49 protein-coding genes, 2 tRNA genes, 1 other RNA gene and 5 pseudogenes (1 of these 57 running past the window's edge) are annotated in these 57,185 nt (G+C 62.8%); 40 read left to right on the forward strand and 17 right to left on the reverse strand.

The genetic code is table 11. The features are described 5' to 3' along the window. The 3 genes and pseudogenes from KQH55_RS04805 to KQH55_RS04815 all read left to right on the forward strand — a co-directional run. Positions 1 to 621: pseudogene (locus KQH55_RS04805) on the forward strand (hemagglutinin repeat-containing protein); the annotation flags it as partial. 340 nt (positions 622 to 961) lie between these two features. After that, a tRNA-Glu gene (locus tag KQH55_RS04810) sits at positions 962 to 1,037 on the forward strand. Between the two features lie 72 nt (positions 1,038 to 1,109). Continuing rightward, positions 1,110 to 1,186 (forward strand) — tRNA-Asp (locus KQH55_RS04815). Positions 1,187 to 1,319: 133 nt separating this feature from the next. Here the strand turns inward: KQH55_RS04815 and KQH55_RS04820 are convergent. From KQH55_RS04820 to trxA, 8 genes and pseudogenes are all read right to left on the reverse strand, one after another. Then, complete coding sequence (locus tag KQH55_RS04820; protein ID WP_076794826.1) at positions 1,320 to 2,666, reverse strand: MATE family efflux transporter; 1,347 nt, start codon at positions 2,664 to 2,666, stop codon at positions 1,320 to 1,322. An 85-nt stretch (positions 2,667 to 2,751) separates the two neighbouring features. Further along, a complete protein-coding gene (locus KQH55_RS04825) occupies positions 2,752 to 4,509 on the reverse strand; it encodes a glycosyltransferase family 39 protein (protein WP_235090306.1) in 1,758 nt (585 codons plus the stop codon). 188 nt (positions 4,510 to 4,697) lie between these two features. After that, complete coding sequence (locus tag KQH55_RS04830) at positions 4,698 to 4,964, reverse strand: type B 50S ribosomal protein L31 (RefSeq protein ID WP_076787226.1); 267 nt, start codon at positions 4,962 to 4,964, stop codon at positions 4,698 to 4,700. A gap of 115 nt (positions 4,965 to 5,079) precedes the next feature. Next, complete coding sequence (locus KQH55_RS04835; RefSeq protein WP_235090307.1) at positions 5,080 to 5,919, reverse strand: zinc-dependent peptidase; 840 nt, start codon at positions 5,917 to 5,919, stop codon at positions 5,080 to 5,082. A gap of 17 nt (positions 5,920 to 5,936) precedes the next feature. Beyond that, positions 5,937 to 7,496: an MFS transporter gene (locus KQH55_RS04840; protein ID WP_373566360.1), complete on the reverse strand. Its 1,560-nt coding sequence runs from the start codon at positions 7,494 to 7,496 to the stop codon at positions 5,937 to 5,939. 143 nt (positions 7,497 to 7,639) lie between these two features. After that, a pseudogene (locus tag KQH55_RS04845) lies at positions 7,640 to 8,137 on the reverse strand (MerR family transcriptional regulator); the annotation flags it as partial. A gap of 166 nt (positions 8,138 to 8,303) precedes the next feature. Further along, a complete protein-coding gene (rho, locus tag KQH55_RS04850) occupies positions 8,304 to 9,566 on the reverse strand; it encodes a transcription termination factor Rho (protein ID WP_013435079.1) in 1,263 nt (420 codons plus the stop codon). 213 nt (positions 9,567 to 9,779) lie between these two features. Then, a complete protein-coding gene (gene trxA, locus KQH55_RS04855; protein WP_076785049.1) occupies positions 9,780 to 10,106 on the reverse strand; it encodes a thioredoxin TrxA in 327 nt (108 codons plus the stop codon). Between the two features lie 232 nt (positions 10,107 to 10,338). On the opposite strand from trxA, the gene ffs reads away from it, so the two are divergent. The 4 genes from ffs to recR all read left to right on the forward strand — a co-directional run bounded on the left by ffs (position 10,339) and on the right by recR (position 14,177). Then, positions 10,339 to 10,437, forward strand: an RNA gene (ffs, locus tag KQH55_RS04860) — signal recognition particle sRNA small type. Between the two features lie 151 nt (positions 10,438 to 10,588). Next, positions 10,589 to 13,135 carry a DNA polymerase III subunit gamma/tau gene (dnaX, locus tag KQH55_RS04865; protein ID WP_235090308.1) on the forward strand — a complete coding sequence of 849 codons (2,547 nt, stop codon included), beginning with the start codon at positions 10,589 to 10,591 and terminating at the stop codon, positions 13,133 to 13,135. A gap of 43 nt (positions 13,136 to 13,178) precedes the next feature. Further along, positions 13,179 to 13,505: a YbaB/EbfC family nucleoid-associated protein gene (locus KQH55_RS04870; RefSeq protein WP_076787222.1), complete on the forward strand. Its 327-nt coding sequence runs from the start codon at positions 13,179 to 13,181 to the stop codon at positions 13,503 to 13,505. Between the two features lie 69 nt (positions 13,506 to 13,574). Next, positions 13,575 to 14,177 (forward strand): recombination mediator RecR, encoded by a 603-nt coding sequence (gene recR / locus KQH55_RS04875; RefSeq protein ID WP_139336959.1) that lies wholly within the window; start codon positions 13,575 to 13,577, stop codon positions 14,175 to 14,177. 14 nt (positions 14,178 to 14,191) lie between these two features. On the opposite strand, the gene KQH55_RS16805 is transcribed toward recR, so the two are convergent. Beyond that, the gene (locus KQH55_RS16805; protein ID WP_076794839.1) at positions 14,192 to 14,533 is read right to left on the reverse strand and encodes a hypothetical protein; all 342 of its coding nucleotides are present in this window, start codon (positions 14,531 to 14,533) and stop codon (positions 14,192 to 14,194) included. Between the two features lie 60 nt (positions 14,534 to 14,593). On the opposite strand from KQH55_RS16805, the gene surE reads away from it, so the two are divergent. The 6 genes from surE (at position 14,594) to rlmD (ending at position 20,654) form a co-directional block, all read left to right on the forward strand. Continuing rightward, entirely contained in the window at positions 14,594 to 15,361 is a 768-nt protein-coding gene (surE, locus tag KQH55_RS04885; RefSeq protein ID WP_235090309.1) for a 5'/3'-nucleotidase SurE, read from the forward strand. Next, positions 15,358 to 16,233 (forward strand): protein-L-isoaspartate(D-aspartate) O-methyltransferase, encoded by an 876-nt coding sequence (locus KQH55_RS04890; RefSeq protein ID WP_076787218.1) that lies wholly within the window; start codon positions 15,358 to 15,360, stop codon positions 16,231 to 16,233. The genes surE and KQH55_RS04890 overlap by 4 nt, the downstream gene beginning before the upstream one ends. 11 nt (positions 16,234 to 16,244) lie before the next feature. Further along, positions 16,245 to 17,135: a peptidoglycan DD-metalloendopeptidase family protein gene (locus KQH55_RS04895; RefSeq protein WP_139337329.1), complete on the forward strand. Its 891-nt coding sequence runs from the start codon at positions 16,245 to 16,247 to the stop codon at positions 17,133 to 17,135. A gap of 11 nt (positions 17,136 to 17,146) precedes the next feature. Continuing rightward, positions 17,147 to 18,223, forward strand: coding sequence for an RNA polymerase sigma factor RpoS (gene rpoS / locus KQH55_RS04900; RefSeq protein WP_076785045.1), 1,077 nt, complete (start codon positions 17,147 to 17,149; stop codon positions 18,221 to 18,223). Beyond that, positions 18,220 to 18,996 carry a 3'-5' exonuclease gene (locus tag KQH55_RS04905; protein WP_076785044.1) on the forward strand — a complete coding sequence of 259 codons (777 nt, stop codon included), beginning with the start codon at positions 18,220 to 18,222 and terminating at the stop codon, positions 18,994 to 18,996. Before rpoS ends, KQH55_RS04905 begins: the two co-directional genes overlap by 4 nt. 257 nt (positions 18,997 to 19,253) lie before the next feature. Next, entirely contained in the window at positions 19,254 to 20,654 is a 1,401-nt protein-coding gene (gene rlmD / locus KQH55_RS04910; protein WP_373566361.1) for a 23S rRNA (uracil(1939)-C(5))-methyltransferase RlmD, read from the forward strand. A 207-nt stretch (positions 20,655 to 20,861) separates the two neighbouring features. Here rlmD and KQH55_RS04915 read toward each other — a convergent pair whose 3' ends face one another. Next, the gene (locus tag KQH55_RS04915) at positions 20,862 to 21,563 is read right to left on the reverse strand and encodes a Bax inhibitor-1/YccA family protein (protein ID WP_076785043.1); all 702 of its coding nucleotides are present in this window, start codon (positions 21,561 to 21,563) and stop codon (positions 20,862 to 20,864) included. Positions 21,564 to 21,764: 201 nt separating this feature from the next. Here KQH55_RS04915 and ndk point away from each other — a divergent pair, with 201 nt between their 5' ends. The 17 genes from ndk to KQH55_RS05000 all read left to right on the forward strand — a co-directional run bounded on the left by ndk (position 21,765) and on the right by KQH55_RS05000 (position 40,406). After that, on the forward strand, positions 21,765 to 22,190 hold the full coding sequence (ndk, locus tag KQH55_RS04920; RefSeq protein ID WP_076785042.1) for a nucleoside-diphosphate kinase: 426 nt from the start codon (positions 21,765 to 21,767) through the stop codon (positions 22,188 to 22,190). Positions 22,191 to 22,294: 104 nt separating this feature from the next. Beyond that, positions 22,295 to 23,434 (forward strand): 23S rRNA (adenine(2503)-C(2))-methyltransferase RlmN, encoded by a 1,140-nt coding sequence (gene rlmN / locus KQH55_RS04925; protein WP_076785041.1) that lies wholly within the window; start codon positions 22,295 to 22,297, stop codon positions 23,432 to 23,434. A gap of 251 nt (positions 23,435 to 23,685) precedes the next feature. After that, positions 23,686 to 24,708 carry a RodZ domain-containing protein gene (locus KQH55_RS04930; RefSeq protein WP_076794849.1) on the forward strand — a complete coding sequence of 341 codons (1,023 nt, stop codon included), beginning with the start codon at positions 23,686 to 23,688 and terminating at the stop codon, positions 24,706 to 24,708. Positions 24,709 to 24,834: 126 nt separating this feature from the next. Continuing rightward, entirely contained in the window at positions 24,835 to 26,202 is a 1,368-nt protein-coding gene (gene ispG, locus KQH55_RS04935) for a flavodoxin-dependent (E)-4-hydroxy-3-methylbut-2-enyl-diphosphate synthase (protein ID WP_076787212.1), read from the forward strand. After that, a complete protein-coding gene (gene hisS, locus KQH55_RS04940; protein WP_235090310.1) occupies positions 26,199 to 27,539 on the forward strand; it encodes a histidine--tRNA ligase in 1,341 nt (446 codons plus the stop codon). The genes ispG and hisS overlap by 4 nt, the downstream gene beginning before the upstream one ends. Positions 27,540 to 27,558: 19 nt before the next feature. Continuing rightward, complete coding sequence (locus KQH55_RS04945) at positions 27,559 to 28,188, forward strand: tetratricopeptide repeat protein (RefSeq protein WP_076785038.1); 630 nt, start codon at positions 27,559 to 27,561, stop codon at positions 28,186 to 28,188. A gap of 50 nt (positions 28,189 to 28,238) precedes the next feature. Next, positions 28,239 to 29,381 carry an outer membrane protein assembly factor BamB gene (bamB, locus tag KQH55_RS04950; protein WP_076794851.1) on the forward strand — a complete coding sequence of 381 codons (1,143 nt, stop codon included), beginning with the start codon at positions 28,239 to 28,241 and terminating at the stop codon, positions 29,379 to 29,381. Between the two features lie 76 nt (positions 29,382 to 29,457). Continuing rightward, positions 29,458 to 30,792 (forward strand): ribosome biogenesis GTPase Der, encoded by a 1,335-nt coding sequence (gene der / locus KQH55_RS04955; protein WP_076785036.1) that lies wholly within the window; start codon positions 29,458 to 29,460, stop codon positions 30,790 to 30,792. 126 nt (positions 30,793 to 30,918) lie between these two features. After that, positions 30,919 to 31,155, forward strand: coding sequence for an RNA chaperone Hfq (gene hfq / locus KQH55_RS04960; protein WP_076785035.1), 237 nt, complete (start codon positions 30,919 to 30,921; stop codon positions 31,153 to 31,155). 67 nt (positions 31,156 to 31,222) lie between these two features. Beyond that, the gene (gene hflX / locus KQH55_RS04965; protein WP_076785034.1) at positions 31,223 to 32,470 is read left to right on the forward strand and encodes a GTPase HflX; all 1,248 of its coding nucleotides are present in this window, start codon (positions 31,223 to 31,225) and stop codon (positions 32,468 to 32,470) included. 30 nt (positions 32,471 to 32,500) lie between these two features. Continuing rightward, positions 32,501 to 33,865 carry an FtsH protease activity modulator HflK gene (gene hflK / locus KQH55_RS04970; RefSeq protein WP_083703646.1) on the forward strand — a complete coding sequence of 455 codons (1,365 nt, stop codon included), beginning with the start codon at positions 32,501 to 32,503 and terminating at the stop codon, positions 33,863 to 33,865. A gap of 12 nt (positions 33,866 to 33,877) precedes the next feature. Next, a complete protein-coding gene (gene hflC / locus KQH55_RS04975; protein WP_076785033.1) occupies positions 33,878 to 34,795 on the forward strand; it encodes a protease modulator HflC in 918 nt (305 codons plus the stop codon). 61 nt (positions 34,796 to 34,856) lie between these two features. Beyond that, a complete protein-coding gene (locus tag KQH55_RS04980) occupies positions 34,857 to 35,042 on the forward strand; it encodes a DUF2065 domain-containing protein (protein ID WP_076785032.1) in 186 nt (61 codons plus the stop codon). Positions 35,043 to 35,079: 37 nt separating this feature from the next. Then, positions 35,080 to 36,228, forward strand: coding sequence for an ATP phosphoribosyltransferase regulatory subunit (locus KQH55_RS04985; protein WP_235090311.1), 1,149 nt, complete (start codon positions 35,080 to 35,082; stop codon positions 36,226 to 36,228). Between the two features lie 89 nt (positions 36,229 to 36,317). Then, the gene (locus KQH55_RS04990) at positions 36,318 to 37,679 is read left to right on the forward strand and encodes an adenylosuccinate synthase (protein WP_076785030.1); all 1,362 of its coding nucleotides are present in this window, start codon (positions 36,318 to 36,320) and stop codon (positions 37,677 to 37,679) included. 26 nt (positions 37,680 to 37,705) lie between these two features. After that, positions 37,706 to 38,278 carry a phosphoribosyltransferase gene (locus KQH55_RS04995; RefSeq protein WP_076787207.1) on the forward strand — a complete coding sequence of 191 codons (573 nt, stop codon included), beginning with the start codon at positions 37,706 to 37,708 and terminating at the stop codon, positions 38,276 to 38,278. A 232-nt stretch (positions 38,279 to 38,510) separates the two neighbouring features. Next, positions 38,511 to 40,406, forward strand: coding sequence for a potassium transporter Kup (locus KQH55_RS05000; protein ID WP_076785029.1), 1,896 nt, complete (start codon positions 38,511 to 38,513; stop codon positions 40,404 to 40,406). 88 nt (positions 40,407 to 40,494) lie between these two features. On the opposite strand, the gene KQH55_RS05005 is transcribed toward KQH55_RS05000, so the two are convergent. Continuing rightward, on the reverse strand, positions 40,495 to 42,831 hold the full coding sequence (locus tag KQH55_RS05005) for a Tex family protein (RefSeq protein ID WP_076794859.1): 2,337 nt from the start codon (positions 42,829 to 42,831) through the stop codon (positions 40,495 to 40,497). A gap of 92 nt (positions 42,832 to 42,923) precedes the next feature. On the opposite strand from KQH55_RS05005, the gene KQH55_RS05010 reads away from it, so the two are divergent. The 3 genes from KQH55_RS05010 (at position 42,924) to KQH55_RS05020 (ending at position 46,772) form a co-directional block, all read left to right on the forward strand. Beyond that, on the forward strand, positions 42,924 to 43,955 hold the full coding sequence (locus KQH55_RS05010) for a hypothetical protein (protein ID WP_235090312.1): 1,032 nt from the start codon (positions 42,924 to 42,926) through the stop codon (positions 43,953 to 43,955). Between the two features lie 135 nt (positions 43,956 to 44,090). Continuing rightward, positions 44,091 to 44,306: a DUF465 domain-containing protein gene (locus tag KQH55_RS05015; protein ID WP_076785027.1), complete on the forward strand. Its 216-nt coding sequence runs from the start codon at positions 44,091 to 44,093 to the stop codon at positions 44,304 to 44,306. A gap of 90 nt (positions 44,307 to 44,396) precedes the next feature. Further along, a complete protein-coding gene (locus KQH55_RS05020) occupies positions 44,397 to 46,772 on the forward strand; it encodes an ATP-dependent DNA helicase (protein WP_255763075.1) in 2,376 nt (791 codons plus the stop codon). A gap of 122 nt (positions 46,773 to 46,894) precedes the next feature. Here the strand turns inward: KQH55_RS05020 and KQH55_RS05025 are convergent, their stop codons facing one another. Further along, on the reverse strand, positions 46,895 to 47,710 hold the full coding sequence (locus tag KQH55_RS05025) for an outer membrane protein assembly factor BamD (protein WP_235090313.1): 816 nt from the start codon (positions 47,708 to 47,710) through the stop codon (positions 46,895 to 46,897). A gap of 16 nt (positions 47,711 to 47,726) precedes the next feature. Here KQH55_RS05025 and KQH55_RS05030 point away from each other — a divergent pair, with 16 nt between their 5' ends. The 7 genes and pseudogenes from KQH55_RS05030 to KQH55_RS05060 all read left to right on the forward strand — a co-directional run. Then, positions 47,727 to 48,839 carry an RluA family pseudouridine synthase gene (locus KQH55_RS05030; protein ID WP_076797164.1) on the forward strand — a complete coding sequence of 371 codons (1,113 nt, stop codon included), beginning with the start codon at positions 47,727 to 47,729 and terminating at the stop codon, positions 48,837 to 48,839. Further along, positions 48,836 to 49,762: a peptidoglycan editing factor PgeF gene (gene pgeF, locus KQH55_RS05035; protein WP_235090314.1), complete on the forward strand. Its 927-nt coding sequence runs from the start codon at positions 48,836 to 48,838 to the stop codon at positions 49,760 to 49,762. Before KQH55_RS05030 ends, pgeF begins: the two co-directional genes overlap by 4 nt. A gap of 332 nt (positions 49,763 to 50,094) precedes the next feature. After that, entirely contained in the window at positions 50,095 to 52,077 is a 1,983-nt protein-coding gene (phaC, locus tag KQH55_RS05040) for a class I poly(R)-hydroxyalkanoic acid synthase (protein ID WP_373566362.1), read from the forward strand. A 47-nt stretch (positions 52,078 to 52,124) separates the two neighbouring features. Continuing rightward, positions 52,125 to 53,306: an acetyl-CoA C-acetyltransferase gene (locus tag KQH55_RS05045; protein ID WP_235090315.1), complete on the forward strand. Its 1,182-nt coding sequence runs from the start codon at positions 52,125 to 52,127 to the stop codon at positions 53,304 to 53,306. 46 nt (positions 53,307 to 53,352) lie between these two features. After that, positions 53,353 to 54,093 (forward strand): 3-ketoacyl-ACP reductase, encoded by a 741-nt coding sequence (locus KQH55_RS05050; protein ID WP_076785023.1) that lies wholly within the window; start codon positions 53,353 to 53,355, stop codon positions 54,091 to 54,093. 106 nt (positions 54,094 to 54,199) lie between these two features. Continuing rightward, complete coding sequence (gene phaR / locus KQH55_RS05055; RefSeq protein ID WP_076794867.1) at positions 54,200 to 54,775, forward strand: polyhydroxyalkanoate synthesis repressor PhaR; 576 nt, start codon at positions 54,200 to 54,202, stop codon at positions 54,773 to 54,775. 288 nt (positions 54,776 to 55,063) lie between these two features. After that, positions 55,064 to 55,189, forward strand: a pseudogene (locus tag KQH55_RS05060) (IS481 family transposase); the annotation flags it as partial. Positions 55,190 to 55,216: 27 nt separating this feature from the next. On the opposite strand, the gene KQH55_RS05065 reads toward KQH55_RS05060, so the two are convergent. The 5 genes and pseudogenes from KQH55_RS05065 to KQH55_RS05085 all read right to left on the reverse strand — a co-directional run. Beyond that, the gene (locus tag KQH55_RS05065; RefSeq protein WP_338876596.1) at positions 55,217 to 55,558 is read right to left on the reverse strand and encodes a type II toxin-antitoxin system VapC family toxin; all 342 of its coding nucleotides are present in this window, start codon (positions 55,556 to 55,558) and stop codon (positions 55,217 to 55,219) included. Positions 55,559 to 55,614: 56 nt separating this feature from the next. Continuing rightward, entirely contained in the window at positions 55,615 to 55,869 is a 255-nt protein-coding gene (locus KQH55_RS05070; protein WP_076785020.1) for a type II toxin-antitoxin system Phd/YefM family antitoxin, read from the reverse strand. A gap of 290 nt (positions 55,870 to 56,159) precedes the next feature. Beyond that, positions 56,160 to 56,423 (reverse strand): annotated as a pseudogene (locus tag KQH55_RS05075) (transposase); the annotation flags it as partial. A 66-nt stretch (positions 56,424 to 56,489) separates the two neighbouring features. Then, positions 56,490 to 56,810: pseudogene (locus KQH55_RS05080) on the reverse strand (IS21 family transposase); the annotation flags it as partial. A gap of 314 nt (positions 56,811 to 57,124) precedes the next feature. Beyond that, a protein-coding gene (locus KQH55_RS05085) for a type II toxin-antitoxin system RelE/ParE family toxin (RefSeq protein ID WP_076794876.1) crosses the window boundary here: on the reverse strand, positions 57,125 to 57,185 show its final stretch. Its footprint extends 209 nt past the window's final position; only the last 61 of its 270 coding nucleotides appear in the window; its start codon lies beyond the right edge, outside the window; its stop codon occupies positions 57,125 to 57,127.

Here is a 57,185-nt window from a genome sequence, read left to right on the forward strand (position 1 = left end):
TACGCAGGCGCGCGGCAATCGCGTGCAGGCAGGCGGGCTCGCAAAATTCCAGGCGACGGGCGAGAAGGACCCAGGCCAAGGGAACGTGATCATTCACGGCTCGCAGATTGATGCACAAAACGTGCACCTTGCGGCCACCGATCGGGTGGATCTGCGCAACAGCACCGACACTGAGCGTGTGCGTCACGACAATGGCTCGACAAGCGGCAGCGTTGGCGTATCGATCGGCACGAAGGGGCTTGGCGTGTCGGCGTCAGCCGCACGTGCCAACGGCGACGGCAACTCGGACGGGGCGATGCAGAACAACACGCACGTTCGCGCACGCGAGAGCGTGACGATTAAGAGCGGTGGCGATACGAACGTTGTGGGCGCGAACGTGAAGGGCAATCGGGTGGTCGCCGACGTGCAAGGCGACCTGAATGTGGCGAGCGTCCAGGACACCAGCGTAAGTGCGGCGCACCAGCATAGCGCGGGCGTCGGGCTGAACGTGAGCCAGGGCGGGGGCAGTGCCAGTTTCAACGTGCAGAACGGCAACGCGCGTGGCACCTATGCAAGCGTTACCGCGAGCAGGCAGGGATCGAGGCTGGCGAAGGCGGTTTTGACATTGCCGTGAAGGGCCACGAGCTTGTGGCGCGATGCGCAGTGCAGTGGACTGACTGGGCAGTCGGCAGTTGTCGGCGTGCTGCGACGCAGGAGTGACCATATCGCATTCGCTGACAAAAACGGAAAAGTGCTTGCCGACCCCGGACCAGTCTGCGTATAATCTTGATCTCTGCTGATGACGAAAGCAGCGTTGTTCCGAGTCGGGCACGTTGTGAAGTTTTGGCGGAAATGAGTGAAGTCTTCGTTGAAACGAAGGAAATGGATCAAAAAAGACTTCACAAACGGAAAAAACGTCGTTATAATGTTGTTTTTTCTGAGCTGTTAAACAAAACAGCGAGACAGAACCTGAAAAAATTATGTCCCCTTCGTCTAGAGGCCTAGGACATCACCCTTTCACGGTGAGTACAGGGGTTCGAATCCCCTAGGGGACGCCAGATATCAGGCGCACCAAAAAGTGCGCGCAGTATGCAAGAGTAACCAACGCTTGCACGCTAAGATGTCGAATTGGAGTGGTAGTTCAGTTGGTTAGAATACCGGCCTGTCACGCCGGGGGTCGCGGGTTCGAGTCCCGTCCACTCCGCCAAAGTTAAAAAAGCCCGCTTATGCGGGCTTTTTTATTTCATACTGCCAGGCGCCGCTGGCATGATGCGGCGAATCATGCGCATTCGTGCCCACCGCATCCAGCGGTGGCCCGCTTCTGGACCGAGCGACGCCGCCTATGCGTGTATCCTTTTGCTGACGCTTGACCAATAGACCAGCAGCCCAGCCGCTGCCAGCGCGAGGCTTAGCGTATTGGCGTACCAAAAGCCGCGCGCGCCAGTCAGTGCCGCGGGCATCCAATGTAGTGGGTCGAAGCCGGCGAGGTATCCGCCGCCCAGGCCGACGCCCCATAGCGCGATGGCGTAGATTATCGTCGGGACCACGGCGACCTGGTACGCACGCAGCGCGAACGCAGTAGTGATCTGCAGCGCGTCGCACAGGTGGTAGACAGCGACGATCGTCAACAGCGGCATGGCGGCGGCAACCACATTCGGGTCGGGCGTATAGGCGGCGATCAGCCACGGCCTCATCACGATGATAACCGTTGCGTACAGCAGCGCGATGCCTGAGGCTAATCCGATCCCATGCGCGGATAGGATGCGTGCAGCGGCGAATTCGCGCGCACCGAGCCGTTGGGCGACCAGCGTGGATGTCGCGATGCCAATCGACAATGGTGTCATATACAGGACTGCGCTGACATTGCCGGTAATCTGGTGCCCGGCAAGCGTCGTGGTGCCGAAACGCGCGATGAACAGCGCCATGAATGTGTAGGATGTGACTTCAATCAGGTAGGACAGGCCCATTGGGACACCAAGCTTGAGCAACGCCAGTTGTTGCCGCCAGTGAGGCCACGAGCATTGCGCGAACACTGCAAACTGGCGATAGAAATCGACGCGCAGCAGTAGCACGATGCCGACGAGGGCCGATAGCCAATTGATGATCGAGCTGGCGAGGGCGGCGCCTGGACCACCCAGCGCCGGCAGGCCGAACGCGCCGTGGATCAGCAGCGCATTGAGCGGTACCTTCAATATTAGTCCGCCAAGCTGGATCAGCATGACCGGCCGCGGCTTCGCGACTGCATTCGATAGTGAGCTAAAGAGACGGAACAGCAGGCTGGCCGGCAGCCCGAGCGACAGGATGCGCAGGTAGGCGAGCGCGCGCTCATTGAGTTCCGGCGGTGCGTCGGCGATGCGCAGCAACGGTGTCGGGAAGTACAATAGCAGACAGCCGGGCAGCGCCAGTATGATGGCGAGCCAGGCCGATTGCCGTACTTCTTCGCCGATTTGCGCGTGGCGGTGCGCGCCGAATAATTGTGCCGCGATGGGTTGCAGCGCGACCAGGATGCCCGTCAGACCGATATAGACCGAGATGTAGATCGACGAGCCGAGTCCAAGAGCGGCCAGGTCCGTGGCACAATACCGTCCGACCATGGCAGTATCGATGACGCCGAACGCAATGATCGCCAACTGGCCGACCAGCACGGGCCAGGCGAGGGAGAGAATTTGACGGGCGTCGGTCAGCATGTCGGGCGTGGGTTGGACGGTGGGTTGAGCGGACAGCGCGGCTATCGGCCGGCGGCACCCGGCAGCCTATGGTCTTGAGGATTGGCTATTGGACCGTGCGATGCCTCATACCACGGTGCGGTGGCGCCTTCGTTCGCTCAACCCTGACATACAACCGGAACAACTCGTCGCGATCCGCGGCCCGGCGTCCTTCCCATGCGAGGTGCCATGCGTATGGCGGCAGGGCACCCGGCGCGCTGAAATCGTGCGTGTCCTGTCGCAGCAGTACGTCGCAATCCTCATCGCCAAATGCAAAGCGCATATTGCCGAAGTACGCGAAGGTCGCCAATTGAGCGTTGCCTAGACGCACCGGCTGGATACACGCATAGTCAGATGGCAAATGCGTGGCAATTTGCGTGGCGACGTCACGGTAGGTCCGGCTGTAGTTCACCACGGGCAACCATAGCGTCATCAGCAGCACCCACATCAGTGTCGTGCCGCCGCTGGTCAGCACGACACTGCGCCAGATTACCCTCGGTTGCCGCGAGATGCGCCAGCGTACCAATGCGATCCAGCCGAGCGTGACGACAAGCGCGCACAGGAACGACAAGGGCGCGAATTCGGGCTGGAATCCGGGCACCAGCCGCGCGAGGTTGCGGGCTAGCGGATGCGGGAAGCCGGTCAAGCTCGCGAGCCAGACCAGCCAGACGAACGAGCCGAGGATCGTGAAGCTGAGCACCGCGAACCAGTCGATTGCGTTGATCGCGCCGCGCTTCAGCGTGGGCAGGCCGAACGCGGCGAGTACCGCGAGCGGCGGAATCAGCAGCATGAAAAACCGGTTGGTTTGATGGCTTTGCAGCACGACCAGCACCAGCAGGGGCCAGAACACAAACATCGGAATTGCCACATGCGGTGCGCGGCGCAGGCCGCCCCAGCTGTACCAGGACCAGATCGCAAGTGGCCATGCGGGCCATGTGAACAAGGGCAAGTTCTTGATCGCGTAGAACAGCGCCTTGGACGGCGGCCCAGCATACTCATCGAAGTTGCCGTGGAACCACGTGCGTAAGAAATCCGGTGCATGCGCTGGGAACACCCATAGCGCGACCAGTGGCCACGCCAGCCCCAGCGCGAGGGCCAACGGCATCGTGATCACGGCAAACGGCTTGGTCTGGACGCCGTGGACCAGACCGACCGTGGCAACGATCGCCACGAGCAATGCGGTTGCCAGCACCGGATTGCCCGCCAATGCGATGCCACCTAGTGCAACGCCAGTCCATGCCGCACCTTGCAAGGGCTTGTCGAGGTTGCGCACTAGCCCGTACAGTAGCATGGCGACCGCAGTCATTTCAGCGATTTGCGGCGTCGTCTCGTGGCCGCGCTCGGCCAGTCCAAAGCAACCCAGCACGATCAGCAGCGCACCATCGGCCAACGTGCGCCCGTAGTCTCGCGGCAACGGTTCGCCGCCAAACGCATATTTAAACGGCTGCACTTCTGGGCGCCGGCCAAGCAGGTACGCACCATACCAGACGAACGCGCATGTCATGCAGAAAAACACACCGGTGTAGAGGCGCGATGCGTTGCTCGGATCGACCAGCGGATCTAGCCATCGGATAAAGGAGGCACCGACCCAATAGGCAAGTGGCCCATCTGTCGTCACGGGCTTGCCGACCAGGTTCGGCAGCAGCCAATCGCGCCAGGTACCGCTTGCCATCGTCCACATGACGCCGAAGCCGGCGGCATCCTCGTTCTTCCAAGGATCACGGCCGAACAGGCCGAATGCTGCATAGACGACGCAAATCGTCAGCAAGGCCCAGCGTGGCAGGGCGCTGGTGGCCGCGGCCGTGAGTCGGACAACGGGTCTCATGCGTAGCGATTAGACCTATTCTTGTGATCGGCGATCCAGCAGTGTAGTCGTGCTGCGGGTGCCGTTGACAGAAAAGGGCAGCCGAGGCTGCCCTTGATGGAAATTGTCCCGGCCTGCGCGGCGCGCCGCAAGCGGCGTTGCCAGGTACCGGGTGGCCGCCAGCGCGGGCGGCCGCTCCGCGGCCGGGCTTACTTCGCGACCTTCGCGCCGGCACGGTTGCCAAACTTTTGGCGGAACTTCTCGACGCGGCCGGTCGTATCCATGAACTTGTTCTGCTCGCCCGTGTAGAAAGGGTGCGATTCGGAAGACACTTCAACCTTAGCGAGCGGATAGGTTTTGCCGTCAAGCTCGATCGTCTCACGCGTCTGGATCGTTGAACTGATGATGAACGTCTTGCCGTTGGACATGTCCTGGAACACGACCTCGCGGATATCGGGGTGAATGCCTGTCTTCATGATACGTTCCTTGGTTTCAAGCGGTAGCCAGCCCGCCGCGTCACCCTGTCGACAGTCCGCTGCCGGTGCGCGAGCCACTTTCCGAAGGTGGAAAAGGCAGAATTATGCCAGAAAATCAGTCGGTTGGCGAATTTTTCAGGATCCCGGTGCCGGCCGGGTCCTGTCGATAATAGCGCGCGAGCAGCCGGTACAGCTGCGGATACTGCTCAGCGAAGGCGTGTGGCCGCACGAACAGCGCCTCGCTGCAGACCGCGAAGAATTCCGACGGGTGTTCGGCGGCATACGGGTCGATCAGCGAATCGCGCTCCAGGCGTGCCCAGAGGTGCGGTGGAACCGCGTCCACGCGCGCGCAGAACTGATCGTACGCGTTATCGAAGATGTCGCCCCATTCAGTGCACTCCAGCGCTGCATGCCAGCGGCGAATCAGCGGCGGATGGCCGTCGGCATCGCCGTCCAGCATGTCGATCTTGTGCGCGAACTCGTGGATCACGACGTTGTACGCATCGCGACCATCGGTCATCTGCACGTCTTCCCAGGACAGGATTACCGGGCCGCCTTCCCACGCTTCGCCGCTGGCATCCTGCGTGATCTCATGGACCACACCGGCTTCGTCTTCGACGGTCTTGCGGATCACAAACTCGCCTGGGTAGACGATGATGCCGACCCATCCGCGATACAGCTCCAAGCCCAGGTTCAGCACCGGCAGGCAGGCCTGCGTGGCAATGTCCACGCAGATCTCGTCGGTCAACTCGAGCGCGTGTGTGGTCGTGAACGTCTTTTGCGCCAGGAACAGGCTGACCAGCTCGCGCAGCCGCGCCTGATCGCCGTCGGTCAAGTAGCATAGGAATGGCAGCCGCGCGCAGGTGTGTGCCCATAGCGCGTCAGAAATCGCGAACTCGCGCAGCGCGCGCTCGCGGCGCCGTCGCTCGAGCCAGTCGGAGACTTTGCTGAACATCGGGTCCTGCCCGCGATTCAGTCCAATGCACGCTGCCATGCAGCGAACAACCCGCCGACGAGCGCTATCGCGGCAAGAAAGTAAAAGCCATCCAGCGAAGCGAGGAAATTCGCCTGCTGCGCGACACTGCGGGCGAGCAGCGCGATGGCGACGCCGTGCGAATCACCGCACGGATTGCCGGTGGCCAGTACGCCGCGGCTTAGCGTGTCCAGTGCCGCGGAAAAAATCGGATTGTATGGGTTGGCGGCTTCGACGAGGCGGGTTTCATGCAGCGCGAGCCGATGCTGCTCGAGCATGATGATCGACGCGGTGGCGAATGAGATGGCGAGTTGCCGCACCAGATTCTTCAACCGGTAGCCGTGGGCGAACGCCTCAATCTCGAAGACGCGGAAGGTCAGGTTCGCGACCGGCAGCACGATGAACAACAGCAACAGGCCGCGCAGCAGCAGCGGAGCGGCGAGTGCGTCGTGGCCGGCCTGGGGCGACATCTGCGCTGTCCACAGCGCGGCCAATGCCGCGAGCGCGAATCCGGGCACGATGATCCATTTCTTGCGCGGCACGTGCTTCGAATAATGCAGGTAGACAAAGAGCAGCATGCCGGATAGCAACGATGTGACGCCGTTAAAATATCCCGTGCTCTCGATCGTAAAACCCAGTCCGCGTTCCATCAGCCGGGGCAGCAGGTAGCTGAACCCCGTCGATAGGTAGTAGTAGAACACATAGAGCACCAGCCCGACCTGAAACGTAGGCTCGCGCAGCGCGTGCATGCGTACCAGCGGTGCCGGGTGATGCCATTGGTGGTGGACAAACCAGGCGAGTCCGGCAATGCCGCATACGGTCAATACGATCAAGCCAGGCGAGCCGGTGAACAGCTGGAAGCGCAGCTGCGTCATGACAATCTGCAACGCGGCCTGCGCGAATGCGAACACCAGATAGGCCCAATAGTGCGGCTCGGTGCGGTGCGCCGGATCGACGTCCCCAGTATCGGGCAGCGACAACAGCGCGAGCACGCCGAGCACGAAGCCCGCGGGCGCAGTGCAGGCGAAGAGTGCCCGCCAGTCGAAATGCGACACCAGCCATGCGCCAGCGATCGGGGCGAGCGCACTGCCCAAGACAATCAGCGTAAGAAACACCCGCAGCGCGTCGGCTCGGCGCTGCGCGGTGAAGCTGATTTGGATCAGGGTCCGGCATGCGCCGAGCATCGGACCCACGAAGTAGCCCTGTATGCCTCGCGCGAACAGCAGTTCTGCGGAGCTGTCGCAGAGCGCCGCCAGCAACGCGCCGGCACTGTAGAAGCCCATGCATCCGGCGATGTAGCGGCGATAGCCGATTCGCTCGACCCACCAATGCTGTTGCAGGATGCCCAGCACAGCGCCCAGCGCATAGGCGCTCGAGGCCCACACCAGTTCGTCGGGGGATGCGTTGATGCCGCCGGCGATGTAGGTAGCAAAGAACGAGAAAATGGCATTGTCGAAATAGTCTAGCCCGATGACCGCCGCGAGCACCCATGACATCACCGCGTTGCCGTGGTGGGATGCGTGTGCGGCTGCGGTGCTGGTTGCCGGCGCGGTGTTCATCGGTTGCTGCCGTGGCCCGGCCCGCGCGGCGCGGGGTAGGATACTGGACGCTGACGGGCCAGCGCCGCATCGGCATCGCGAATGGCTTGGCTTTCGTGGCTAGTGTTGACTGGTCTGGCGGTTCCGCTTGCCGGTACCGTTTTCGTGCCGCCCCGCCCACGGGCGCCGCCACGCGCCTTGCGCCGCTGTAGCGCAACGTCCACTGGGACGCCAGCAAGTCGCTGGTCGACATAGTCCAGGTCGTGCTGTAACTGCGTCCGTAGCGCTTGTGCGGCTTTCAGTTCATTGCGCATCTGGGCGACACGTCGATCCAGGATGTCCAACTGCGTGGCCAGTGAGGCGCGCCATGCGGCGAGCGCGGCAGGCGACAGACGCGGGTGGTTCTCGCTGGCCGGCGCCTCGAACGGTTGCTTTAGCAGCGCAGTGATCGCCGTGAGTGAAAAACCCAATGAGCGCATCCGCAAAATGCGCGCGAAGCGATCGAGATCGGTTTGCTCGTACAGCCGGTAACGTCCCTTGCTGCGGGTGGGCGTGGCCAGTCCCAGTTCCTCATAGTACTTCAGCGTGCGCGGTGTCACGCCGAGCCGGGTGGCGGCTTCGCTGACGGTCACCAGTGCGTAAGGGGGATCGGCAGGGCGCATCGCGCAGTTCGGTTCGACGAGGGGGAAAACCGATTATATGTGCCATACCGTGCCAACAGCGCAGCCGCATGAAAAAATGAACCCCATGTTCCGAAAAACATGGGGTTCGTCAGCCGCCTGAGTGCCACGCCGGCGGCCAGGCGGATCGGCGACGCGCGTGCTGCGCTTAACCGCCGCGGCGCATCATGTCGAAGAACTCCGAATTGCTCTTGGTCTGCTTCAGCTTGTCGAGCAAGAATTCCATGGCTTCGATTTCATCCATGTCATGGATGAACTTACGCAGCACCCAAATCTTTTGCAGGATTTCTGGCTTGATCAGCAATTCCTCGCGACGGGTGCCCGATTTGTTCAGGTTGATCGACGGATAGACCCGCTTTTCCGCGAGGCGCCGTTCCAGATGCACCTCCATGTTGCCGGTGCCCTTAAACTCCTCATAGATCACGTCGTCCATGCGGCTGCCGGTTTCAATCAGCGCAGTGCCGATGATCGTCAGCGAACCACCTTCTTCCACATTGCGCGCCGCACCGAAGAAGCGTTTCGGGCGTTGCAGCGCATTGGCGTCGACGCCCCCGGTCAAGACCTTGCCCGAGGCCGGCACCACGGTGTTGTAGGCGCGTGCGAGCCGCGTGATCGAGTCCAGCAGGATCACCACGTCGTGCTTCATCTCGACCAGCCGCTTGGCCTTCTCGATTACCATTTCGGCGACCTGCACGTGGCGCGATGCGGGTTCGTCAAACGTGGACGCAATCACCTCGCCGGCCACCGAGCGCTGCATTTCAGTGACTTCTTCCGGGCGCTCGTCAATCAGCAGCACGAACAATGTGACGTCCGGATGGTTTGACTTAATCGCATGCGCGATGTGCTGCAGCATCACGGTCTTGCCCGACTTCGGCGACGCGACCAGCAGTCCGCGCTGGCCTTTGCCGATCGGTGCAATCATGTCGATGATGCGGCTGGTGATATTTTCCTCGCCGCGCACGTCGCGCTCGAGCGACAGCGGCTTGTTCGGATGCAGCGGCGTGAGGTTCTCGAACATGATCTTGTGTTTCGAGGCCTCGGGCGGCTGTCCGTTGACTTTGTCGACCTTGACCAGCGCGAAATACCGCTCGCCGTCTTTCGGCGTACGTACCTCGCCTTCGATCGTGTCGCCGGTGTGCAGGTTGAAACGGCGGATTTGCGATGGACTGATGTAGATGTCGTCGGTGCTTGCCAGATACGATGTCTCGGGCGAGCGTAAAAAGCCAAAACCGTCCGGCAGCACTTCGAGGGTGCCGTCGCCGAAGATGGTTTCACCCGTCTTGGCGCGCTTTTTCAGAATTGCGAACATCAACTCCTGTTTACGCAGGCGGTTCGCGTTTTCGATCTCCAGGCCATTGGCCATTTCGATCAAAGCAGATACGTGTTGCGACTTGAGCTCGGATAAATGCATACAGGAATCCCGCCAGGGAAAGAGGAGAAGCGACAGAAAGGGGAGGGGGGTCGTCGGGCGACGGGCCCGGTTAGGATGTTATACGATTTGAAACGTATTCAACTTTTCTAATCTTAGCATAGCATAGCGATGCTAATTCGAGCATAGTCGCGATGCGGCGCCCGTTGCATCCTTGCAACAAGCGCCGTCCCGATGCGGGCGCCGCCGCGGGGCTCAGATATGGCTGTCGATCAGCGCCGTGATTTGGGCCTTCGACAATGCGCCGACCTTCGTCTGGGCCACCACGCCGTTCTTGAATAGGATCAACGTCGGAATGCCCCGCACGCTAAACTTGGCCGGCGTCGACGGATTCTGATCGACATCAATCTTGGCGACCTGCAGGCGGTCGCTGTAGTCGCGTGCTACTTCGTCCAGTAGCGGCGCAATCATCTTGCACGGGCCGCACCATTCCGCCCAGAAGTCGAGAAGGACGGGCTTGTCCGACTTGAGGACGTCCTGTTCGAAAGAAGCATCGGTGATGTGCTTGATTTGTTCGCTCATTATCGCGTTACCTCTAAAGGCACCTGAGGTGCGGCCTCATGATGGCCCCCCGATATGCCCAATCTCCAAAAACCCGTCCGGCGGCATGCTGCTGCCGCGCGGCGGCCCTCGCGAAGCGCAACGGCGGGATCCGCCCGCCCATTCGCAGGTCATTCAGCCGTCATCTTAACGTAATTCGCTTCCCATCGTGCACAGTGGCGTCACGATGCGATCCAGTGCTAGAATACGCGGTGACGGGCCTCCTCGCATGGTGGCGCGGTCAACCGGGTCAGGTCGGGAACGAAGCAGCCACAGCCGTTTTCTGCCAGTGCCGAGGGTTGGGCTCGTCACCTTCCTCTTTCTCCGATTGCCCGATTGGGCTGTTCTGCTTCCGCTCCCATCATTGCCAGTGTCAACGCAACGTGCAGTCGTGTCATGCGCTCCGGTGGTGCGCGGCCGACTCCGCGCGTGGTACGCGCGAGCGTTGCTGATACAATTTCGTGATGATCTATCAAGTTCTCGCACGCAAGTGGCGGCCCAGGGATTTCGCATCGCTCGTCGGCCAGGAGCACGTGGTGCGCGCGCTCACCCATGCGCTTCAAGCGCAGCGGCTGCATCACGCTTATTTGTTCACCGGCACGCGCGGCGTTGGCAAGACCACGCTGTCGCGGATCTTGGCCAAGGCGCTTAATTGCGAGGCCGGCATTACCGCCACGCCATGCGGCGTATGCAAGGCGTGTCGCGAAATCGACGAAGGGCGCTTCGTCGACTACGTTGAAATGGATGCAGCCAGCAACCGGGGCGTCGACGAGATGGCAGCGCTGCTCGAGCGCGCCGTCTACGCGCCGGTCGATGCGCGTTTCAAGGTCTACATGATTGACGAAGTCCACATGTTGACCCATCACGCGTTCAACTCGATGCTCAAGACGCTCGAGGAGCCACCGGCGCATGTAAAGTTCATTCTCGCGACGACGGATCCGCAGAAGATTCCTGTCACCGTGTTATCGCGCTGTTTGCAGTTCAATCTCAAACAGATGCCGGCAGGCCATATCGTGTCGCACCTGGAACGTATCCTGGCCGACGAGGGTATCGGTTTCGAAACGCAAGCGCTGCGCCTGTTGTCGCGCGCCGCGGACGGTAGCATGCGCGATGCGCTGTCGTTGACCGACCAGGCAATTGCGTACGCGGCAGGCGCGGTAACCGAACAGGCCGTGCGGGGCATGCTCGGCGCACTGGACCAAAGCTACCTGGTGCGCTTGCTGGATGCGGTTGCCGTGCGCGACGGCGCCGCGGTGCGCTCGGTGGCTGACGAGATGGCAGCGCGCAGCCTGTCGTTCTCGACCGCGCTGCAGGATTTGTCCAGCCTGCTGCATCGGATTGCGTGGGCGCAGGTGGTGCCCGACTCGGTGCTGGACGAATGGCCGGAAGCAGCGGACGTCCGGCGTTTTGCGCAGCAGCTGACGCCCGAAGCCGTGCAGCTCTATTACCAGATCGCGACGATTGGTCGCGCTGAACTGGGGCTGGCCCCAGATGAGTATGCCGGTTTCACGATGGCGCTGTTGCGCATGCTTGCGTTCGGTACTGTCGACGTGATAAGCGGGCGTGTACCGGCGGATATGCCGCCGGCAGCCGGCACGCCAGAGGCAGGCGCGCCGGGCGCCGGCGGCGGCCCGACAGCCAGTGACGCGCGCGCCGTCGGCGCCACGCAACGCGAACCTGCACAGCGCTTGCACGCCCGTGCAGCGACGCAGGCTCAGGCTTTCGCCATGCCCACCCATGCCGCCGAGGCGGTGCAGACGGCTGCACGTTCGCCTGGCGTACCTGCGGCTGCGCGCGGCGGGGCTGACGCGGATGAGGCAATGCAGGAAGGGGTCCGCATGGCGGTGGCGTGCACGAACGCGACGCAGACGAGCACCGCCAGCACTGATGCGACCGGCATGGGCGCGGCCCAGACGCAGCTGGAGGGGACCAGCGTGCCCCACACGGATGATGGTCCGACGGACGCGGTCGAGGCCAATCCGAGCCAACCCGCATTGCAGGAGGACGTTGCCGCTCCATCGTCGCCACAACCGGTTTCTTCGCACCCGGACCCATCGCGCGCCGGCAGTCCGGCCAGCGCGGCGCTTGGCATGCTGCGGGGCAAGGGAATCCGCGTTTCAAGCGAGCGCGGCCGTGCGCCGGCGGCTGCGTCGGGCGCCATCCGATCTGAGGCGACGACGGCGCCGGGTGCGGACGGCGACGGCACCGCCGCGCCGCCTCGCGCGAAAGCGGCGTCCGCGGCAGCACAGCTCGCCGAACGGCTGGCGGCCAGCGCTGCCGCCGGCACCCGGCGCCCGGTGCCGCGCAGCAAGGGCCAACAGCGGGTCGCTGCCGCGTCAGGTGGCGCGACGCGCGCGTCGGGTGCGGCCCCCGGCGCGGGCGACGCACAGGACCCTACTCGCGCCTCGGCGCCGGCGGTGGCGCCCTGGGATGACACGCCGCCCGACGACGAGTTCGTGCCGCTGTCTGCGTATGACGGCGCCTTCGATGTCGGCGAGCCCAGTTTCGCCGCGCTGGCGGATGACTCGGCGCCCGACGTGCCGGCTGCCGTGCAGCCGCCGGCACCAGTCGATGACACGCCGTTGCCGCCGGCTGTGTCGCTTGCACCGCTCGGCTACGACGGCGAGTGGCCGACATTGGCCGCATCACTGTCGCTGCGCGGCATTGCGTACCAGCTTGCGTTTCACAGTGAGCTTATGGCGTGTGACGGTGACGAACTGACATTGCGTGTGCCGGTGCCGCAATATGCGGACGCGGCACATGCCGGCAAGCTGAAGGCCGCGCTCGAAGCGGCCCTAGGCAGGCTGGTGCGCGTGACCGTATCGGTTGGCCCAGCACGCCGCACGGCCGCAGCCGTGGAGGCCGCGCGGCGCGCGCAGCAACAGCAGCAAGCCGAGCGCGAGATCAACGCGGACCCGTTCGTGCAGACGCTGATCCGCGAGTTCGGCGCGACGATCGTGCCGGGTTCCATTCGCCCGCTTGGCGTTGACCACCGCGCATCCAGCGCATGACCGGCCAACGCAGCATTCCCCCGCTATTCGAAGGAGTTTCATGATGATGAAGGGTCAACTCGCCGGCTTGATGAAGCAGGCGCAGCAAATGCAGGAAAACATGAAGAAGATGCAGGAGCAGCTTGCGCAGATCGAGATCGAGGGCCAGTCTGGCGCCGGTCTCGTGAAGGTGACGATGACCTGCAAAAACGAAGTGCGTCGCGTTACGATCGATCCGAGCCTGTTGGATGATGACAAGGACATGCTCGAGGACCTGGTCGCCGCCGCGTTCAATGATGCGGTGCGCAAGGCGGAGGCGACGGCGCAGGAGAAAATGTCCGGCATGACCGCGGGGTTGCCGCTGCCACCGGGCTTCAAGCTGCCATTCTGATTTGCGTGGGCCGTTGATGAACGAACGTGTCGTGTTTCGACTCCCGGCGTGCGTTGGCGCGCGACGCACATGAACGTGAAGCCGCCGTCCGCGCTGGCCGCGCTGATCGAAGCGCTGCGCACGTTGCCCGGTGTCGGACCGAAGTCCGCGCAGCGCATCGCCTATCACCTGATGCAGCATGACCGGGACGGGGCGCAGCGGCTCGGGCGGTCGCTGCTGCACGCGACGCAGGTGCTCAAGCATTGCGAGCGGTGTAACACGTTTACCGAGCGCGACGTATGCGAGCTGTGCAGCGACGAGCAGCGTGATCCGACGCTGCTGTGCGTGGTCGAGACACCCGCCGACCAAATCATGCTCGAGCAGACGCTTGCTTATTGCGGGCTGTATTTTGTGCTGATGGGACGCTTGAGCCCGCTTGACGGCATTGGGCCGCGCGAGATCCATTTCGACCGGCTGATGCGCCGGGCGACCGACGGCATGGTCAGTGAGGTCGTGCTGGCTACCAACTTCACGAATGAAGGCGAGGCGACTGCCCATTACCTGGGCCAGATGCTCAAGGCGCGCGGCCTGACGGTCACGCGGCTGGCCCGCGGCGTGCCCGTCGGCGGTGAACTCGAATATGTCGACGCTGGCACGATCGCCCGCGCGGTGCTGGATCGGCGCTCGGTCTGAACGCGTATCGTCGATCAAGTCGAACGCGTTGTAGGAGGCACAATGGCCGCGATGCCGGCGGCGCTCAGCACCGGCATCGTTTCGTCCGGCTGAAGCGCGGCGCGGTTCGCCAGCGCAGGGTGCGATGTGCAGTAGGTCAGCGTGAATGCAGCGGCAACGTCAAAGCCGATTTCCGGTGGCAGCGGCAAGCACGCGGCCGCGGGCGCGGCCACCTGTTCGGCGAAGGCGCCCATGCCGATGTATGCGACGACGCGATCCCCGGGCTTGAAGCGCGTCCAGGGTAGACTATTGCGAACGCTCGTGCCTTTTATTCGGTACGACTCGGCGGCCGGGATGACTGCTGCTGTGCGTCGCATGATCGAGTGGTGCGCTCGATTGCTCTCCGTTGGCAAAACATCCTCGGTTACAATCGCCTGATGAAGATCCTGCTTAGCAACGACGACGGTTATCTGGCGCCCGGGCTCGCGGTGCTCTACCACGCACTTGCGCCATTGGGCGAGGTGGTCGTGGTCGCGCCGGAGCACAACTGCAGTGGCGCATCCAACTCGCTGACGCTGTGGCGGCCACTGTCCGTCTTTACCGCCGCAAACGGCTTTCGCTACGTGAACGGCACACCGACTGATTGCGTGCACGTGGCGTTGACCGGGCTGCTCGACGGCAAGCCAGACCTGGTGGTGTCCGGTATCAACAATGGGCAGAACATGGGCGAGGACACGCTCTATTCGGGTACCGTCGCGGCAGCTACCGAGGGGTTCCTGTTCGGCGTGCCGTCGATCGCGTTCTCGCTGGTCGACAAGGATTGGGCGCATCTGGATGCGGCCGCGCGCGTGGCCGCGGATATCGTGCAGCATTGGTTACGCGTGCCATTGCCTGCGCATACGCTACTGAATGTGAATATCCCAAACCGGCCGTATGCTGAAATGGGGACCTGGCGCGTCACACGGCTCGGTAAGCGGCACCCATCGCAGCCGGTGATTTGCGCGAGCAATCCGCACGGTGAGCCGGTCTACTGGATCGGGGCGGCCGGGGCCGCGCTCGATGCGAGTGGAGGCACGGACTTTCACGCGGTGGCGGCCGGCGATGTCTCGCTTACGCCGCTGCAATTGGATTTAACCGATACGCGATTGCTTCCGGCGCTATGCGAATGGACGCGCGGTGGGCGGCAGCCGGGGCAGCCTGCATGAGCGCCGGGCGCGCTAAGCGGTTCCCGCTCGGGTTGTCCGACGTGATGCGTGAGCCGCGCGGTGCGCCAGCCCGGCCCGGCGTGGCCGGATCCACGTCCGCCAGCGCCGCGGCCAAGCCCATGCCAGGCGGCGCGCGCACGCGCGAAGGCCTTGAGCGGATGCGGCCGTTTTCCGACAGGGGGGTGTCGGCCGCACCCGCGCACGAGTCCTTGTCGCCACAATTGGCGCTAACTTCGGAACGTGTTCGGCAACGGATGGTCGAACGCGTGCGCGCGAGCGGCGTCGCTGACGCACGCGTGCTTGACGCACTCGCGGCGATACCCCGGCACCAGTTCGTCGATCCTGGGCTTGCCGCGCAGGCTTATGAGGATGCCGCACTGCCCATCGGGCATCAGCAAACGATCTCCAAGCCGTCGGTGGTCGCGCGCATGCTGGAGTTGGCGACAGCCGGGCGTGCGCTGGAGAAAGTATTGGAGATCGGCACAGGTTGCGGATATCAGGCGGCCGTGCTGAGCCACCTTGCGCGCGACGTGTATTCGATTGAACGGGTAAAGCCATTGTACGAGCGGGCGAAAACGAACCTGCGTCCGTTGCGCGTGCCGAACATCCGGCTGCATTACGGTGATGGACGGCTCGGCTTGCCAAGCGCCGCGCCGTTCGACGCCATCGTGATCGCTGCTGCGGGTTTCGATGTGCCGGCCGCGCTACTCGAGCAATTGGCCATTGGCGGCCGCCTGGTGGCGCCGGTGGGCTCACGCAGCAGCGGCAACGAACAGGTGCTCACGTTGGTCGAGCGCGTGTCCAGCGCGCAGTGGCGTGAGTCACAGCTTGATCGTGTTTTCTTTGTCCCCTTAAAATCGGGAGTGATTTGACGTTGAACAGCATGTTGCGGAGTGAGAGCGTGAATGCGAGTCTGGTGACGATCCAGCGAACGGTTTGTGTGGCTGCCGCGCTAGCCATGCTGACGGCGTGTTCGACCCGGCTGGAGCCCGCTCCCGTCATCGACCGCAGCGGCGCGCCGCTTTCTACCACCGGTGTGGGATCAGCGCAGGCCGTGCCATTGGGCCCACCGCCGCCCGGATACTACCGTGTGAAGCCAGGTGATACGCTGTATCGGGTCGCGCTCGAGAATGGGCAGAACTACCGCGACATCGCGGCGTGGAACAACCTGACGAACCCGAACCAGATCGAAGTCGATCAGTTACTGCGGGTCGTGCCGCCGGGAGCCAGCGTCGCCGCATCGCCACCGGGTGTCGCGGCTGCGCCGCTCGGTGGCGCGGCAGTGCAGTCGCGCCCGCTCGGCGGCCCGGCTGCGCCCGGTGCCGCGTCGACTCCTTCGGCCGCACCGCCTTACGGCTCGGCGCCAGCGATCGCATCGATTCCGCCCCAGCCGGATGCGGTGGCCGGCAATGTCAACTTCGCGTGGCCAGTGCGCGGGCCAGTGCTCAATGCATTCGACGAAGCGAAGAACAAAGGGGTGAACCTCGGCGGCGCGCTTGGTGCGCCGGTGAAGGCGTCGGCGGATGGGCGCGTCGTTTATGCGGGAAATGGGCTGCGCGGATACGGCAATCTCATTATCATCAAGCATGATGCGACGTACCTGACCGCGTACGCGCACAACCGTACTTTGCTAGTCAAGGAAGGCGACCCGGTGAACAAGGGCCAGACGATTGCCGAGATGGGTAGTACCGATTCGGATAAGGTGATGCTGCATTTCGAGGTCCGCAAGCAGGGCAAGCCCGTCGATCCTATGAAGTATCTTCCGCCACAATAGAGCGAATTACCATGGCCAAAACGAAGCGCCGTCCTTCGACCGACATGTCGGATCCCGTTGGCGATACCTCCGGTGAGTTGGACGACGGCGAGCGCTTCGCGCAACACGCTGACGAGCCATCTGTCGAACAAGGAGTGGACGATGAGCCGGTGTCGAAGCAAGGTGCTGCGGAAGAGGCGGCGGTCGCGGAGCCCGATCCGGACGATTTTCGCACACTGCTGCAGGCTGAACTGACCGCTGATACGATCCAGCACTACCTAAACTGCATCAGCGTGAAACCGTTGCTGACGCTCGAGGAGGAGCAGCGCTATTCGCGGTTGGCCAAGGCGGGGGAGTTCGACGCTCGGCAGATGATGATCGAGCATAATCTGCGGCTGGTCGTCAGCATTGCGAAGGCCTACCTGAATCGCGGCGTGCCTTTACTGGACCTCATCGAGGAAGGCAATCTGGGGCTGATGCACGCAATTGAGAAATTCGATCCGACGCGTGGTTTTCGCTTCTCGACCTATGCAACGTGGTGGATCCGCCAGAGTATCGAGCGCGCGATCATGAATCAGGCGCGCACCGTGCGCCTGCCGGTTCACGTGATCCGCGAGTTGAACCAGGTGCTGCGCGCCAAGCGCCATCTGGAGCGGACCGCTAGTGCACCGGCGAGCGGCGCCGGCGAGCGCTGTGACGCGAGCGTCGAGGATATTGCCTACCTGATTGGCAAGACACCCGAGGAGGTAGCGGACATTCTCGCGCTAAATGAGCACACTGCCTCGCTGGACGCGCCGCTGGAGTTGGACCCGGCTAGCAGCCTGCTGGATCTGCTGTCGGACGAGCAAAGCCAGCCGCCGGACGCCGAGGTGCAGCACCGCGAACTGGAGACGCTCACACGGGTATGGCTCTCGCGTCTGCCTGATAAGCATCGTCACGTGATCGAGCGGCGTTTCGGGCTGAACAGTATCGAGCCGGCCACGCTCGAGGAATTGGCCGATGAGATGGGGCTCACGCGTGAACGTGTGCGGCAGATTCAGCAAGAGGCGCTGGCGCGCCTGAAGCGCTATTTCGCCTCCAACGGCGTGCCCAAGGACGCCGTGCTGTGATCCCGGTACTCGTCTTCGATATCGAGACCATTCCCGACGTGGCCGGCATTCGCAAGCTGGAGTCATGGCCCGCGACGATGTCCGATGCCGACGTCGCTGAGTGCGCGTTTGCCGCGCGCCGCGAAAAAACAGGTTCTGATTTCCTGCCACTGCATTTGCAGCGGGTGGCCGCGATCTCGTGCGTGTTCCGTGACCGGGACGGGTTTCGCGTACGCTCGCTGGGCACGCCACAGGATCCGGAAGCCGTGCTGATCCAGTTATTTTATCGGGTGATCGAGAAGTACACGCCGCAATTGGTGTCGTGGAACGGGTGCGGCTTTGATTTGCCGGTCCTGCACTATCGTGCGCTGGTCAATGGTGTCGTTGCACCGAAATATTGGGACCTCGGTGACTGTGATCGGGACTTCAAATGGAATAACTACATCAGCCGGTATCATGCCCGTCATACTGATCTAATGGACGTGTTGGCGATGTACAACGCCCGCGCGAACGCGCCGCTGGACGCATTGGCCAAGCTGTGCGGGTTTCCGGGCAAGATGGGCATGGATGGCTCACAGGTATGGGACGCGTTCCAGCAGGGCCGCATCGCCGAGATCCGCCACTACTGCGAGACAGACGTTGTAAACACGTATCTGCTGTATTGCCGCTTCCAGCTGATGCGCGGCGTGTTGAGTGCGGCGGACTATGAGGACGAAGTCACATTGGTGCGCGACGCATTGGCCCGCGAAAGCGCACCCCATTGGCGGGACTATCTGGCGGGCTTTGCTGACTGACGGGGCAGGCGCGCGGCGGCAGGCGCGCCGTGGTCACGCTTCAATTAAACTCGAATACGAGCGTCAATACCGCATCCCCATTGGATATGCTAATCCATGATCCGCATCGGGGGCTTTGGCGGTGAAGAATAAAGCTGCCGGGCCCAGCATCGCTAGTCTACAATTTCAATTTTCGTCACAAACCAGGAAGTTTCAAGGTGGTTCACACCGTACAGCCGAAGGCCACCACGTTGGCTGACGCCGCATCGGCCGATGTTGTGTCGATTAGCGCGAGCCCTGCCCGCGCGACGTTGTCGAGCGTGGCGACTGCACCGCGCGTTGCGCCCGTGGTCGACATCGAGTCGCTCGATATGGAAGCGCGCGGTGTGGGGCGGCAGATCGATGAGCAGGGTGTGCCCGGTAAGGTCATCTTCGTCGAGGGTGCGTTGCCGGGCGAAACTGTGTCGTACTCGAGCTTTCGCAAGAAGCCGAGCTACGAGCAGGCGCAAATCGTCAAGATATTGCGCGCCAGCAGTATGCGCACCACGCCGCAATGCCAGTTTTTTGGCACCTGTGGCGGATGCTCGATGCAGCATTTGGACGCGCGCGCGCAGGTCGCGGTCAAGCAGCGGGTGCTGGAAGACAATCTATCGCACTTGGCTAAGCTGCGCGCGGAACAAATCTATCGGCCGATAGGCGGTCCGTCATGGGGATACCGCTATCGTGCCCGACTCACCGTGCGCAACGTCGTGAAAAAGGGCGGCGTGTTGGTCGGGTTCCATGAAAAGAAAAGCAGCTACGTGGCTGACATGACGCGGTGCGAGGTGCTGCCGCCGCACGTATCGGCGCTGCTCGTGCCGTTGCGCCGGCTGGTCGGGTCGCTATCGATTCGGGACCGGCTGCCGCAGATCGAGTTGGCGATCGGTGACGCGCTCACCGCGCTGGTATTGCGGGTGCTTGAGCCGCTGACCGAACAGGACGAGGCACTGCTGCGCGCGTTTGCTGACCAGCACGGCGTGCAATTCTGGCTGCAGCCTAAGGGGCCCGACAGCGTCATGCCGTTCTACCCGGTCAATGTCGAACTGGCCTACACGCTGCCGGAGTTCGACATCCGGATGCCGTTCAAGCCGACCGACTTCACGCAGGTCAATCACCAGATCAACCGGGCGCTGGTTGGCAGGGCGGTGCGGCTGCTTGCGCCAGCGCGTACCGACCGCGTGCTAGATTTGTTCTGCGGGCTGGGCAATTTCACGTTGCCGCTGGCACGGCGCGCGCGCGAGGTGGTCGGCATTGAAGGCAGTGAGGCACTGACGCAGCGCGCGCAGGCCAATGCCCGTGTCAATGGTCTCGAGGCACGCACATCGTTTGCCACGCGCAATTTGTTCGAGGTGGGCGCCGCCGATTTGCACGCGCTCGGCCGGTTTGACAAGTTCCTCATCGATCCGCCGCGCGAAGGCGCGCTGGCCGTGGCAAAAGCGCTGAGCGAGCTGGCACAGACCGGCGACGCGGCGTGCTTGCCAGGGCGGATCGTCTATGTGTCATGTAATCCGGCTACGCTGGCGCGCGATGCTGGGTTGCTGGTGCACGAGGCTGGCTATCGGCTGGTTGGCGCGGGCGTCGTGAATATGTTTCCGCACACGTCGCACGTCGAGTCGATCGCCTGTTTCGAGCGTGCATGACCCGCAGCGGTTGACGGCCAGAAAAGGTGGGGGGTGGCGGTAAGGGCGGTGGTAGGGGTGCGTGCTGTGCAGGCAGCGTGCGCGCGACAGGGCAGCGCTGGGATGCGCCGATGAAAAAAGCGCGGAGGCTCGCCCCCGCGCTTGCTAGTTTAGACGTGCCCCGCGCCCCGTGCCCCATGCGCCGTCACAGCGCTGGGGCGTGACGGCTTAGTTGCGGTTGCCGCCAAAAATGCCGAGCAGCGCTAGCAGATTCGTGAACACATTGTACACGTCTAGATAGATCATCAGCGTCGCGCTGATATAGTTCGTTTCGCCACCGTTGACCACGCGTTGCACGTCGAACAGCATGTAGGCCGAGAAGATGACGATCGCCAAAACCGACACCGTCAGCATCAATGCCGGCAGGTGCAGGAACACATTCGCGACCGAGGCCAGCAGCAGTACGAGCACGCCGACGAACAACCACTTGCCCAAGCCAGAAAAGTCGCGCTTGCTGACCGTGGCGACCGTTGCCATCGCCGCGAAGATCAGACTGGTGCCACCGAAGGCAAGCATGATCAGCGACGGGCCGTTCGTGAAGCCGAGAATAAAGCTCAGCAGACGCGACAGCATCAGGCCCATGAAGAACGTAAAGCCGAGCAGCACAAACACGCCCACTGCGCTGTGCTTGGTCCGCTCGATCGCGAACATGAAGCCGAACGCGATCGCGAGGAAAGCCAGCACGCTCATCATTGGCGAGGTGGCGGCAAATAGCGAAAAGCCGGTTGCGACTCCGAGCCACGCGCCGAACACGGTCGGAACCATCGACAGTGCCAGTAGCCAGTACGTGTTGCGCAGTACCCTATTTCGCGTTTCGGTTGAGACGACGGTGCCAGTACGCCCAAACCCGTAGGTACGAGAGTCAGCCATGGTTTCTCCTTGCGTTATCTTGACTTGCAAACGGTGCCGGCATCACCCGCCGCTTCTTCGCGGCAGTCCGACGGCCGAACCACACGTGACATTAGAACCTTACAGTGCTGTAAGGGTTCCCTGCCAATGATACACCGGCTCGTGTTAGAATGGCGGATTCGGTGGACTTCGTAACTTCCTCATTTTCCCGGAGTTTTTTTCATGGCGATCGAGCGCACCCTGTCGATTATCAAACCCGATGCTGTCGCAAAGAATGTGATCGGTCAAATCTACAGCCGGTTCGAGCAGGCCGGGCTGAAAATCATCGCGGCCCGCATGGTCCATTTGTCGCGCGCGGATGCGGAAAAGTTTTACGCGGTGCACAGGGAGCGGCCTTTCTTCAAAGATTTGGTCGAGTTCATGGTGTCGGGCCCGGTCATGATTCAGGTGCTCGAGGGCGAAGGTGCGATCGCGAAGAATCGTGAGCTGATGGGTGCGACCGATCCGAAGAAGGCGGAAAAGGGTACCATTCGGGCGGATTTCGCGGACAGCATTGATGCCAATGCGGTGCACGGCTCCGACGCGCCGGAAACGGCAGCTATCGAGGTCGCCTTTTTCTTTCCGGAAGTGAACGTCTACTCGCGCTGAGCGACGGTAAGCCGGCTGCGCCGGCTAAGCCCGCGCCCTGCGAGCACGGGTTGGATGGGCGGCGCGGTGTGCCGCCGCTGCGGGCGCCATCTGAGACGGCAGGCATGACAATGACTGACACGGTCAATCTTTTGGATTTCGATGCTGCGGGCCTCGTTGCGTACTGCGCGAGCCTTGGCGAGAAGCCGTTTCGCGCGCGCCAATTGCAGCGGTGGATCCATCACGGTGGCGTCAGCGATTTTGACGCGATGACCGATCTCGCAAAATCGCTGCGCGACAAGCTGAAGACCTGCGCATCGATTCATCATCCCGCGGTGCTGCAAGACCACACGTCCGCGGACGGCACGCGCAAGTGGCTGCTCGACGTGGGCGAAGGCAACGCGGTGGAGACCGTGTATATCCCGGAGCAGGGACGTGGCACGCTATGCGTGTCGTCGCAGGCTGGCTGCGCGGTGAACTGTCGCTTCTGCTCGACGGGCAAGCAGGGCTTTTCGCGTAACCTTGGCGTCGGCGAGATCATTGGCCAGTTGTGGATGGCCGAGTTCGCGCTGCGCGCTGCACTCGGTGGCCTTGCTCCCGGTGAACGGGTGATTACGAACGTCGTGATGATGGGCATGGGCGAGCCGCTGCTGAATTTCGATGCGGTGGTGCCGGCCATGCGGCTGATGCTTGACGACCACGCGTACGGATTGTCGCGTCGCCGCGTGACGCTGTCCACGTCGGGCGTCGTGCCGATGATTGACCGGCTGGCGGCCGAATTGCCGGTGGCGCTGGCTGTGTCACTGCACGCCCCTAACGACGCGTTGCGCGACGAATTGGTGCCACTGAACCGAAAGTACCCGCTTGCGGAATTGATGGCGGCATGTCACCGGTATTTGCGTGTTGCACCACGCGATTTCATCACGTTCGAGTATTGCATGCTGGACGGTATCAATGACAGTGATGAGCACGCGCGGCAATTGCTCGCGCTGACGCGCGACGTGCCGTGCAAATTCAATCTGATACCGTTCAATCCATTTCCTGAGTCCGGGCTGTTGCGCTCCCATCCGGAGCGGATCAAGCAGTTCGCGCAGATCCTGATCGATGCGGGTGTCGTGACGACTGTGCGCAGGACGCGCGGCGATGATATCGATGCGGCCTGCGGGCAGTTGGCCGGCGAGGTCCGCGACCGTACCCGCGTGGCGGAACGCAGGCGGCGCGACGCGCGTACCGGTCTCGCGGCGATCGGGGTGCGCGCGGTATGACGTATGGCGGCGGAGGCAGGACGGGGCAAAAATGGGGACTTGCCCCGGCAGGGCCGGGATCGCGACGATCAGGTCCCGATGTGTGCGTCGCGGGATTTTGTGCCGTGTACCGCGGTCGTACCCATGATTTGAGTCATTCCGGTGCCGGTGAACGACGGTTTGCCGGCCTTGCTCCATTTGGGCTCATCGTTTAGGCGAAATCAGCTCGCGGCGCCGCGAGCAACGAAAAGAATTCCAGTGAGGAATTAGGGATGAGTGACCAGCAGCATCTGACACCGCACGACTCGAGCGCCACGGCCAGACGGCCGGATCCGGGCGCCGCGGCGGAGTCCGCGCGGCAGGTCGGTGCGCAGCTCGAAAAGCTGCGCGAGGCCAAAAGATGGTCGATCGAGGATGTGTCCGCGCGGCTGAAAGTCGCGCCGTACAAGTTGCGTGAGTTGGAATCAGGCGATTACAGTCACCTGCCGGATACGACGTTTGCGATTGGCGTAGTGCGCAGCTATGCGAAGATGCTCGGGGCCGATCCGACGCCGCTGACCGATACGCTGCGACGCACCAGCGGGCCGATCGAGCCCGACCTATCGCTGCCATCGAACAGTGGCGCGGGGCTGCCGCGGGGGCGTGTCGTGATGAATTTGGGGGGCGCCCCTAGGCGCCGGCCATGGGTGTGGATCGTCGCGTTCGTGATTGCGCTGGTGGCGGTCATCGCAGTATGGCGCACTGGCGGCGAGGCGGGCGGAGGCTGGATCGCCCGCCTGAAGATCGGCGGTGCGGACGCAGTTGAGCACGACGGCGCTGCATCGCCGGGCGCCGCGCCGGTGGGTGTGCAGCTGGCGTCGGCGACGAGCACGCTGACTGAATTGCCGCGGCCCGCGGCGCTTGATGCGTCGTCGGGCGCGGACGCGTTGTCCGCAGCATCGACGGCCGCGGCGCTCGCGTCAGCGCCGGTGTCGCCTGCGATTGCGGCCAATGCCCGGACGGGCGACGCGTCGCCAACGTCGGAGGCCGCACCGGTGCTGGCCGACGGCGAGGCGGCGGTAACCATCAAGGTGTCGCAGGACAGTTGGTTCAGCGTGCGGCAGCGCGATGGCGAGCCGTTATTTTCCGGTTTGCTGCGCGCGGGAGACGAGAAGCGTGTACAAGGCATTGCGCCGTTTCGCGTGACAGTGGGCAACAAGGCGGGTATCGAGGCGATGTCGCTCGACGGCAAGCCGGTTCCGTCTGCAAAATACGATGGCGCGCAGGGCAACGTCGCGCGTTTCAGTCTGCCGTAACGAAGGATAGGGCGAGCGCGGCAAGGTCAAGGTCAGTGGCGATCAGCCCCGTGCAGCCGTGCGTCTGTCGCAACGCGGTCGCACGGTGCTCAATAGGATGAGTGTGTCATGCAATCGGGTAATTCGATGCAGTCCAATATTCTGTTTGAATCCGGCGGTGCGCCGGTAGCAAGCCGGGTCGCGTCGGACGAACCGGTGTTCGGTGGCCCTGCGCTAAGGCGTCGCACGCATGTGGTTACGGTGCGTTGGCAGGACCATACGGTGACGATTGGCGGTGGCGCGCCGGTGCGCGTACAGTCGATGACGAACACCGATACTGCCGATCCGATCGGTACCGCGATCCAGATCAAGGAGCTTGCGCAGGCCGGCTCCGAGTTGGTGCGCATCACGGTTAACACGCCCGAGGCCGCGGCCGCGGTGCCGGCGATCCGTGAGCAACTTGACCGCATGGGCGTGAACGTGCCGCTGGTCGGCGACTTCCACTACAACGGTCATCTGCTGCTGCGCGACTATCCGGATTGCGCGCAGGCGTTATCGAAGTACCGAATCAACCCGGGCAACGTCGGTCAGGGCGCCAAGCGCGGCACGCAATTCGCGCAGATGATTGAGGCGGCGATCCGCCATGACAAGCCGGTGCGCATCGGCGTGAATTGGGGAAGCCTGGACCAGGACCTGCTTGCGCAGATGATGGACGAGAATGCGCGGCGTGCGACGCCCTGGGACGCGCAAAGCGTGATGTACGAGGCACTGATCCAGTCCGCGATCGGCTCGGCCGAACGGGCTGTCGAGCTGGGCTTGGGGCGCGAGCGCATCGTGCTTTCATGCAAGGTCAGTGGCGTGCAGGACCTGATCGCGGTCTATCAGGCGCTGTCGCTGCGCTGTGGCTTTGCGCTGCATTTGGGGCTGACCGAGGCGGGCATGGGTTCAAAGGGCATGGTCGCGTCGGCCGCTGCGCTGTCGGTGCTGCTGCAGCAGGGCATCGGCGACACGATTCGGGTCTCGCTGACGCCGGAGCCGGGCGCTTCGCGTACCGGTGAGGTTGTCGTCGCCCAGGAGATTTTGCAGACGATGGGGCTACGCTCGTTCACGCCGATGGTGATCGCGTGTCCGGGTTGCGGCCGCACGACGAGCACCGTGTTCCAGGAGCTGGCGTCACGAATTCAGGACTATCTGCGCACGCAGATGCCGGTGTGGCGCAAGCAGTATCCGGGCGTGGAGACGATGAATGTCGCGGTGATGGGCTGTATCGTCAATGGTCCGGGCGAGTCCAAGCACGCGAATATCGGCATCAGCCTGCCGGGAACCGGCGAAAATCCAGCCGCGCCCGTGTTCATCGACGGCGTGAAAACGACCACGCTGCGCGGCGCGCGCATTGCGGAGGAATTTCAGGATATCGTCAACGACTATGTCCAGCGCACCTATGGCACGACGCCAGCGAGTGAAGTGGCGTGCGAAGCACGGTCTCCAGCCCGGGTCATCATTGAATCGACATGACAGAACAGAAACGTAAACTAGAGAAGCTGACCGGCGTCAAGGGAATGAACGACATCCTGCCGCGCGACGCCGGGCTGTGGGAGTTTTTTGAGAGCACGGTCAAATCGATGCTGCGCGCCTACGGATACCAAAACATCCGTACGCCGATCGTCGAGCATACGCCATTGTTCACCCGTGGTATCGGCGAAGTGACCGATATTGTCGAAAAGGAAATGTACAGCTTCGTCGATTCGCTGAACGGCGAGCAATTGACGATGCGTCCTGAGAACACCGCTGCCGTGGTGCGTGCGGCGATCGAGCACAACCTACTGTACGACGGCCCGAAGCGGCTCTGGTATATCGGACCGATGTTCCGCCACGAGCGGCCACAGCGCGGTCGCTACCGGCAGTTTCACCAGGTCGGCGTCGAGGCGCTCGGTTTCGCTGGCCCGGATGCCGATGCGGAGATCATCCTGATGTGTCAACGGCTTTGGGACGATCTGGGCCTCACGGGCATCCGGCTGGAGCTTAATTCGCTCGGACAGGCGCAGGAACGCGCCGCTCACCGCAATGAGTTGATCGCGTACCTGGAGCGGCACGTCGAGTTGCTCGACGATGATGCGAAGCGTCGGCTGTATACGAACCCGTTGCGCGTGCTCGACACGAAGAACCCCGCGATGCAGGACATTGTAGCGAATGCGCCGAAGCTGATCGACTTTCTGGGGGACGCGTCGCTTGCGCATTTCGAAGGCGTGCAACGGTTGCTGAGTGCGAACAACATTCCATTTACGATCAACCCCCGGCTCGTGCGGGGGCTGGACTACTACAACCTAACGGTATTCGAGTGGGTGACTGACAAGCTTGGCGCGCAAGGTACTGTCGCCGGCGGCGGCCGATATGACCCGCTGATCGAACAACTCGGCGGCAAACCGGCGCCGGCGTGCGGCTGGGCCCTGGGCGTCGAGCGCATTCTGGAACTGCTGCGCGAGGATCAACTGGTGCCGCCCGATGAAGGCTGCGACGTGTACATCGTGCACCAGGGTGACGCGGCGCGCGAGCGTGCGTTCGTGATCGCCGAGCGGTTGCGTGACACGGGGCTGGATGTGATCCTGCACTGCAGTGCCGACGGCGCACCGGCGAGTTTCAAGTCGCAGATGAAGCGCGCCGATGCGAGCGGTGCCGCGTATGCGGTAATCCTCGGTGACGACGAGGTTCAGTGCGACGAGGTGTCGATCAAGGCGTTGCGTGGCGATCCGGCGGGCTCAGATGGCGTGCAGCAACGGGTGCCGGCCGAACGCTTGACCGAATTCCTGATCGATGCGATGGTTGCACCCGCTGACAAGGCGACGAATGAATGACCAGGCGAGTATCCATTAAATGAGTTACCACCACGAACAAGAAACCCTCGACGACCTGAAGGCCTGGTGGGCGAAGTGGGGCAATGCGCTGACCTGGGTCGTGCTCGCTGCGCTGCTGGCGGGGGCCGCCTATAACGGTTGGAACGGGTGGCAGCGGCGCCAGGCGGCGCAGGCCGCGGTGTTCTATGACACGATCCAGCAAGCGGTGGCCTCAGGGGACAAAACACAGATTGCGCGGGTTGCGGCGGACATGGAAGCGCGCTTCGGCGGCACCGCCTATGCACCGCTCAGCGCGCTGGCGGCCGCCAAGGCGTTGTATACGGCAGGGGATGTGGCCGGCGCAAAAGGGCAGTTGCAGTGGGTCGTCGATCAGGCGCGCGGCGACGAGTTCAAGGCGATCGCGAGGTTGCGGCTCGCCGCGCTGTTGATCGACGAAAAGGCTTATGACGCAGGCTTGAAGCTGTTGTCCGACCCGCCGCCGCAGGCATTTAGCGGTCTGTACGCGGATCGCCGCGGTGACCTGCTGGCCGCGCAGGGTAAGCGTGACGATGCGCGCGCCGCGTACCAGACCGCGCTGGCGGCGCTCGAGCACGGTGATTCGTCCGTGCGTCAGCTGATCCAGTTCAAGCTCGATGCGCTCGGTGGCTGAAGCCCCGTGCAGTTCGATTTCCGATTGACCCGTCAATGCGTCACTGATCCATGAATTTTGTCATCCGCTACGTCCGGCCGCTCGCGTGCCTGCTTTTGCTGACCGTGCTGGCCGCGTGTTCGTCCACGAAGGATGCGCGTCGCGTGCCGACCGAGCTGGCCCCGATTAAGACTGTGCTCGAGGTGCGTGAGGCGTGGAAGGCCAGCGCGGGTAAGTCCGGACGCTACCTGTTCGCCCCCGCCGCGGTCGGCGATTATGTGTACGCGGCCGGCGCGAACGGCTCGGTGGTCAAGATCGATGCGACCAATGGCAAGGAGGTCTGGCGCACGAAGGTGGGCGCGGATCTGTCGGCCGGTGTTGGCAGCGACGGCACGCTGACCGCGGTCGGCACGCTCAAAGGTGACGTGTTCGTGCTCGGCGGCGATGGCAAGGTACTGTGGAAGGCGAATGCGCCCGGTGAGATCGTCACGCCGCCGGCAGTGGGTCAGGGCTTCGTGCTGGTGCGGACGATCGACGGGCGCATCACGGCATTTAACGCGCAGACCGGCGAGCAGAAATGGGTCTATGTGAACCGCGCGGTGCCGCTGAACCTGCGGACTGCGACCGGCATGACGTTCGCTGGCAACAGTGCGGTGCTGGCGGGGTTCCCGGGCGGCTCGCTTGCCGCAATCAATTTGCAAAGTGGCGATGCGTACTGGCAAACACCGGTTTCGTATCCGCGCGGTGTCACCGAAGTTGAGCGGATCAACGACGTAGTCGGCGCGCCGACGTTGGTCGGCTCGCAGACCTGTGCGGTGACGTTCCAGGGCCGGATTGGTTGCTTCGACGTGTTGAGCGGACACGCGCTGTGGGAGCAGCCGTTCTCCAGTTATGGTGGATTGGCGCAGGACGATCGTGCCGTGGCGTCGACGGACGACTGGTCGATCGTGTCGCTGTACGATGCGATGACCGGCGAGCCCCTGTGGCAGAACACGCAGCTGAAGGGCCGCGACGTCAGTACGCCGGCGATCGTCGGCCGCGCAGTGGTGGTCGGCGACTACAAGGGGTTTGTGCACTTCCTGTCGCGTGACACCGGTGAATTCGTCGCACGGATGAGGACAGGAGGCGCGATCATCGCGCAACCGGTCGTTGCCGGCAATACGTTGGTCGTGCAGACTCGCAACGGCGACCTGTACGGTTTCCGGCCGCAATAGGCCGGCGGCCGGCATTCGCGTATGCGCGCCGCCGGCCGCTGCCGGACGGCGCGCGTGCGTTTTTGGAAAAAGCAACATGAAGCCCGTAATCGCCCTTGTTGGGCGCCCCAATGTGGGGAAATCCACGCTGTTTAACCGGTTGACGCGCTCGCGCGATGCGCTTGTCGCGGATCTGCCCGGGCTCACGCGCGACCGCCATTATGGCGAGGGCCGCGTCGGCGAGCAGCCGTACCTGGTCGTCGATACGGGTGGTTTTGAGCCGGTCGCCAAGGACGGCATCCTGCATGAGATGGCTCGGCAGACGCGCCAGGCGGTCGAGGAGGCCGACGTAGTCGTGTTCGTAGTCGATGGCCGCAATGGCCTTGCGCCGCAGGACAAGACGATTGCCGACTATTTGCGCAAGACGGGCCGCCCGATCTTCCTGGTCGTCAACAAAGCCGAGGGCATGAAGTACAGCGCGGTAGCCGCGGACTTCTATGAACTCGGCCTGGGCGACCCACGCGCGATCTCCGCCGCACACGGCGACGGCGTCAGCGAGATGATCGCACAGGCGCTCACCGTCGCCTATGCGAATCGTGCGCCGCACGACGAAGCGCGCGCGGACCACGGCGTGAAAATCGCCATCGTTGGCCGGCCCAATGTCGGTAAGTCGACATTGGTCAATGCGTTGCTCGGCGAGGAGCGCGTCATTGCGTTCGACCTGCCCGGCACGACGCGCGATTCGATCTATATCGACTTCGAGCGTCAGGGCCGCCAGTACACGCTGATCGACACGGCCGGGCTGCGCAAGCGTGGCAAGGTGTTCGAGGCGGTCGAGAAGTTCTCGGTGGTCAAGACGCTGCAATCGATTGCCGACGCCAACGTAGTGATTCTGCTGCTCGACGCACGGCAGGATATCTCGGAGCAAGACGCGCATATTGCCGGTTTTGTCGTCGAACAGGGCCGCGCGCTCGTGATCGGCGTGAACAAATGGGACGGCCTGGATGAACACGTACGCGAGCGTACCAAGGCCGATTTGGCTCGCAAGCTCAAATTCCTCGACTTCGCGAAGTCACATTACATTTCGGCGGCGGAAAAAACGGGGATCGGTGCGTTGATGCGCTCGGTGGATGCCGCCTACGCGGCCGCGATGGCCAAGCTGCCGACGCCCAAGCTTACGCGGGCGCTGATCGACGCCGTGCAATTCCAGCAGCCGCGGCGCCGCGGTCCGATCCGACCAAAGCTGCGTTATGCGCACCAAGGGGGGCAGAATCCGCCGATCATTGTGATCCACGGCAATGCGTTGGATGCGATCACCGATACGTATAAACGTTACCTCGAAGGCCGGTTTCGCGAAACTTTTGGCCTCGCCGGCACTCCATTGCGCATAGAGTTTCGTTCGAGCCGGAACCCCTATGCCGATAAAGACTAATATGTCGCGACGGTTTGGCCGGCAACTTTACGGCCTTGAAAATTCGGCTATAGTGTAGCGATTGGCGGCGTTTTCTTTTTCTCGTCGCCGATATTATTAACCTGCAAAAACAACTCGGAGTTTGCTATGAGCAACAAAGGGCAACTGTTACAAGACCCGTTTCTGAACGCACTGCGCAAGGAGCATGTGCCGGTGTCGATTTATCTCGTCAACGGTATCAAGCTGCAAGGCAATATCGAGTCGTTCGACCAATATGTCGTGTTGCTCCGCAATACTGTTACGCAAATGGTGTACAAGCACGCGATCTCGACCGTTGTGCCTGCACGCCCGGTGAACTTCCATCCCGATTCGGAAGGGGCCTAATCCGATTGTCCGGCGGGCGCAGCCAGCCGGCTTGACGCCTGTCCTCCACGCTAACTGTTTCATCGATTTGATCAACGCAGCGCTTGTCAGCATAGATTTCGGAAAGATCGATTTTCAGGCCAGTCTTGAAGAACTGAGCCTGCTCGCCACTAGTGCCGGCGCTCATCCAGTGTTGACGCTGACGGGCCGGCGCTCGAGCCCGGATGCCGCGCATTTCATCGGCAGCGGCAAGGTCGAGGAGCTTCGACTTGGCGCGCAGGCCAACGACGTCGATATCGTCATTTTCAACCACGCATTGTCACCTGCGCAGCAGCGCAACCTGGAGCGTGCGATCGAGCGGCGTGTTGTCGATCGCACTAGCCTGATTCTCGATATCTTCGCGCAACGCGCGCGCAGCCATGAAGGCAAGCTGCAGGTGGAACTGGCGCAGTTACAATACCTGTCCACGCGCCTGGTTCGAGCGTGGACGCACTTGGAGCGGCAGAAAGGCGGGATCGGCTTGCGTGGCCCAGGTGAGACGCAGCTGGAAACTGACCGGCGATTGATCGGTGAACGCATCAAGATGTTGCGCGGCAAGTTGCGCAAGCTGCAGCGTCAGCACGGCACGCAGCGTCGTCAGCGTGAGCGCAATCGCACGCTGTCGGTGTCGTTGGTCGGCTACACGAACGCCGGCAAGTCAACGCTGTTCAACGCGCTGACCAAGGCGCAAGCCTATGCGGCTGACCAGTTGTTTGCGACACTGGATACGACGTCGCGCCGCGTCTATCTGCGCGAAGCGGGCAGTGTCGTGGTTTCCGACACGGTCGGCTTCATCCGAGACTTGCCGCACCCATTGGTTGCGGCGTTTCGCGCAACGCTAGAGGAAACCGTGCATGCGGACCTGCTGCTGCATGTCGTCGATGCGTCCAGCGCGGTGCGCGCAGATCAGATCGAGCAGGTCAACGACGTGTTGCGCGAGATCGGCGCGGCCTCGATTCCGCAGATTCTCGTGTTTAACAAGATCGACCAGGTGCCTGAGTTGGCAAGCCGGGCCGATCGGGTTGAAAGGAACGAGTATGGTAATATCACGCGCGTCTTTTTGAGTGCGCGAACCGGTCAGGGACTCGACGCGTTGCGTGACGCGGTGGCCGAGGTGGCGCTCGGTGCGCAGGCGTTCAAGCGTGACCCGGACGGCATGGGCGCCGACGATCACGACCCGCGTCGCGACGCCGATGGTTCACACTCGGACGAGGCCGGGTCGACGGCCGGCGTCAATGCATCCGACGACGAGCGCGTTCGCCAGGCGAGCCGCAGCGTCCACCAACAGCGTATCTGACAACTGCATTCCGCAATAACCGGCTGTGACATGGTGAACGACAAGAATATCCGAAGTACGTGGCAGCGCGCGCGTGCCGTCTTTTCAATCAATGATCCGCGCTGGGGCAGGGGCCAGGGGGGCAACGACGCGTCCCGGCGTCCGCAGGATCAGCGCAATAGTGGCAAGGACGGCCAGGAAGGTCCGCCCGACCTGGACGAGTTGTGGCGCGATTTCAATCGCCGGATCAACCGGCTGTTCGGTCGCAAGGGCGGCGGCGACGGCGGCAGCCCAGGTCCAGCGAATTTGGGTAACGGCCGCGGCGGGCATCTGGGGCTGGGGCTTGTCGTCGGCGTGCTGGTTGCGATCTACCTAGCCAGCGGCGTCTATATCGTGCAGGAAGGGCAGGCCGGTGTCGTGCTGCAGTTCGGCAAGTACAAGTACACGACCGGCTCGGGGATCCAGTGGCGGTTGCCGTATCCCTTCCAGAGCAATGAGATCGTCAACATGTCGCAGGTGCGCTCGGTCGAGATCGGCCGCGACAACATGATCCGTTCGACGAATCTGAAGGATATGTCAATGCTGACCAAGGACGAGAACATCATCGATGTGCGTTTCGCGGTCCAGTATCGCGTGAAGGATCCGGCCGCGTTCTTGTTCCACAACGTCGATGCGGAAGGTACGGTGACGCAGGCCGCCGAGACCGCAGTGCGCGAAATCGTCGGCAAGAACACGATGGATTACGTGCTGTATGAGGGACGCGAGCAGGTCGCGCTGCAATTGTCGCAGCAGATCCAGCGGATCCTGGACCAGTACAAGACGGGCATTATCGTGAGCAGCGTGACAATGCAGAACGTGCAGCCGCCGCAGCAGGTGCAATCGGCGTTTGACGACGCAGTGAAGGCCGGGCAGGATCGCGAGCGGGCGAAGAATGAGGCGCTGGCCTATGCGAACAACGTGGTGCCGCTCGCGCAGGGCACCGCCGCGCGGATGGTGGCGGACGCGCACGGTTATCGCGCGCGCGTGGTGGCCCAAGCTGAGGGTGACGCCGCACGCTTTAAGCAAGTGCAAGCCGAGTACGCGAAGGCGCCAGCCGTCACGCGTGAACGAATGTATCTGGACACGATGCAACAAATCTACTCGAACGCAACGAAGGTGATCGTGGACAGCAAAGCCAGTAGCAACCTGCTGTACCTGCCGCTGGACAAGGTCATGGCACAGCATCGCGCCCGTCCGCAAGTTGGCGCGAGCCCGGGGGCTACGGACAACGGCGGGCAGGGCGGGGCGTCGCCGGCCGGCAGCTCGGCTGGTGGGCCGGCCGTGCCAGCGCAAGTGATGCCGGGTGCGTCTGTCGGCGATGACGCGAGCCGTTCCCGAGACCTGTTTCGCAGTCGCGGCCGCGACGACGGTCAATAAGAGGGGCAGGTCATGAATCGAATCATCACCCTCGTCGTTGCCGTGCTTGTCGTATTGTTCGTCGGCTCCTCGATGATCTTTGTCGTGGACCAACGCAAGTACGCGATCGTGTTCGCGTTCGGTGAAGTCAAGCAGATCATCTCGGCGCCCGGACTGCATTTGAAGGCGCCGCCGCCGTTCCAGAACGTGATCTACATGGATAAGCGCATCCAGACGATCGACAATCCGGAAGCGGACCGCTACATCACCGCGGAAAAGAAGAACCTGCTGGTCGACCTATTCGTCAAATGGCGGATTGTCGATCCGCGCAAGTTCTACATCAGTTTCCGCGGCGACGCATCACTCGCGCAGGACCGATTGACCCAGGTCATCCGCGCGGCGCTGAATGAGGAGTTCACGAAACGCACGGTCTCGGAGGTGGTCTCCAACGAGCGCGAGGTCGTGATGCAGGCGGTGCGCAAGAAGGTCGAGCGCGACGCATCGAACCTGGGCATCGACATCGTCGACGTGCGGCTGCGCCGCGTCGATTTGCTCGAGAACATTAGCGAATCGGTCTACCAGCGGATGAAGGCGGAGCGCCAGCAAGTCGCCAACGAGCAGCGCTCGACGGGTGCCGCCGAGGCCGAACGCATTCGTGCCGATGCAGACAAGCAGCGCGAAGTGGTGATCGCCGAGGCGTACAAGCAGGCGCAGGAGATCAAAGGGGACGGCGATGCCAAGGCTGCGGCGATCTATGCGAATGCATTCGGCCGTGACCCGCAATTCTATGCGTTCTACCAAAGCCTGGAGGCCTATCGGCGCAGCATTGGCAACGGGGACATAGTGGTTGCGGATCCAAACAGCGAATTCTTCCGCTTCATGAAAAATCCCGTCGGCGCGGCGGTGGGCGGTGCTGCGGCCACGCCTGCCGCGCCGGGTCGCAGGCACTAGGCGCACGAGCGCCGCGCGGGCATGCGGCGCGTGTGCCCGCGCGAAAAAAAGAAGCAGGCCCATGGCCGCCACACTCTTGCTCGCCATTGCGCTGATGCTGATCATCGAAGGGATTTTCCCATTCGTGTCGCCGACGTTGTGGCTGGATACGTTTCGTAAAATAACGCAACTGCCGCCGGCACAGGTGCGGCTCGGCGGGCTGATCGCAATCGGTCTTGGGTTGCTCCTGCTGATGCTGGCGGGCTAATTGCGCCGCGCTGCGTCGCGCCACTGGACTTAAGCTGATGCCGACCTGGTTATTGCCTGAGAATATCGCCGACGTGTTGCCCTCCGAGGCACGCAAGCTCGAAGAGTTGCGTCGCGTGCTGCTCGACCGTTTCCGTTCGTATGGCTACGAGATGGTCATGCCGCCGCTGCTTGAATACCTTGAGTCATTGCTGACGGGCAGCGGCAGCGACCTAGCGTTGCGCACGTTCAAGCTGGTCGACCAGTTGTCCGGCCACACGCTGGGGTTGCGCGCGGACATCACGCCGCAGGTGTCGCGTATCGACGCGCACTTGCTGAACCGGCAGGGCGTCACGCGGCTATGCTATGCGGGGCACGTGTTGCACACGCGCCCCCGCGGCCTGCATGCGACGCGCGAGCAGATCCAGATCGGGGCCGAAATCTACGGACATGCGGGCTTGGAGGCGGATGTCGAGATCCAGCAACTGATGCTCGATAGCCTGCGGCTCGCCGGGCTCGGGCCGGTGCGACTGGACCTGTGCCATGCGGGTGTGCTGGCTGCGCTGCTGGGCGCCGACGAGCGCGCACTCGGGCTGGGCCCTGCGCTGTATGCGGCGTTGGCCGGCAAGGATGTGCCCCGGCTGGACGAGCTTACGCGCGAGCTGGCGAAGCCGGTGCGCGACGCGCTGCTCGCGTTGCCGATGCTGTACGGTGATGCGTCGGTGATCGACGAGGCGCGCGAGCGGCTTCCCGCATGGCCGGCGCTCACGCGCGCGCTCGATGAGCTTGCGTTTCTTATCGCACAGATCGGCGATGCGCACGTGGCGATTGACTTGGCCGACCTGCGCGGCTACGCGTATCACAGCGGTGTGATGTTTTGCGCGTATGTCGATGGCGTGCCGAACGCCGTGGCACGCGGTGGGCGCTATGATCATGTCGGCCTTGCGTACGGGCGGGCGCGGGCGGCAACCGGCTTTTCGCTGGACTTGCGCGAGGTGGCACGGATTTCGCCGCGGCAGGCTCGCTCCAGTGCCATTCTGGCTCCGTGGAATCACGACGCGGCGTTGCGGGCCACCGTGGCGACTCTGCGCGACAGCGGCGAGACGGTGATCCAGGCGTTGCCCGGCCACGAACATACGCTGGACGAATTCGCTTGCGACCGCGTGCTTGTGCAGCGTGGCGACGCGTGGACCGTCGAGCCGCGCTGAAGACGTCGCACGTGCCGGCTGCCTAAAAAAACGGCAGTCGTGTGCACGAACCTAGGTAGAATACGTTTTTAACCAGCTCAAGTAACACCATGTCCGCCAGCGTAGCTCAATCAGGTCAAGCGGCAGCCCAGTCCGGACGCAATGTCGTCGTGGTCGGCACCCAGTGGGGTGACGAAGGAAAGGGCAAGATCGTCGACTGGCTCACCGATCATTCCCAAGGCGTCGTGCGCTTTCAAGGTGGGCACAACGCGGGCCATACGCTGATCATCGGCGGCAAGAAAACCATCCTGCGGTTGATCCCATCGGGCATCATGCGCGATGGCGTCGCATGCTACATCGGCAACGGCGTCGTGCTGTCGCCGCAAGCGCTGTTCAAGGAGATTGGCGAGCTCGAGGATGCCGGCGTCGACGTGCGCAACCGGTTGTTCATCTCCGAAGCGGCCACGCTGATCCTACCGTATCATATTGCGATCGATCAGGCGCGCGAGGCGCGGCGCGGCGCCGGCAAGATCGGCACCACCGGGCGCGGCATCGGGCCGGCGTACGAGGACAAATTTGGCCGGCGCGCGCTACGCGTGCATGACCTATTCGACGCGGCGACGTTCGCGGACCGGTTGCGTGAGAACCTCGATTTCCATAATTTCGTGCTCACGCAATACCTGGGCGCGCAGGCGGTCGACTTCCAGCAAACGCTGGATACGATGCTCGGCTACGCGGACCGGCTCGCGCCGATGATCACCGATGTGTCACGGCGGTTGTATGACGAGAACAACGCCGGACGCAACCTGCTGTTCGAAGGCGCGCAAGGCACGTTGCTGGACATTGACCACGGTACGTATCCGTTCGTCACGTCGAGCAATTGCGTCGCAGGTGCCGCGGCGGCCGGCGCCGGCATTGGCCCGCACAAGCTTAACTACGTCCTCGGGATCACGAAGGCCTATTGCACGCGCGTGGGCGCCGGGCCGTTCCCGAGCGAGCTGTACGACACGGACAATCCGCAACGTCAGGACCCGGTCGGTTTGACGCTGGCCAACGTCGGCAAGGAATTCGGTTCGGTGACGGGCCGCCCGCGCCGCACCGGCTGGCTCGATGCAGCCGCGCTCAAGCGCTCGATTCAGATCAACGGCGTGACGGGTTTGTGCATCACGAAGCTGGACGTGCTTGATGGGCTTGACGAAGTGCGGCTGTGCACTGGCTACAGGATTGATGGCCGGGACGTGGACATCCTGCCGCGCGGCGCGACGCAAGTGAGCCGCTGTGAACCTGTGTACGAGACGTTCCCCGGCTGGAAGGCGAGCACGATCGGCATCAACGCCTGGGATGCGCTGCCTGCCAATGCGCGCGCGTATCTGACGCGACTGCAGCAAGTGGCCGGCGTGCCAATCGATATGGTATCGACCGGTCCGGATCGCGACGAGACGATCCTGCTGCGTCATCCGTTCAAGGCTTGATGGTACTGCGCGATCCCGATTTTCCTATGATGAAAGAAATAAGTTCGGACCCGCGCAACGACGAACAGCACCTGTGGGTCGGCTGGGACGATTATCATCGGCTGATCGAGCGGCTTGCGTTGAGCGTGCACGAGTCGGGTTGGAAGTTCGACAAGATTTTGTGCCTGGCGCGTGGTGGGTTGCGCGTCGGCGACCAGTTGTCGCGGATCTATGACTTGCCGCTGGCCATTCTTGCCACGAGTTCGTATCGCGAGGCTGCGGGCACGCAGCAGGGCGATCTCGATATCGCGCGGTACATCACGATGACGCGCGGCGAGTTGTCCGGCAATGTGTTGCTGGTGGACGATCTCGTCGATTCGGGGGTCACGCTGGCGCGCGTGCAGGAGCATTTGAAGGAGCGGTATCCGGCTATTACGGCGGTGCGCTCGGCGGTACTATGGTACAAGGCATGCTCGAAGGTGAAGCCGGATTACTTCGTCCAGCACCTGCCGACCAATCCGTGGATCCATCAGCCGTTCGAAGAATGGGACACGGTGCGTCCGCACAACCTGGCCGCGTGGATCAAGCGCGGCACCGGCGGTACTGCGCCGGCAGCGTGATTTGCGCCAGGTGACGGTATCGACAATGGACGAACATAAGGCGGCTGCTTCTGGCAGCCGCTTTTTTATCGTCGAGGGGCGCGGCGCGCGGTCTGTCCCGTAGTCAATCGCAATCGCAATCGGAACGGCGCCGCAAGCTTCCGTGGTGGGACAACAACATCGCATGCCCCGGCTTACTCCTTGAGTCTGCATGGATAGAATATCGTCTCGTTTTCGCGACACGACGCCCGACATGACGAATGCTCTCCACAGTCATCCAATCCGTATCCAACCGTTGCCCGCCTTGGCGGTGGCCGCAATCGGCGTCGTGTTCGGCGATATCGGCACCAGTCCACTGTATGCGCTGAAGGAGGCTTTCAGTCCGCAGCACGGTATCGCGTTGACGCCAGAGAGCATCCTCGGCGTGATCTCGCTGCTATTCTGGGCGATTGTCATCGTGGTGTCGTTGAAATACGTACTTTTCGTGATGCGGGCCGACAACGATGGCGAGGGCGGCGTGCTCGCGCTGATGGCGCTTGCGTTGCGCGGGTTTCCGCGCGACGGCAAGTGGATCGGCGTGCTGATGGCCCTCGGCATCTTTGGCGCCTGCATGTTCTATGGCGATGCGGTGATCACGCCGGCGATCTCGGTGATGTCCGCAGTCGAGGGGTTGGAAATCGCCGCGCCATCGCTCGCGCAATATGTGCTGCCGATCACGCTGCTAATTCTGATCGCGCTGTTCATGCTGCAGAAGCATGGCACTGAGGTCGTGGGGCGGTTGTTCGGGCCTGTGATGATCGTCTGGTTCGTTACGCTTGCGCTGCTGGGCCTGTACCATATCGCCACCGCGCCTCGTGTGATTGCGGCGCTCAATCCATGGTATGCGATACGCTTCATGCACGACCATGCGGTGCAGGCGTATCACGTGCTCGGCTCGGTGTTCCTCGTGCTCACCGGCGCCGAGGCGCTGTACGCGGACATGGGGCATTTCGGCGCAAAACCGATTCGTGTCGCGTGGTATGGGATGGTGATGCCTGCGCTGGTGCTGAATTATTTCGGACAGGGCGCGTTGTTGCTCAGTGATCCGACCGCAATCCAGAATCCGTTCTATCTGCTCGCGCCGGACTGGGCACTGCTGCCGTTGGTGGTGCTTGCCACGGCGGCCACCGTGATCGCGTCGCAGGCGGTGATCTCCGGCGCATTCTCGCTGACCAGCCAAGCGATCCAGCTTGGCTACGTGCCGCGGATGAAGATCCAGCACACGTCCGCGAGCGCGATTGGGCAGATCTACATCCCGATCGTGAACTGGCTGCTGCTGTTTGTAATCCTCATTATTGTGCTGGGTTTCAAGAGTTCGGACAATCTTGCGGCGGCCTACGGGATCGCGGTCACCACGACCATGGTGATCACGACGATACTCGCGTGTGTCGTGATGGTGCGCGTTTGGAACTGGAACAAGCTGTGGGTGGCGACGATCATTCTGGGCTTTATCACGGTTGACCTGTCGTTCTTCGGTGCGAACCTACTGAAGTTGCGCGAGGGCGGCTGGCTGCCATTGCTGATTGGCGCATTCCTGTTCTTCCTGTTGACCACTTGGTACAAGGGCCGGCAGATCGTCAAGGAGCGCACCGCGGCCGACGGTATTCCACTGATGCCATTCGTGCAGGGGCTGCTTGCCCATCCGCCGCATCGCGTGTCGGGTTCGGCCATTTACCTGACCGGCAACGATACGCTGGTGCCGGTCAGCTTGCTGCATAACCTAAAGCACAATAAGGTATTGCACGAGCGCACGATTTTCATGACGTTCATCACGCTGGATATACCGTATGTTGATGACCATCGGCGCATTGACATCAAGGAGCTCGGCGGCGGGCTATACCTGGTGCGTGCGACGTACGGTTTTAACGAGACACCGGACCTAAATGGTGTGCTTAAGCTGCTCGAGCAACAGGAAAACATGTCGTTCGACTTGATGGATACGTCGTTCTTCCTTGCCCGGGAAACTGTCGTGCCGACGCAATTGCCGGGCATGTCGGTGTGGCGCGAGCGGATTTTTGCCTGGATGCACCAGAACGCCGCGAAGCCTACTGACTTTTTCAGCATCCCGGCCAATCGGGTCGTCGAGCTCGGCACAAAGATCGAGATTTGATTGGCCTGCCCCCACCGCGTGCTATCACCTGTCACTGTACTTCAGCAGCCGCGCAGTGCAGCGCACGTTACCGCAGCCGCCGCCTCCGTCAGCGCAGTTTGAGCTTGGCGAACGCGGCTGCCATCGCGCTTTGCGGTTCCGTCTCCCGGCTGCGTCCGCCGCGGCCCTGACCGCCGCGTCCACCGATATCCTGGTCACGCGATGCTGCGCTGCCCGTGCCGGCCCCGCCTGCCGTGGCGTCGTCTGACAGACGCATTGTCAGCGAGATGCGCTGCCGTTTCAGGTCTACCTCGAGGACCTTAACGGTGACAACCTGGCCCGCTTTGACGACCTCGTGCGGGTCCTTCACGAACTTCGTTGACATCGCGGACACGTGCACGAGCCCATCCTGGTGCACGCCAATATCGATGAACGCGCCGAATGCCGCGACGTTGGTGACCACGCCTTCGAGAATCATCCCGGGCGACAGGTCGGCAAGCGTCTCGACGCCTTCGCGGAACGTCGCAGTCTTGAACTCGGGCCGTGGGTCGCGCCCCGGCTTTTCGAGTTCGCCCAGGATGTCTCGCACGGTGGGCAAGCCAAAGCGTTCGTCGACGAACTCGGCTGCGGACAGCTTTGACAGCACGTCACGATTGCCCATCACATCGGACACCGACTTATTGATCTTCGCGAGGATGCGCTCGACCACCGGATAGGCCTCTGGGTGCACTGCCGAGCGGTCTAGCGGGTTCTCACCAGGATTGATGCGCAGGAAGCCGGCCGCCTGCTCGAAGGTCTTGTCGCCCAGGCGCGGCACCTTTTTCAAGTGCTCCCGGGATGGGAAGGGGCCATGGGTGTCGCGATACTCGACGATGTTACGTGCGAGTGTTGCGTTCAGGCCAGATACCCGGGCAAGCAGCGCAATCGATGCGGTGTTCGCGTCCACGCCCACCGCGTTGACGCAATCCTCGACGACCGCATCCAGCGTGCGTGCCAATTCTCGCTGATTGACGTCATGTTGGTATTGGCCCACACCAATTGCCTTCGGCTCGATCTTCACCAGCTCGGCGAGCGGATCCTGTAGGCGGCGCGCGATCGAGACCGCACCGCGCAGCGATACGTCCAGTTCGGGGAATTCCTTCGCCGCCAGTTCCGACGCCGAGTATACTGACGCGCCCGCCTCGGAGACGACGATTTTTTGCAGCTTCAGTTCAGGGTGTCGTGCGATCAGCTCGCTGGCCAGCTTGTCGGTTTCGCGTGATGCGGTGCCGTTGCCGATGCTGATCAGCTCAGCCTGCGTCGCTTGGGCGAGCCGCGCGAGCCGAGCCAGCGACCCGTCCCAATCGCGGCGCGGTTCATGTGGATAAATCGTATCGGTGGCCAGCAGCTTGCCGGTGCGGTCGACTACTGCCACCTTGACGCCGGTGCGTAGCCCCGGGTCCAACCCGATCACCGCCCTGGGGCCAGCCGGCGCGGCCAGCAATAGGTCCTTTAAGTTTCGCGCGAACACATTGATCGCTTCGTGCTCGGCGCGCTCGCGCAACTGGGTCAGCAGGTCGTTTTCCAAATGCGGTTGCACCTTCACGCGCCAGCACCAGCGGCACACGTCGCCGAGCCACTTGTCGGCCGGCCGCCCTTGGTTGGCAATGCCGAAATGGCGCGCAATCATCGCTTCGCCAGGATGCGGCACTTGTGCATCGAGTTCCTCGCCTAGGCCAAGCTTGACGAACAGCACGCCGGCATTGCGGCCTCGGAACAGCGCGAGCGCGCGGTGCGACGGCACCGTCTTGATCGGCTCCGCGTAATCGTAGTAATCGCGGAATTTCTCGCCTTCCTCTTTTTCCTTGCCCTCGACGACAGTGGAGATCACTAAGCCCTGGTTCCACAGATAGTCGCGCAGTCGGCCCAGCAACTCGGCGGTTTCACCGAACTGTTCGGACAGGATGTCGCGCGCGCCGTCCAATGCTGCCTTGAGGTTGGCAATGCCTTTGTCGGCATCGACGAAGCGGGCGGCTTGCGCTTGCGGATCGCGCGTCGGATCCGCGAGCAACGCATCTGCCAGAGGCTGCAACCCCGCTTCGCGCGCGATTTGCGCCCGGGTGCGACGCTTGGGCTTGTATGGCAGATAGAGATCCTCGAGCGTTTGTTTCGCGTCAGCAGCTAGAATCGCGGTGCGCAATTCATCAGTCAGCTTACCCTGCTCGTCAATGCTTTGCAGAATCGCCGCGCGACGATCCTCCATTTCGCGCAGGTACAGCAGCCGCTCCTCGAGCAAGCGCAGTTGCGTGTCGTCCAAGTTGCCGGTGACTTCCTTACGGTAGCGCGCGATGAACGGAACCGTTGATCCTTCGTCAAGCAGTTGTACGGCGGCGGCGACCTGCCGTGGCTGGACATTCAACTCGGTGGCGATGCGCTGTACGATTTTCAGTGCTACGTTGTCCGTCATGGATGAGGCTTGTGCGGGTTCGAGCCGGGCATTTTGCCATAAGCGCGATGCGGGCCGGTCGTGACACCAGACCGCGATGATAGAATTCCGACATGTACGACCGCCTACCGACGTCCTCCCCTGTACCGCGCCAGCGCGCTCGCGAATCGATGCCGCTCAGCGGGTTCCTATCTTCTTCGCGGTCGCACCGTCACGCGGCGGCGGTAACCCATACTGCGCGACGCGAGCGGGCGTGGCCGCTGGCTGGATGGCTGCTTGCGTGGGTGGCCAGCATTGTGCCGGCTGCGCCATTGTATGCGCAGACCATGATGTTGCCGATGTCCGACGCCAGCGATGGCGTGGCTGCGACGACGGGCGTTGAGGCGGGGGTGTCGGCGATGCCAGTTATCGCGCCACAGGAGCCTTCGGCACTCTTGCATGCGACGGATGATGGCCGCGCGGGCGCACGTGCAGCGGTTGCTGGCAGCGCCGACGCGCAGGCCGCGGATCGGGATGGTGCCGATGGGCGTGCGCAAGATGCCTCGTTCGGTGCTCGGCAGGCGCAGCTCGATCGCCGCAGCGAGCTCAACTGGTACGAGTATGGTGTCGCGAAGCACAACTGCTACAGCGCCATCCTGGTCAACCATTGTCTAGAGAAGGCGCGCGACCGAATGATTGCGAACAAAATGCTGATTCGCGACGAGCAAAATGCGCTCGACAACGAGCGCCGGGCCGCGCATGCGCGACAACGCGACGAGCAGGCTGCGCTCAAGCGCGAGGCGCACGCGCGCGAGGCACCTCAACGCGCGGCGCGTGAGCGCGAGAACGAGCAGTCATACGAAGAGAAGCAGCGCCAGCATGCGATCGATGAGGCGCGACGTAACGCGCAAGCGCCACAGCGCGAGGCGAACCAGCGCGCGTACGATCAGAAGCAGGTGGACTACCAACGCAAGCTGGAGCAGGCGCGGCAGCAGGCTGCCCAGGATGCGCAGCAACGGGCAGACAATGCGCGCAAGTTCCAGCAGAAGCAGCAGCGCGCGGCGCAGCATGCGCAGGACGTACGCGAGCGCCAGGCCCGCGCCGCGCGCAAGCAGGGCGCTTCCACGCCGGACGCCGCGTCGGCAGCCTCCGGCACGGGCGGATAGTAGGGCCGCAGGCCCGGTTGGCGGACAAATGCCCAAGTTTTGCGTCAACCGCAGTAGAATCATGGTAAAGCGACTTTATTTCGGGTGCCGACGTCACAGGTGTGACGGCTCCAGATCGATCCGGAGGAAAAGGTCATGCAGCATGCATATGACGCTGACACGGTGGCAATCCAGAGCCAGATTGCTCGACTTCAGGATGAGCATCATGACCTGGACTGTCTGGTCAATCGGGTGGCTAGTGTGCCCGGCATGAGCGACCTCGAGCTGCAGCGGCTAAAAAAGCGCAAGCTGAAGGTCAAAGACACGATTACGCTGTTGCAGTTACAGCTGGGGCCAGATACCCATCATTGATGCAGCGCGGCGGCTCCCGCCGCGTTCGCGCGACACGCCGGTAGGCGTGCGCTGGCACGGCGCCACACCGACTTTGCAGGAATTGCCGCATTGACCTCCACGCCTGAATTGCGTCCGCGCGAACCGGATAGTTCGCCCTCGATCGATGGTGCGTCGGCTGCGCCGACGCTGACCCCGGACGGACTCACTGTTGCTCCGCGCCGGCTCGCCGAACTCGACGCGATCTTCGCTGCGGACGGTGTGTTGGCCCGTCATATCGACGGCTATCGGCCGCGTGAAGCGCAACTGCGCATGGCGCAAGCGGTCGCGGCGGCGATCGATGCGACAGGCCGCCTGCCGGATGCCGGTGCGCTTGCGCTGGCCCATACTGAACGTCCATCGCGGCGGCTCAGCGCGCAGCGCGGCGAGCGGCGCGCTGAGCCGGGCGCCGCGCCTGCCGGTGCCGCGTCGTGCGACGCGGAGGCTACAGCGGGCGACAATACGCTGATCGTCGAGGCCGGTACCGGCACTGGTAAGACCTTCGCGTATCTCGTGCCCGCGATGCTGTGGGGGGGCAAGGTGATCGTGTCCACTGGCACTAAGCATTTGCAGGACCAGCTGTTCCAGCGCGACATTCCGACAGTGCGCGACGCGCTCGCGGTTCCCGTATCGATCGCGATGCTCAAGGGGCGCGCGAACTATCTGTGTCACTATTACCTGGCGCGCACTGCCGACAACGGCCGGTTGCCGTCGCGGCAGGACGCCGCGCATTTACAGGAAATCGTGCGCTTCGCGAAGGTCACGCGCAGTGGTGACAAGGCCGAGTTGGCTAGCGTGCCGGAAAACGCGCCGGTGTGGTCACTGGTGACGTCCACACGCGACAATTGCCTATCGCAGGAGTGCCCGCATTACAAGGACTGCTTTGTGATGCAGGCGCGTCGCGATGCGCAGCAGGCTGATCTCGTGGTGGTCAATCACCATCTGTTCTTTGCCGACATCATGCTGCGCGACACCGGCATGGCGGAGTTGCTGCCCAGCGCGAACACGATTATCTTCGACGAGGCGCACCAACTGCCCGAGACCGCGACACTGTTTTTCGGCGAGACGTTGTCTACCGCGCAATTGCTCGAACTGGCCCGCGATAGCGTCGCCGAAGGCCTGCTCAACGCGCGCGATGCAGTTGAATGGACGCGGCTTGGCGCGACGCTGGAGCGTGCGGCGCGCGACGTCAGGCTCGCGTTTAAGCAGGATTCGCTACGCATCTCGCAGTCGCAACTCGGCAACGAGCATCCGCTGTTCGACGCGCTCGTCGGCGTCGAAGCGGCGCTCGACGAATTGATCGCGGCGCTCACGCAGCAAGCCGAACGCGCGGAGCCGCTGGCCAATTGCCTGCGGCGCGCCCGAGAACTGCGGCAGATGCTCGATGGCTGGTGCGGGCCGAGCAATGCGCCGGCGCAAGTCGCGCCATCTGCGGGCTCGCGGCAGGGCACGCCATTGGGCGCAGCGCGGCAGCGCGGCGACGTTGCATCGGCATCAGGATCCGCTTCGGGATCGGTGCCACCCGACGACGCGGGCCAATTCGGCGACGAGAGGGTGCGCTGGGTGGAAGTATTTTCCCACACGGTACAATTGCATCAGACACCGCTGTCTGTCGCTCCGATATTCGCGAAGCAGCGCGCGGGCACGCCTCGCGCGTGGATCTTTACGTCCGCGACGTTGTCCGTGCGGGGCGATTTTAACCACTACGCCACGCAAATGGGCCTGAACGCGCGTCGCTCGATGACGCTGTCCAGCCCGTTCGACTATCCCAATCAGGCATTACTGTACGTGCCGCGCAATTTGCCGCAGCCGTCATCGCCGTATTTTACGGACGCGGTGTGTGATGCGGCGCTGCCGGCGATCGAGGCGTCCGGCGGCGGCGTGTTCGTACTATGCACGACACTGCGGGCGGTCGACCGGATGGCCGCGCGATTGCGCGACGCAATCCTCGCGCGGGGATGGTCGTATCCGTTGCTGGTGCAAGGCGAGGCCAGCCGCACCGAGTTGCTAGACCGTTTCCGTCAATACGGCAACGCGCTCCTGGTGGGCAGCCAGAGCTTCTGGGAGGGCGTGGACGTGCGTGGCGACGCGTTGTCGCTGGTGGTCATCGATAAGCTGCCGTTTGCGCCGCCCGACGACCCGGTATTGGCCGCGCGGCTGGACGCATTGACGCGCAAGGGGCTGAGCCCGTTCGCGGTGCACCAGTTGCCGCAGGCAGTGATCACGCTGAAACAGGGCGCCGGCAGGTTGATCCGTGCCGAAACCGATCGCGGTGTGCTGATGATCTGCGATCCGCGCTTGGTCGACAAGCCGTACGGCAAACGCATCTGGCAAAGCCTGCCCCCGTTCTGTCGCACCCGCGAGATCGATGTGGTACGGACCTTTTTTATCGGCTCGGCGCCAGCGAATCCGTCCGTCGATTCACACCCGGTGCCCCAGTTGGCGTGACGGTCGCGGGCATCGCGCGGACATGAAAAGCCCAGCGTAAGCCAGGCGATGCGACGACAGGCATGGCGCGGCGTGGCGTGGCGCCACGCGGTATCAGAACCGGCGCGTGCGGCCGGCCCGGTTCACCAGAATTGATACCACGGCTTTTCACCCTTGCGCAGTGTGCGGGCGTGACCGGTCACGTATGGGCTGTCCGGAAACGTCGATGTAAGCACGCGCTGGGTATCGTCGGCGAGCTGCGGCTGGTTCAGCGCGCGATACGACAATATCATCACATGCAGCGCATCCTCGGTGGCCGGCGCATTCTTGTATTCCTTCAGCACCATTTGCGCGCGATTGATCGCGGCAACGTACGCGCCGCGCCGATAGTAATAGTCGGCGGTGTGCACTTCGTGCGACGCCAATGCGTTGACGATGTAACGCATGCGTTGTGCGGCGTCCGGCGCGTACTTGCTGCTCGGATACTTCTCGACGACGACGCGAAACGCATCGTACGAGTCACGCAACGCCTTCGGGTCGCGCTCGCTCATGTCCTGACCGGCGAAGCGGCCGAATAGACCCAGGTCGTCGTTGAAGCTGATTAGGCCCTTCAAGTAGTACGCGTATGCGATATCCGGATGGTCGGGGTGCAACTGGATGAAGCGGTCTACCGCTTGTTCGGCCGCCGCTGTTTCATTGTCCTTCCATTGGCAGTATGCGACGTTGATTTGCGCCTGTTGCGCGAAATGACCGAACGGATCGCGCCCCTGCAGCAATTCGAAGTACTTTGAGCACTTGCTCCAGTCACCGGCGGTAAAGGCGTCCTGGGCCTCCGAGTATAATTTCTGATTGGTCCACGCTGCCGTTTCGTCCGTTTTCTCGGGTAGCCCGTGGCAGCCGGCGACGATCGCCGCTGTGATGGTTACGGCAGCGATCCTCAATGTGTTCAGCACTCGCATGTCCAGTGAAGTCCAGATGACTCGTTCAAATGACCGGTCCAGCGCCGGCGTCGATCCGCACGATTATAGCCCAAGCGAAAGCTCGGCCCGCCTCGACGAGCAGGTTGCGCGGGTACCGCCGGCGTTGGCGGGCGAGCGGCTGGACAAGGTCCTTGCGCGACTGTTCCCCGCCTTCTCGCGCAGCCGCCTGCAGACGTGGATCGACGCGGGGCGCGTGACGTTGGACGGCGCACCGGCGCGGCTGCGCCAGCCAGTGCCGCCGGGTGCGACCGTGCGGCTTGTGCCGGACCTGCTACCGCAAGCGCTGGCGTTCGCGCCGGAGCCGGTGCCATTGCCAATCGTCTACGAGGACGACACCTTGGTTGTGATCGACAAGCCGGCCGGGCTGGTCGTGCACCCGGCTGCGGGCAATTGGAGTGGCACGCTGCTCAACGGCCTGCTGCATCGCTATCCGGACGCTGCCGGACTGCCGCGTGCGGGCATTGTGCACCGTCTGGACAAGGACACCTCAGGCCTCATGGTGGTCGCGCGGACGTTGGCTGCGCAGACAGATCTGGTCAGGCAGTTGCAGGCGCGCACGGTCAAGCGTCGCTATATTGCGCTTGCCTGGGGCGTGACGCCGCCGAGCGGATGCATCGACGCGCCGATCGGACGGGATCCGCGCGAGCGTACGCGCATGGCGGTGATCGCCGGGGCCGCCGGCAAGGCCGCGCGCACGCACTTCGAGACCGTGGCCAGCGGCGTGTGGGCCGGACAACCGGTATCGAGGCTGCGTTGTGATTTGGAGACCGGGCGCACGCATCAGATCCGCGTACATCTTGCCCATACCGGCCACCCGCTGCTTGGCGACCCGCTGTATGGCCGCGTGCGCAACGCGCGGCAACGGCCCGCGCTGCCCGCCGGCTTCGCACGCCAGGCGCTGCATGCGTGGCGGCTCGCGCTGGTGCACCCGGCCACCCACGCGCCGGTGGCGTGGCGCTCGGCGATGCCGGAGGACCTGGCGCAATTGGCCGCCGCGCTCGGACTGGCGGACACACCCGATGACGAAGCCGCGACAATCGACTTCGCACAGCAACACGCCTACGACGGCGGCAGTGTTGCCGACGATGAAGAGGACGAGTTCGAATGAATCCGATCGGCGCCCCGACGTCCCAACGCTTTGCCGAGTTGACGCTATCCGACTGCATCGTGCCGGACTGGCGCGTGAGCCAGCGCGTGTGTGCGCTGATGACCACGCGCGCCGGCGGCGTGAGCTGCGGCGCATATGGCGTGCTGCGCAATCAGCAATGCGCGCCTGGCGGCCTGAACCTGGGGCTGCATACCGGCGATGACATGGATGCGGTGCGCGAGAACCGTCGCCGCGTGCTCGCGCTGGTGGGTGCGCACGCCGCCTGGCTCGAGCAGGTGCATGGCACGCGCGTGGTCAGCGCCGACGAAGTGGTCGGGACCGATCTGCTGACAGCCGATGCGCTGGGGCCGAAGGCCGATGCCAGCGTGACCGACCGCGCCGGGGTGGTTTGCGCGATACTGGTGGCCGACTGCATGCCGGTGTTGATTTGCGACGAAGCCGGCCGGGCCGTGGGCGCCGCGCATGCCGGATGGCGCGGGCTCGTCGGCGGCGTGGTCGAGCATACGGTCGGTGCGGTGCGCGCATTGCTCGCGCGCCATGAGCACGCGCCCGGGGTGCTGCACGCGTATCTCGGCCCATCGATCGGTCCATGTGCGTTCGAAGTCGGGGAAGAGGTGCGCGCCGCGTTCCTCGACGCGTCGCTGCCAGACGAGCGTGATGCGACCGATGCGGCGTTCGTCGAGCTGCCCTCGCGTGCTATCGATGACGTTTCACGTGTCGATGACGCCGCCGATGTGCACGGCGATGGCCGATGCAAGTACTTTGGGAATCTTGGCGCACTAGCCCGGCTGAGGCTGGCCCGGGTCGGCGTGCACCATGTGAGCGGGCCCCACGCGTGCACGTTCAGCGATCCTGCGCGTTTCTATTCCTATCGACGGGACCGCACGACGGGCCGCATGGCAGCATTGATCTGGTTGGCCTGACCGTATGTGTGGTGTGGCGGCGGCCCCCACCGCCATACCACACGGCTGCGGTCGCGGTCGCGTGCCGTGGCCTCGGGAAAATGCCGATTAAAAAAATGGCGCAGTGCGGCAAAATCGGTCGTCGTGATTGACACGCGTCGTGCGGGGGAGCAAGAATGCCCGGAGGCAGTCGATCGGCGACGGCCTTGCGGCGCGTTTGCGCGACCGATACACAGCCTGCCTTTGTCACGCTATAAGAGCACCAGTCACTCCATACGGGTATGGCAGACTCATCCAGAACCTCGCAGCCATCCAGCACTGGTGCTTCCTCAGTCGGGGATTCGGCCGGCGATATCCGACCTCTGTTCGACGGCTGGCTGAACGCATGGCGCCAGTTCACGGACCTGGCCACTTGGCCGCAACGAATGACGGCCATGCAGCAGGCCGTGGTCGCACAGCCGGCGGCGTGCGGCGCAGACGAGCGCGCGGGTGGCGCAGAGGACAGCAAGGGCCGCGCCGATCTGCCACACGGCGGCGCAACTGCCGCGCCCATGGCTGGACTGGCCACGTTGTTCGGTCCGGCATGGGCCAGTGCATTCGGTCCCGCGCTGACTGCGTCGCCGTTTGTGTTTGCGCTGCTCCATGCCGCCGGCGGGTTGTCGAATGTGCCGGCCGCGTTGACGAACCCGTTTGCGTCGCTCGGTGCGGTGCCCAGCGTGAGATTCGATCCGCAGCGATTGCAAGCGCTGCAGCATGACTATCTGCACGAGTGCCAGACATTGATCGAGCGCGCGCTGAAATTTACGCCGGGCTCGGCGGACATTGACGCACTGTTTGAGCCGGGCGACCGCCGTTTCAGCGCCGACGAATGGAAGGCGACGCCGACCTACGCGCTGGCGGCGGCGTGGTACCTGCTCAACTCGCGCTATCTGAACAAGCTTGCGGATGCATTGGATGCGGATGCGAAGACGCGCGAGCGGATCCGTTTCGTCGTCGAGCAGTGGATCGCCGCGGCATCGCCAAGCAATTTTCTCGCGCTCAATCCGGAAGCGCAAAAGATGCTGCTCGACACCCAGGGGGAAAGCCTGCGGCAGGGCATCGCGAACTTGTTGGCGGACCTGCAACGCGGCAAGATCTCGCAGACCGACGAATCGCGTTTCGTGGTCGGCAAGAACCTGGCGAGCACCGAAGGCTGGGTCGTGTTCGAGAACGAGTTGATCCAGCTGATCCAATACACGCCACGCACGCCGACGGTCTACGAGCGGCCGCTGCTGGTCGTGCCGCCGTGTATCAACAAATTCTACATTCTGGACTTGCAGCCGGACAATTCGCTGGTGCGCTACGCGCTCGACGAGGGCCACCCCGTGTTTCTGATATCGTGGCGCAATGCGGATGCGTCGATTGCACACAAAACGTGGGACGACTATATCGCCGACGGCGTGCTCGCGGCGATCGATGCTACGCGCGACATTACCGGCCGTGAGCAGCTCAATACGCTCGGCTTCTGCGTCGGTGGCACGCTGCTCGCGACGGCGCTGGCCGTGTGTGCCGCGCGTGGCGAGCGCCCGGCGGCGTCGATGACGCTGCTCACCGCGATGCTGGATTTCGGCGACACCGGTGTGCTCGATGTGTTCGTTGATGAGGCACACGTCGCGATGCGCGAGCAGACGATTGGCGCAAAAGGGGGCGGCGCGCCAGGCCTGATGCGCGGCGTCGAGTTTGCGAACACGTTCTCGTTCATGCGGCCAAACGACCTGGTATGGAACTACGTGGTCGACCATTACCTGAAGGGACGCACGCCGGCACCATTGGACCTGCTGTACTGGAACAGCGATTCAACGAATTTGCCGGGGCCCATGTATGCGCGCTATCTGCGCCAGACGTACTTAGAGAACCGCTTGCGTGTGCCGGGCGGCGTGACGGTGTGCGGGGAGCCGGTGGATCTGACCCAGATCGACGTGCCCACGTTCATCTATGGATCAAGGGACGACCACATCGTGCCGTGGCGCACCGCGTACGCATCGACGTCGCTGCTTAGCGGTCCGCTCAAGTTCGTGCTTGGCGCATCCGGTCACATTGCGGGGGTGATCAATCCGCCGGCCAAGAACAAGCGCAGTTATTGGGCGATCGAAGGGGAAACACGCGCGTTGCCAAATGACACCGAGCAATGGCTCCAGCAATCTACGCAGTGGCCCGGGAGCTGGTGGCCGGAATGGTCGGGGTGGCTGGCGCAGTACGGCGGCAAACGGATCAAGGCGCGAGCGAAGGCCGGCAATGCGACATACCCGCCAATTGAACCCGCGCCGGGCCGTTATGTCCTCGTGCGCGACGTATAAACCTGTCGCGCACGCAATCGGATAAGGGTTTTTAAAAAGGAAAGCGAATGACTGACGTTGTGATCGTGTCCGCCGTCCGTACCGCGGTCGGTAAATTCGGTGGTTCGCTGGCGCGCATTCCCGCGCCCGAGCTTGGTGCAACGGTGATCCGGGCCGCCCTGGAGCGGGCCGGCGTGAAGCCGGAGCAGGTCAGCGATGTGGTTCTCGGGCAGGTGTTGACCGCCGGCTCCGGCCAAAATCCGGCGCGCCAGGCGCTGATCAGGGCCGGGCTGCCCACTGCCGTGCCGGCGATGACAATCAACAAGGTCTGCGGCTCCGGCCTGCAAGCGGTGATGCTGGCCGCCAACGCGGTGATCGCCGGCGACGCGCAGATCGTGGTCGCCGGCGGCCAGGAGAACATGAGTGCCGCGCCGCACGTGCTGCCCGGTTCGCGCGACGGCTTCCGGATGGGAGAGGCGAAGCTGATCGACAGCATGATCGTCGACGGCTTATGGGACGTCTACAACCAGTACCATATGGGCATCACCGCCGAGAACGTCGCGCAGGGGTACGGTATTACGCGCGAGGCACAAGATCAGTTCGCCGCGCTGTCGCAGAACAAGGCCGAAGCTGCGCAGAAGGCCGGCCGCTTTGACGACGAGATCGTGCCGATCGATATTCCGCAGAAGAAGGGCGAGCCGGTGCGCTTTGCGACCGACGAGTTTGTGCGCCACGGCGTGAGCGCAGAGTCGCTGGCCGGGCTCAAGCCGGCGTTTTCAAAGGAGGGCACGGTTACCGCAGCGAACGCATCAGGCATCAATGACGGCGCGGCGGCGCTTGTCGTGATGTCGGCGAAGAAAGCCGAGGCACTCGGCTTGAAGCCGCTGGCCCGGATCAAGGCGTACGCGAGCGCGGGGGTGGACCCGGAGGTGATGGGCATGGGCCCGGTGCCCGCCTCGCGTCGCTGCCTGGAGCGCGCGGGCTGGTCGGTGGCCGACTTGGACCTGATGGAGATCAACGAGGCGTTTGCCGCGCAAGCGCTGGCGGTTCATCAAGAAATGGGTTGGGACGTGTCGAAGGTCAACGTGAATGGCGGCGCGATCGCCATCGGTCATCCGATCGGCGCGTCCGGTGCGCGTATCTTGGTCACCCTGTTGCATGAAATGCGCCGGCGCGATGTGAAGCGCGGTCTGGCGTCGTTGTGCATCGGTGGCGGCATGGGCGTTGCACTCGCGGTCGAACGTGACTGAGCGGCATCGGCGCAGGCAACAGAATCGATATCGGAGGACGTGACAGATGACACAACGCATTGCATACGTAACGGGAGGGATGGGCGGCATCGGCACCGCAATCTGCCAACGGCTGCACCGCGATGGATTTCGTGTGGTGGCCGGGTGCGGCCCGAACTCGCCCCGTCGCACGAAATGGCTTAACGATCAGAAGGCATTGGGCTTCGAGTTCATCGCGTCCGAGGGCAATGTCGGCGATTGGAGTTCAACCAAAGCAGCGTTCGACAAAATCAAGGCCGAAGTCGGTGATATCGACGTGCTGGTCAACAACGCGGGCATCACGCGTGACGTGGTGTTTCGTAAGATGACCGTCGAGGACTGGACCGCGGTGATCAACACGAACCTGACGAGCCTATTCAACGTCACGAAGCAGGTCATCGACGGCATGGTCGAGCGCGGCTGGGGACGGGTGATTAATATCTCGTCGGTGAACGGCCAAAAAGGGCAATTCGGGCAGACAAACTACTCGACGGCCAAGGCCGGCATCCATGGTTTCACGATGGCGCTCGCGCAAGAGGTGGCGACCAAGGGCGTGACCGTCAATACGGTGTCGCCGGGCTACATCGGCACCGACATGGTCAAGACGATTCGTCAAGACGTGCTCGAGAAAATCATTGCAACCATTCCAGTGAAGCGCTTCGGCGCGCCGGAGGAAATTGCATCGATTGTCTCGTGGCTCGCCTCGGATGAATCGGGCTTTGCGACAGGTGCGGACTTTTCCCTGAACGGTGGTCTGCACATGGGGTGATGCGCGTGTGGCGCGCCACCCCACGCGTGCCGCGGATGCATCGCAGAACAAGGGACATGCCGTCCGTCGAGGATGGCACGTCCGCATTCGTCCTTGAAGGCATGACATGACGACTACGAAGAAACCTGCCGAACGTCTGATCAAGAAATATCCGAACCGTCGGCTCTACGATACCGAGACGAGCACATACATCACGTTGAGCGACGTGAAGCAGCTCGTGCTCGATCAGGAAGCGTTCAAGGTGGTGGATGCCAAGTCCAACGAGGACCTGACCCGCAGCATCCTGCTGCAGATCATCCTGGAAGAGGAAAGTGGCGGGGTGCCGATGTTCTCGTCGTCGATGCTGTCGCAAATCATTCGTTTCTATGGTCATGCGATGCAAGGCTTGATGGGAACGTACCTGGAGAAAAATATCCAGGCATTCATCGATATCCAAAACAAGTTTGCCGAGCAGTCGAAGGGACTGTACGACAACAATGCGCTGAACCCGGAAATCTGGTCGCAGTTCATGAACATGCAAGCGCCGATGATGCAAGGCATGATGACCAGCTACATCGAACAGTCGAAGAACATGTTCGTGCAGATGCAAGAACAAATGCAGAATCAGGCCAGGACCCTGTTTAGCAGCTTTCCGTTCGCACCGGGTGGTGGCAGCTCATCGTCTGGCAGCGACAAGAAATAGTTGGCGCCAGTGCGCCGAGTAGCGCTCCAGCCCGGTAGCCGATGCCCGCCGGGCTAATACAGCGTATACGGTCGCCGGCCGGATTTTACAAACCGGTGAATTTGTTAACTGGCGTTTCAGTCAACAGCAACGGATAGCGTTTCTCAGCCTGCGCTGGGCGGGGCGTGTTGCGCTTAAGGAGTGCGGCAACCACGCATGCGTCGTTCTCATTTCCGCGTGGGGAGGCTATGCTCGGTTGAGTCGTTTACCTGTGCGATTCACAGACATCGTTTCAACTAAAATGAGGCGATGGACCGAGAGATTGCCGCGCGATTACGTTGGGTGTACATGTATCACGAAGCCGGCGTTGCCGGCCTCGTGTGCGCGCAGTGTGGCATCTGCCAACCGACACGTCGCAAATGGCTACGTCGCTACATTGTTAAATGGCTAAGCGCGCCGCTTCTATCTAGGCGTCACGAGCCGCAACCCTGGCAAGTCGACAAAGTCGGCACGGTTAAGTGTCATCAGCGCATCGCCGTGCTCGATCGCCTGTGCAGCGATCCACAGATCATTGTAGCGAGGCCGTGGTGACCGACCAGATTGCTTGACAAAAGCCGCAAGCACGCCGAATGCGGCGGCAGTCTGCTGCGACACCTCACGAATCGGGCACCGCTCAAGCTGTTGTAAATGGGCAGCGCGCACGGCCCGCTCGACAGGATCCGTGCAAGCTTGCACGCCAAATCCGAGTTCGCCCAACGAAATGACTGAGATGAACACGGGTGCGTCGCCAGCGAGTTCGATCACGGTTTGCGAATCAAGCGTTTTTGCGGCTAATGCAACCCAAATGCAACTGTCAAGGATTACGCCCATGGATCTCGCACGCTGTTATCCAAGTCAGTACGGCTGTCAGCCAGCCAAGCCGTGGCCTGCCGCGGCGTGAGCGCTACGGGCAGCCCCGCGAGCGCTTGGGTGGCGGTCATGGTCAGTTTGGGGGGCACAATTCGAGCCACCGGAACATGGTTACGCTCGACGATGATGGTTTGGCCTTGACGCGCGACGGTATCTAAAACCTGGCGGGTTTGTCGGGCAAGTTCGGTGGCAGTGATTGCCTGCATGTTGACCTCCTAATAAGGATCAGTACGTATTTTACGTATTCTGTCGCCTCATGTCGATTACATTTTTACAATTGCGCGTGGCAGACGATTACAGCGGCATTACGCGGTTGGTCGCTGCGTCGGTTCAGCGTGCTCTCGATGCATACCTCGACGTGCTCGGTCCGCACGAGGATCACCGGCCCGCCGATGAGCCGCCGTCACCGGGTTTCGAATATAAAGGAGAAAATCGGATCGGAAATGCGCGCTACGCACACGACTGAATCGCACACATCAGTTGAACCTACCGTAGCCTTTTTTAAAATGGCCTTCTCACGTTCGAGGCGTTCTATACGCGCCTCGAGTTCTTTAATGCGTTGCTGATCTGGCGTGATCGCCTTGCCTTGCGGCGTGATGCCCTGACGTTCCTGCTGAAGCTGGTGCACCCAGCGACGCAGTACCGTCTCGCCAACGCCCACCGAACGGCTCGCCTCCATATGGCTATAGCCCTGCTCGAGCACCAGACAGGCGGATTGCTGTTTGAATTCCGGGGAAAACGTACGTCGCTGCTTCTTCATCAGACACCTCTTCATGGCGAGCATTCTCGCCTAGATCAGTGTCCGGTTTCATTAGACCACTACATGGACGTATTCTTCCCAGAGTAGTTGCAACGTCACGCCCTTACGGCGCAGGTCACGGTGCATCGCCGCGTAGTCCGGTTCAACCCTTCGGGTCGAAATCGCCGTCTGCGCAGGCAGGTCCAACCTGATCTCGAGCTCGTCGTCGGCGAGCGCTTCGACGGCAGCCCAGTCGAGGCCCGCCGCGCTGGCGCGTGCAGCGTATGCCGAGATGGCGCCGACGCTGATGCCGATCGCCCGGCTGATCTGGCGTTGCGACAAGCCGCACGCCCACTTCAGTCGCAGTACTTCCCTCAGTTTGCGCATGCTCATCCGATGTGCCAGCATCAAACTGTCCCCTAAAAAGAGACAAGGCTAACGCTCGTCGTTGATCACATGCGCAACACCACCGCCGAGCCGCAACGGTCATCTCGTTTCACTCGCGTGATCAGCTGTTATTGCGGGAACGTGATCGCCCGTTTCGGCAAGATGATCGCTCGTTTCGGGAAACGGTGATCAGCGATCACCTTCGAGCGAAACGACCGATCACCATCAATCGGAACCACTGATCACGTTCACCGAAATACGCAGAATAAGTTCCGATCATCCTCTTTCATCGCGCTTTTCCTACCTCTTTGCGTTACCCGCCGTCACGGCTGTCATCACTTATAAACCGCGCGGCGATTCCCGATCCGCACCACTAAAATGAGCAACTCGTCATCC

This window comes from Mycetohabitans sp. B3, from assembly GCF_021498065.1.
Classification (GTDB): Bacteria; Pseudomonadota; Gammaproteobacteria; order Burkholderiales; family Burkholderiaceae; genus Mycetohabitans.

Excerpts from the sequence above, each read along its gene's own strand:
- KQH55_RS04820 (WP_076794826.1), bottom strand. The coding sequence starts at position 2,666 with ATGCTGACCGACGCCCGTCAAATTCTCTCCCTCGCCTGGCCCGTGCTG.
- KQH55_RS04825 (WP_235090306.1), bottom strand. The coding sequence starts at position 4,509 with ATGAGACCCGTTGTCCGACTCACGGCCGCGGCCACCAGCGCCCTGCCA.
- KQH55_RS04830 (WP_076787226.1), bottom strand. The coding sequence starts at position 4,964 with ATGAAGACAGGCATTCACCCCGATATCCGCGAGGTCGTGTTCCAGGAC.
- KQH55_RS04835 (WP_235090307.1), bottom strand. The coding sequence starts at position 5,919 with ATGTTCAGCAAAGTCTCCGACTGGCTCGAGCGACGGCGCCGCGAGCGC.
- KQH55_RS04840 (WP_373566360.1), bottom strand. The coding sequence starts at position 7,496 with ATGAACACCGCGCCGGCAACCAGCACCGCAGCCGCACACGCATCCCAC.
- rho (WP_013435079.1), bottom strand. The coding sequence starts at position 9,566 with ATGCATTTATCCGAGCTCAAGTCGCAACACGTATCTGCTTTGATCGAA.
- trxA (WP_076785049.1), bottom strand. The coding sequence starts at position 10,106 with ATGAGCGAACAAATCAAGCACATCACCGATGCTTCTTTCGAACAGGAC.
- dnaX (WP_235090308.1), top strand. The coding sequence starts at position 10,589 with ATGATCTATCAAGTTCTCGCACGCAAGTGGCGGCCCAGGGATTTCGCA.
- KQH55_RS04870 (WP_076787222.1), top strand. The coding sequence starts at position 13,179 with ATGATGAAGGGTCAACTCGCCGGCTTGATGAAGCAGGCGCAGCAAATG.
- recR (WP_139336959.1), top strand. The coding sequence starts at position 13,575 with ATGAACGTGAAGCCGCCGTCCGCGCTGGCCGCGCTGATCGAAGCGCTG.
- KQH55_RS16805 (WP_076794839.1), bottom strand. The coding sequence starts at position 14,533 with ATGCGACGCACAGCAGCAGTCATCCCGGCCGCCGAGTCGTACCGAATA.
- surE (WP_235090309.1), top strand. The coding sequence starts at position 14,594 with ATGAAGATCCTGCTTAGCAACGACGACGGTTATCTGGCGCCCGGGCTC.
- KQH55_RS04890 (WP_076787218.1), top strand. The coding sequence starts at position 15,358 with ATGAGCGCCGGGCGCGCTAAGCGGTTCCCGCTCGGGTTGTCCGACGTG.
- KQH55_RS04895 (WP_139337329.1), top strand. The coding sequence starts at position 16,245 with ATGTTGCGGAGTGAGAGCGTGAATGCGAGTCTGGTGACGATCCAGCGA.
- rpoS (WP_076785045.1), top strand. The coding sequence starts at position 17,147 with ATGGCCAAAACGAAGCGCCGTCCTTCGACCGACATGTCGGATCCCGTT.
- KQH55_RS04915 (WP_076785043.1), bottom strand. The coding sequence starts at position 21,563 with ATGGCTGACTCTCGTACCTACGGGTTTGGGCGTACTGGCACCGTCGTC.
- ndk (WP_076785042.1), top strand. The coding sequence starts at position 21,765 with ATGGCGATCGAGCGCACCCTGTCGATTATCAAACCCGATGCTGTCGCA.
- rlmN (WP_076785041.1), top strand. The coding sequence starts at position 22,295 with ATGACAATGACTGACACGGTCAATCTTTTGGATTTCGATGCTGCGGGC.
- KQH55_RS04930 (WP_076794849.1), top strand. The coding sequence starts at position 23,686 with ATGAGTGACCAGCAGCATCTGACACCGCACGACTCGAGCGCCACGGCC.
- ispG (WP_076787212.1), top strand. The coding sequence starts at position 24,835 with ATGCAGTCCAATATTCTGTTTGAATCCGGCGGTGCGCCGGTAGCAAGC.
- hisS (WP_235090310.1), top strand. The coding sequence starts at position 26,199 with ATGACAGAACAGAAACGTAAACTAGAGAAGCTGACCGGCGTCAAGGGA.
- KQH55_RS04945 (WP_076785038.1), top strand. The coding sequence starts at position 27,559 with ATGAGTTACCACCACGAACAAGAAACCCTCGACGACCTGAAGGCCTGG.
- bamB (WP_076794851.1), top strand. The coding sequence starts at position 28,239 with ATGAATTTTGTCATCCGCTACGTCCGGCCGCTCGCGTGCCTGCTTTTG.
- der (WP_076785036.1), top strand. The coding sequence starts at position 29,458 with ATGAAGCCCGTAATCGCCCTTGTTGGGCGCCCCAATGTGGGGAAATCC.
- hfq (WP_076785035.1), top strand. The coding sequence starts at position 30,919 with ATGAGCAACAAAGGGCAACTGTTACAAGACCCGTTTCTGAACGCACTG.
- hflK (WP_083703646.1), top strand. The coding sequence starts at position 32,501 with ATGGTGAACGACAAGAATATCCGAAGTACGTGGCAGCGCGCGCGTGCC.
- hflC (WP_076785033.1), top strand. The coding sequence starts at position 33,878 with ATGAATCGAATCATCACCCTCGTCGTTGCCGTGCTTGTCGTATTGTTC.
- KQH55_RS04980 (WP_076785032.1), top strand. The coding sequence starts at position 34,857 with ATGGCCGCCACACTCTTGCTCGCCATTGCGCTGATGCTGATCATCGAA.
- KQH55_RS04985 (WP_235090311.1), top strand. The coding sequence starts at position 35,080 with ATGCCGACCTGGTTATTGCCTGAGAATATCGCCGACGTGTTGCCCTCC.
- KQH55_RS04990 (WP_076785030.1), top strand. The coding sequence starts at position 36,318 with ATGTCCGCCAGCGTAGCTCAATCAGGTCAAGCGGCAGCCCAGTCCGGA.
- KQH55_RS04995 (WP_076787207.1), top strand. The coding sequence starts at position 37,706 with ATGATGAAAGAAATAAGTTCGGACCCGCGCAACGACGAACAGCACCTG.
- KQH55_RS05000 (WP_076785029.1), top strand. The coding sequence starts at position 38,511 with ATGACGAATGCTCTCCACAGTCATCCAATCCGTATCCAACCGTTGCCC.
- KQH55_RS05005 (WP_076794859.1), bottom strand. The coding sequence starts at position 42,831 with ATGACGGACAACGTAGCACTGAAAATCGTACAGCGCATCGCCACCGAG.
- KQH55_RS05010 (WP_235090312.1), top strand. The coding sequence starts at position 42,924 with ATGTACGACCGCCTACCGACGTCCTCCCCTGTACCGCGCCAGCGCGCT.
- KQH55_RS05015 (WP_076785027.1), top strand. The coding sequence starts at position 44,091 with ATGCAGCATGCATATGACGCTGACACGGTGGCAATCCAGAGCCAGATT.
- KQH55_RS05025 (WP_235090313.1), bottom strand. The coding sequence starts at position 47,710 with ATGCGAGTGCTGAACACATTGAGGATCGCTGCCGTAACCATCACAGCG.
- KQH55_RS05030 (WP_076797164.1), top strand. The coding sequence starts at position 47,727 with ATGACTCGTTCAAATGACCGGTCCAGCGCCGGCGTCGATCCGCACGAT.
- pgeF (WP_235090314.1), top strand. The coding sequence starts at position 48,836 with ATGAATCCGATCGGCGCCCCGACGTCCCAACGCTTTGCCGAGTTGACG.
- KQH55_RS05045 (WP_235090315.1), top strand. The coding sequence starts at position 52,125 with ATGACTGACGTTGTGATCGTGTCCGCCGTCCGTACCGCGGTCGGTAAA.
- KQH55_RS05050 (WP_076785023.1), top strand. The coding sequence starts at position 53,353 with ATGACACAACGCATTGCATACGTAACGGGAGGGATGGGCGGCATCGGC.
- phaR (WP_076794867.1), top strand. The coding sequence starts at position 54,200 with ATGACGACTACGAAGAAACCTGCCGAACGTCTGATCAAGAAATATCCG.
- KQH55_RS05070 (WP_076785020.1), bottom strand. The coding sequence starts at position 55,869 with ATGCAGGCAATCACTGCCACCGAACTTGCCCGACAAACCCGCCAGGTT.